We start from the raw sequence: 57,671 nt of genomic DNA, 5'->3' as shown, positions 1-57,671 counted from the left end.
ACGGTCAAGGAGTTGGCTGACCGCACGAGCGCGGCGTTAGCGGCGCGCGGCGAGACTTTCGAGCTGATCTTCGTCGACGACGGCAGCCGTGACGGAACGGTCGCGCTGTTGCGCGCCATCGAGGCGCAAGACGCGCGGGTGCGCGTCTTCGAGCTCACCCGCAACTTCGGGCAGGCCGCCGCTCTAGCCTGCGGGCTCTTTGCCGCGATCGGGGCGGTGACAGTGACCCTCGACGGCGATCTGCAGAATCCACCCGAAGAGATCCCGCGCCTGCTCGACGCCATCGAGGCGGGCGCGGCCGTTGCCACCGCGCGGCGCGGCAGTCGGTACGAGGGCCTCCTCCGCTGGCTCGGTTCGCGGGCGATCCATTGGCTCGCGTGCCGACTGACGGGAGTCGAGATCGAGGACTACGGCGGTAACTTCAAAGCCTACCGTCGCGATGCGCTGGAGACGACGCGGCGCGCCTGGGCGCCCGGTAAGCCCTTTTTCCCGCTGGCGCTCTGGCTGGGGCACTCGGTAACCGAGGTGACTGTCCGGCACGAACCCCGCCGCTTCGGCACGTCGAAGTACTCGCTGCTCAAGCTGCTGCGCATCAACTTCGACCTCATCACCGCGTTCACCACCCTGCCCCTCGCTCTCATGGGCGCGGCGGGGGCCCTCTGCACTGTGGCCGGCGTGGCGATGCTGATCCTGTGGGCCATCCTGGATGGCGCGGGCTGGGTCATCCCCGCCGCCGCCCTCACGCTGGTGCTGACCGGTGCCGTGTTCTTCGCGGGCGGCATGCTGGGCCTGTACCTGGGTCGCGTGTATCGCCTCGTCGCCGGCGCCGAACCCGCGTACGTCGTGCGGCAGGGACCGCGAAACGGCAGCACCCGGGCCCGGGCCGGCGAGTCACCCCGAGACTCTTAACCAGTCTCCGTGCCGGCGGCGGCCTGGTCGAGCCGGCGACTGAACGTCGAGGTGACTCGTAAGCACCGGAACCCGAGTTTGACGCAGACGTTGACGCTACCCAGATTGGTCACCTGGGTGTCGGTCTCGGCGAACTGGGCGCCGAGCGGCTTGCGCACGATGAGTTCGCGATGAATGGCGGTGAACAGGCCGCGATACTTCGGCAGCGTCGCGGCGAGACCGCGACCGCACACGCGAACCCCTCCGTGCGCGGAAACGTCTGCCAAAAGCAGCATGGAGCCGAACGCCACGATCTTGCTCCCGTCGCGCACCACACAAACCGCGTCGGCCCAATCGCCGCACATGGCGCGCTCGGCCCAGACCCCGTACACGCCGGCGGCGCGGTCGCGCGGCAGCGTGTGGTCGAACACCAACGGGCCGCGCTCGAAGGCCTGCGCGGTCCACTCCACCACCTGACGCCAGGATTCCCGGTCGAGCCGTCGCAGGGCGGGCTTGTCCAGGATTTCGACCGTCAGGCCCGGAGCCAGATTGTCCGCCGGCGCGGGACCGTCGAGAGAACTCATCCACGACACCTGCGTGTCGACGTGAAACGCCCCCAGCTCCTGCAGGACCCATGACGCGGCGCTGTCGTTCGCCGAGGCTCTGGAGCTGACGTGCCGGTACCCGCGCCCACGCAAGCTGTCGAATGCCGCGGCGTACAGCTCGCGCAGCACGGTCCGGCGTGCAACGCAGTCATTGACGGCGATGGGTTGGTCGATGCGCGCCATGCGTAAGCCGAAGTGATCCGACTCGAAGGGCCGATGTTCGATGCGCACCGCCCCGAGAGGGCGGTCGCCTGCATAGGCGGCCAGCACCTCGATGCGCTCGCCGGCGGCAAGCCAACGCCCGCGATGCAGTTCGACGATGGCGCCCGGGCGCGCCGCGATCGGAGCGAAGTTGGCGTAAGGCAGCTCCGTTTCCGCGGGCAAGAGCCGGTTCAGGACCTCGTCCAAGGCCGTCCCGTCGACAAGGGCGACAGATATGTTCATGGTCGCACGCGCCACCAGCGGCGAGGTTGCCAGAGATCCACGATCCCCAGCGTACTCCGAATCGACACCTCGCCGGAAGAGTTTGTTCCCCGCCCGAGAAAGTGCCAGCATCGCCTCATCGTGGCATCGAGCTTCGTTTCCAACGCACCGGCCGGCGCCGGCGCCGCCCCGCGGCAGACGCGGACGGTCTGTCCGGTCTGCGTTCGCCCGCTCGACGGAACGATACGGGAAGTGGACGGCAAGGCGTTGCTGTGCCGGACCTGTCCGGAACACGGTCCGCGGGATTTCCTGCTTTCGGCCAACGGCCCCCTGTACCGCGATCTGGAGCGCTTCTTCTTCGAGGTGCTCGGCAACGGCCGGGCGCCGAGCGGGCGGATCACGAACTACTGGGTGTTGTCGACGCCGCGCTGCCAGATGAACTGCGCGTTCTGTCAGACCGAAGTCGAGTCGCCATGGTTCGAGACCATGTCGCTCGACGATTTGCGCGGCATTCTGCGGCGCTTCGGGAAGGACAAGCTGACCCTGTCGGGCGGGGAGGCCACCCTGCATCCCAACGCCGAGGACTTCTTCCGCGAGGCCCACGCGCTCGGTCTGACAACGCAGTTGGCAACCAACGGCATACAGTTCGCCCGCCGCGACTATTGCGATCGCATGGCGGCGGCGAAGTTGAACGAGGTCCGGGTGTCGATCGAGTCGCTTGGCTCCGACTCGACGCTGGGCGCATACGACGACGCGTTCTATTCGTTGAAGTTGAAAGCCTTGCAGAATCTCGGCGAACTGGGAATCGCCACCGTCCTTTCGCCGACGATTTTTCGCGGCGTCAACGAGGACCTGCTGGTCGAGGCGATCGAGTTCGCCCGGGACAAGCCGTTCGTAAGGGAGCTATCGGTCAACGGCTTCGCGTGGGTCGGCGAGGGGCGGGGGATGGACTCGTCGATGATGATCATGCCCGACGAGATGATGGACGTACTGCACCGGCGCTACGGGTCGGGCGACCGCGGGGACTGGTTCGAGCTGCAAAAGATGATGCTGGCAGCGCTCAACCTTATGGGCGTGCGACTTTGCCTGTACACGCAGATCATGATCTTCGTGCGCCGCCGCGGCAGCCTGGCGCCGATTACCCACTACCTGAACATGCGGCGCTTCGGCGCGGCGTTGCGCGTCTGGGAGCGCTTCGCGCGCTCGCCGTTTGCGGTTCGCGCGTTCACTTTCATGGCCGCCTGCGCGGTATCGCTGCGGCCGCGCTCGATCGGGCTGCTGCCCCCGCTGCTGAAGCTGGCGGCCGCCACCTTCTTTGCCATCAAGATCGACCGCTACCCGGCCGCCTTGCTTCCCGTGGTGCTCAACACCAACTGCACCACCCTCAGCGCCGACGACACGGTATCGCTGCAGTGCATGAGCGGCGTGCTCTTCCGGCGCCAGGGCGCGATCCGTAAAGACGTGAGCGCCGAGCTGCTGCTCCGGAAAGAGCGCCAACGCGGCAAGCGCGAGGAAGCGTGAGAACCGCCGGCCGCCCGGTCACGGTCCCGGAACGATCTTGAACACCTCGCCGCCCTGGTCGGTGATGTAGATCTCGCCGCGCGCGTCCTCGCCGAATGAGGTGATGGCGTCGATGCTCACGCCCCCGGACTCCAGCTCCGCCGTTCGGTCCTGCAAGTTGGTGGCGACGCCGCCGGACATGGTCAACGTGCGCACAAACTCGGTGCAGTAGTCGGCGTAGAAGTAGGTTCCGGCGAGGTCGGGCATCTTACATCCGCGGTAGACGTAGCCACCGGTCACCGAACATCCTTGCCCGTGATCGTACTCGAGAACGGGCATGGTCAGACCGGTCTGCGTGCACGCGCTCGGCGGCTCGAAGCAGTGCAAACCTTCCATCACGTCCCATCCGTAGTTTTCGCCGCCCGTGCTGCTCCCCGGGCGCCAGTCGATCTCTTCCCAGCTCCCCTGACCGACGTCGCCGATATACAGGTCGCCGTTGAGGCGATCGAAGCTGAACCGCCATGGGTTGCGCAGCCCGTACGCCCAGATCTCGTCCAGTCCGGGCACGGCGCCGAAGAAGGGGTTGGTCGGTGGGCTGACGTAGGTGGTGCCGTTGTCGACGTCGATGCGCAGCAGCTTCCCGAGATGCGAGTCGATGTTCTCGGCGTTGTCCATTGGATCGCCGCCGCTGCCGCCGTCGCCGGTGCCGATGTACAGAAACCCGTCCGGACCGAACGACACCTGACCGCCGTTGTGGTTGTCGAAGGGCTGATCGATCTGCAGCAGGATTTCCTGACTGCCGGCGTCGGCAATGTCGGGGTTGGCCGAGACGCGGTACTCGGCCACGACGGTGTCGCCATCGGTGTCCGTGTAATTGACGAAGAAGCGTCCGTTGTCGGCGTAGCTCGGGTGGAAAGCCAGTCCCAGTAGGCCTTGCTCGCCGCCTCCGGAAATCAGGGCGGCGAGATCGAGAAACGCGGTCGGGAGCAACGTACCGAACTTGAGGATGCGTATTCGGCCGGTCTTCTCGACGATGAACACTCGCGTCGTGTCGCGCGGCGGCGCGACCACGAACACCGGTTGGGACAGTCCGGTGGCAACCCGTTCCGCACGGATGGACGTGCCGGTTACCGGTACGATGCCGGCGCAGACGTCCGTACAGGCCCCGCCCTCGAGTTGGCAGATTGCGGAGCAGCCGTCGCCGCCGATCACATTGGCGTCGTCACACTGCTCGGGCGGTTCGGTGACGCCGTTGCCGCACGACGTCGTCGTGCACAGGTAGCCGAAGCCCGTCCCGGTCATTGCGGCATAGGGCAGGCCCGCGGCGAGAATCGCCTGGCGGGCGGTGCAGGTCAGCCGTTCGACCGTGCCGGAAGCGCACAGGGACGTTACCAGTTCGGCGCGCCGCTCCATGCCGCGGTTGCGCCTTGTGCAGGAACGCCCCGCCGGCACGTCCTTGGTCAGGCAGGTCCGGGCGGCGCCGATGATCGACACCAGAAACGACGCGCCCGCCCGTTCGCAGGTTTCGGCGGCCCCGGCGGGGAGTACGGGCAAGGCAATGCCGAGAGCAACCAGGACGAGGGCGAGTGCCGGACGACGCATCGAGAGTACCTCCGGTAGGGATGCCGGCACCCTACCAACACCGCCGGCGAGACCCAAGGATTTTCTCGCGCCGCGCGTTCGCCATGCGCGGTGTCGCAGCCGGCGCCGCGGCAGGGTGCATAGCGCAAATCGCGGGAGTTAGCCGCGAATTTGACGGTTGCGGCGGAATCGGCGGGGACGGTGCGGCGGGCGGGGGCCGGGAAGCGGACGAGGAGCCGTCGGCTTGGTCCCCGGCACAGGCATGTCGGTTGCTCCTTGCCCGCGCTGATGACGGCGCGCGTGCTCATGGTCCTCGCGGTGGTCTGGCTCGGCGCCAGCTTTCCGCCCGCGGCACAAGCGGTCCTGCGAGTGGTGGCGACGACGGGCGACGACGGCAACGTCGGCAGTGAGCGCGCGCCGTTTCGCACCGTAGCTGCGGGCGTGCGCGCGGCCCTGCCGGGCGACGATGTCGTTGTGCTGCCCGGCGTCTATCGCGAAGCGGTCGCGGTTGCCGTGGCGGGCGCGCCGGGGGTGCCGATCGTCATCCGAGGCCTTCCCGGCGCCGTGCTGGAAAGTCCGAACCCGGGGGCGAGTCTGTCGGCGTTCGATGTCCTTCCCGGTGCGGCCCACGTGCGCATCGAGGGATTTACGCTGCGCGCCGGCTTCGCCGAGACGGTGTTCGTGCGCCCCGGGGCCCGCGAGATCGAACTGGCCGGGCTCCACCTGTACGACAATCACGCCGGCATCTGGGTTGCCGGCGCCACCGACGTTACGGTGCGCGACTGCGTGATCGAGCGCCTGGCGCGCACGGGCGTGCGCATCTTCGCCGGAGCGCAGCGGGTGCGCGTGGCCGACACGCGCTCTGCCGGCAACGACGACGGCGGCGGCTGCTCCGGAGATGCCGACGGCTTCAGTGCCGACGAGTCGACGGCCGACGTCCTGTTCGAACGCTGCGAGGCAGTCGGGAATTCCGAAGACGGCTTCGACCTGCAGACCGCGTCGGTGACGCTGCTCGCGAGCCGGGCACGCGACAACGGGTGCTCGGGAGTGAAGCTCGCCGCCGGAGGCGTGGTCGAGAACCTGGTGGTCGAAAGGCAGCGCACGGGAATCAATATCGGCGGTGCCGGCGCCGCGGCGACCATTCTGAACGGTACGCTGGTCGACAACGACACCGGCATTCGCGCCACCGGCGGGGCGTACACGCTGACGGTGCGCAACTCGGTGGTCACCGGACCCGCAAAGGCGTTGGTCGCCGACGCCAGCGTGCGTCTGATCGAGAGTCACAACATCTTCCACAGGCCCCTGGCCAGGGAGCGACTCATCGAGCTCACCCGCGTTGGCGGGTCGGCGTTGTATTCGGGGAACGACGTGAACGACGGCCGGTGGCAGCAGGAGACCGGTCAGGGGGATGGCACCTTCGCCATCGATCCGTTGCTGGAGGCGACGACGGGTGTGCCGGGCGCCGGCAGCGCGGCGATCGACAGTGCCGACTCCAGGGGATCGCCGCCCGCCGATGTGCGTGGCGTGGCGCGGCCGCTGGGCGGGGGCGTGGACCGGGGGGCCTTCGAGGTGGTGCCGGTCGCGGTACGGCTGGCCGACGCGCGCGCCGTCGGGCGTCCGGACGTCTCCGGTATCGGCCGGCTGACGGTGGTTGGCGAGATCTCATTACCGGTGGGGACCGATCTCGATCCACGGCGGGACTCGTTGACCCTCGACCTGCGGGGTGTGGGCGGGTGTGTCGTGCACGTCACCGCAACGCCGGTTGTCGACGGTTCGCGGCGGGCGATCTACGAGGACGACGACGGCCGCCGGGTGCGCCTGCGCTGGACGACACTGGGCGGGGGGCGGTTGCGTTTCTGGTTGACCGCGACGGCGGCCGACCTGTGGGCGTTGCGCGACGAACCGGGACGGCTCGCGGTCGACGTGGGCACGTTACACGTCGAGGGCGAAGTGGCCGTACGCATGCCGCGTTGATCGACGATTCCCGAGCCTCCTTCCCCACAGCCGACGAAGGCGCGATTGCGGCCTTCGTCGTGCAGCGGATGACGGCTTGCGCGGCGGGTCGCGTTGACCTGCCGCAGGGCAGGGTGTAGACGCCTGCTCACCCATGGATTGGTGGATCTGGATACTGGCCGGGCTGGTTCTGATGGGCCTCGAGCTGCTCACCCCCGGCGGCTTCTTCGTGGTGTTCTTCGGTGTCGGTGCCGTTGCGGTCGGGGTGCTGGTGGCCCTCGGCGCGGGCGGGCCGCTCTGGGCGCAGTGCCTGTGGTTCTCCGCACTGTCGGTTTCTTCTCTGGTGTTCTTACGGAGCCGCTTGCGGCAGTTACTGCAGGGAGCGCAGGGCCACGGGGTGGGCGTGGAAACCCTCGTCGGCGAGGTCGCGGTGCTGGCCGACGACCTCGATCCGGGTGCGGTGGGCAAAGCCGAGCTGCGCGGTACCACGTGGACCGTGCGCAATGCCGGCACCGGGCCGCTACACCGCGGGCAACGCTGCCGGGTGCGGCGCGTCGATGGTTTGATGCTGTGGGTCGGTGCCGAATGAGATGCGCTGTCGGCGGGCGTAACGCGAGAGGAGGGAGCAAGGGATGACCGGAGCACTGTTCGTCGCGGTTTTCCTGGCGGTGCTGGTGATCGTCGTGCTGGCGAAGACCGCCGTCGTAGTACCGCAGCAAAGCGCCTTCGTGGTCGAGCGTCTCGGCAGGTACCAGAAGACGCTGGGCGCCGGCTTCCACATCCTGGTGCCGTTCGTGGATGTGATTCGCTATCGCCACGGGCTCAAGGAAACTGCCGTCGATATTCCCGAACAGGTCTGCATTACGCGCGACAACGTGCAGGTGCACGTCGACGGTGTGCTGTATTTGCAGGTCCTGAACCCCGAACGCGCTTCTTACGGCGTGGCCGACTACCTGTTCGCCATTTCCCAGCTTGCGCAGACGACGCTGCGTAGCGAGGTCGGCCGCATCGAGCTCGACCGCACGTTCGAAGAGCGCTCCCACATCAATACCCAGGTGGTCAACGAACTCGACAAGGCATCCGAGCCGTGGGGCATCAAGGTGTTGCGCTACGAGATCAAGAACATCACGCCCCCGCGGGACGTGCTGGCGGCGATGGAGAAGCAGATGCGGGCCGAGCGCGAAAAGCGGGCCACCATCCTGACCTCAGAGGGGGAACGCGACGCGGCGATCAACGTCGCCGAAGGCGATAAGCAGCAGGTCATCAAGGCGTCGGAGGCGAAGAAGCAACAGCAAATCAACGAGGCCGAAGGGGCGGCGGCGGCGATCCGCGCCGTGGCGACGGCGACGGCCGATGGCATCCGCGCTGTGGCCGACGTGATCCGACTACCCGGCGGATTCGAGGCCGTGCAGTTGCGCGTGGCCGAACAGTACATCTCCCGCTTCGGCGAACTGGCAAGGACGACCAACACCCTCATCCTGCCCGCCAACGTGGCTGACGTTGCCTCGATGATCGGTACGGCAATGACCGTGGCCAAAGCCACGCAGAAGCGAGACGCGTCGGAGACAGCCACCGCCATCCCCGCCGGAGGAGACCGCTGACCCCCAGGCAGCCGCGCCCCCATTTGCAGTTCTCTCCGCCCGTTTGCTAGGAGACCCGCATCTCGCGACGACGGAGCCGGGGCAAGTGGCAGGGGACGATAGAGAAACCGAGCGTCTGTGCATCAATACAATCCGGACCCTGGCGATCGACGCCATCCAGAAGGCCGGCTCGGGGCATCCCGGGCTTCCTCTCGGAGCGGCGCCCGCCGCCTACGTGCTCTGGCAGCGACATCTGCGTCATAACCCCGCCGATCCGTCGTGGCCGGACCGCGACCGTTTCGTGTTGTCGGCCGGGCACGGGTCGATGCTCCTCTACGCGCTGCTTCACCTCACGGGCTACGCCGTGTCGATGGACGACCTGCTCGCCTTCCGGCAGTGGGAGAGTCGCACGCCCGGGCATCCGGAGATGCTCTTGACCCCGGGAGTCGAGGCCACGACCGGGCCGCTGGGGCAGGGGACCGGGAATGCCCTCGGCATGGCGATAGCCGAGCGCATGCTCGCGCATCGCTTCAACCGACCGGGGCATCGGATCGTCGACCATCGGACCTACGTGCTGGCCTCCGATGGCGACCTGATGGAAGGCGTCTCCGCCGAAGCCGCCTCGCTCGCCGGCCACCTGCGGCTGGGCAAGTTGATCGTCGTCTACGACAGCAACCACGTGTCCCTCGACGGGCCGACCACCCTGGCCTTTTCCCGCGAAGACGTCGCCGCGCGCTACGCCGCCTACGGATGGCAGGTGCTGCGCGTCGCCGACGGCAACACCGACACCGCGGCGATCGACAACGCGCTGACCGCCGCGGAGGCCGACGCCGAACGGCCGAGTTTGATTATCGTCGAAACGACGATCGGCTACGGCGCGCCACACAAGCAGGGCAAGTCCGAGGCGCACGGTAGCCCGCTCGGCGTCGAGGAAGTCGCGCTGACCAAGACTAACCTCGGCTTCGATCCGGAGGAGAAGTTTCTGGTTCCCGAGGCGGCGCTGGCACACTTCCGCGGCGCGGTCGATCGCGGTGCCCGGTTGCAGGCGGAGTGGCAGAAACGTTTCGATAGCTGGGCGGCGGCGTACCCCGACCTTGCGCGGGAGTGGCGGTGCGCCGGGCGCGGAGAACTCCCGGACGGCTGGGACGGCCAGTTGCCGGTATGGAAGGTAGGCGACGCCGTGGCGACGCGGGTTGCGGCCGGCAAGGCGATGAACGCCGTTGCCGCGCGGGTGCCGTGGCTGGTGGGCGGCGATGCCGATCTGTCCAGCTCGACGATGACCGCGATCGCCGATGGCGGTTCGTTCGACGGGCAGACCGGTGCGGGTCGCAACCTGCACTTCGGCGTGCGCGAACACGTCATGGGAGCGGCGATCAACGGTATCGCCTATCACGGCGGCCTGCGCGCGTTTGCGGCGACGTTTTTCTGCTTCTCGGATTACATGCGCCCGCCGGTGCGGCTGGCGGCGTTGAACGCGCTGCCGGTCATCTACGTGTGGACACACGACTCGATCGGTGTCGGCGAGGACGGACCCACTCACCAGCCCGTTGAGCAGCTCATGTCGTTGCGGGTAATTCCCGGCCTTACGGTCATCCGCCCGGCGGATGCCTTCGAAACCGCGGCGGCATGGCGGTGGACGATGGCATACCGCGATGGACCCGTGGCCCTTATATTGACCAGGCAGAAGGTGCCGGTTCTCGATCGTCGCGAGGCGCTCCCGGGCGGTGGATTAGATCGCGGTGCGTACGTCATTGCCGAGTCAGCAGGCGGCGCCCCGCAGGCGATCCTGATCGCCACCGGTTCCGAAGTCGAGGTGGCGTTGGCGGCGCGCGCGGCGCTGGCGCGCGACGGCCTCCGCGTGCGCGTCGTGTCGATGCCGTCGTGGGAGCTGTTTGCGGCGCAGAGTGCCGAGTATCGGGAGACCGTCCTGCCGCGCAACGTGGCCGCCCGGGTGTCGATCGAGGCCGGGGTCACGCTCGGCTGGGAGCGCTGGATTGGCGCTCATGGCCGCGCCATCGGCGTGGATCGGTTCGGCAGTTCGGCGCCGGGCGACCTGATCTTCGAGAAGTACGGCGTTACGGCGGCCGGCGCGGCTCGCTCGGTGCGGGAACTGCTCGGCCTCTGAACCGCGGTGGGCGGAGATCGTTGCGCGGGACGGCGAGGTTGTCCGCCGGCTGCGCGGAGGCGACTTTCGATAAACGGTGGCGCGGGCGCTTCGCCGGGGAACCGATCGGGGTTCGAGTCGGCAGGCCTTGTGAGCCCGAACGGGGTTAGAACCGATCTCGGCGGCGATCTGCCTCGCGTCCGAAGCCGGCCGAATCTCGCCGCGGTGCCCGCACCGGGCGCAGCGGATTCTCCGAGGCCGCGCTAGTTCTTCGAAGGGCTGAGGCGGCCGCGGCGGTGGACGTTCGGGCGACTGCGACGAACGGGTTGACTACCCGCTCGGGCTTCGGCGCGCATATCGAGGATCGCCCGCCGCGCGGCGCTCGGGTCGAGGCCAAGCGATTCGCAGACGATCGCAAAGGAGAACGGGGAACGGCGCTGTTTGCTCATCACCCAGTATTCGGCTTCGGCACGAATTTGCGGCACGTGGCTCAAGACGCTGCGGATGCCGTCTTCCAGGACGGCCAACATCAGGGCCTTGACCCCCGTGGGTTGCCCGACGCGCGTTTCGCCACCACAGACCGGAGTGAGTGTGCGCAGGGCGGTGAGTCCGGGCCACGCCGTTTCCTTTTCTTCAACGAGCCTCGACATCGATCACGTACCTCCTGAGATCGCTGTGCCCCTCACTGTCGTGCCGCTGCTGCGCGGCGGTTACAGCACACCGCGTGGGCCAACTCAAGCCGGTTGGAAAGCTTTTTCTCGGCAAGCACAAACCCCCCGCCGGGGGGCCCGGCCGTCAGGTTTCGATGCCGAGGTGCTTCAGGGCCGTCGCCTTCGCCCAGCGGTAGTCGGCTTTCCCCGACGGACTCCGCACCATTTCGTCGACGAAGACCACCGCCCGCGGCAGCTTGTAGCGCGCCAGGTGTCGGCCGCAGAAGTCCACCAACTCTTGCTCGGTAGGTTCTTCCCCGGCACGGGCCTGAACGACGGCGGTTACCTGTTGGCCGAAGCGCTCGTTAGGGGTGCCGACGACCACGGCGTCGTACACCGACGGGTGATGCTTGAGGGCCTTTTCGACCTCCTCGGGATAGATCTTCTCGCCGCCGGAATTGATGCTCACCGAACCGCGCCCCAGCACGACGATGGTGCCGTCGGCGGCGATGGTGGCGTGGTCGCCGGGAACGGCGTATCGCGTGGCGCCGATCACCGGGAACGTCCTGGCGGTCTTCTCGGCGTCCTTGAAATATCCGAGGGGGACGTGGCCGCTTCGCGCGAGCCACCCCGACTCTTCGCTGCCCGAGGTCAGGCGCCCGCTCAGGTCGTGCGTGAGTACGGTGGTTTGTTCGTTCATCTGGAACGACCCGGTAGTCGGCTTCATTCCGGCCATGGTGATCTGGGTGCCGTGTCCGCCGGTCTCGGAGGCGCCGAAGCCGTCGATGATCATTATCTGCGGGATGCGTTCGAGGAACGCCTGTTTGAGGGCGGGGGTGAGAATCGCGCCGCCGGACAGGATTACCGCCAGCGACGACAGGTCGTAGTCGTGCTTGGCCAGTTGATCGATGAGAGGGCGACCGAAGGCGTCCCCGACGATGGTCAGAAACGTCACCTTCTCGCGTTCGATGGTCGCCCATATGTCGTGGGCGTCAAGGTGGCCCGGCTTGTCCTGGATGATCACGGTCCCGCCCTGATGCAGGCAATTGAAGGCCATCCAGTGCGAGGCGCCGTGCATGAACGGGGGGGCCGGGAGCGCGCGCAGCGAACCGCTGCCCGCGGCGGCCAGCACGGTGTCCATCGTTTCGTGCTTTGGAGCCCCCGGTGGATGCCCGCCGAGTGCGCCGAAGAAGATGTCCTCCTGCCGCCACAGCACGCCCTTGGGCATGCCCGTCGTCCCGCCGGTGTACAGGATGTAGAGATCGTCGGGGGACCATAGCAGGGCCGGCCGCGCGTCCGATGACTGCCGCAGGGCGGCCTCGTAATCGACCGCGCCCGGGAGGAGAGGATTGCCCGACTCGTCTTCCACCTGGATGAGCGATCGGAGATGCGGCAACTCGGCCCGGATTTGTTCCAGAACCGGCGCGAACCGTGCGTGGTAGACCAGCGCTCGGCAGTCGGCGTCGTTGAGCAAATAGATCAGTTCGTCGGCGACGTAGCGGTAGTTGACGTTGAAGGGGGCGACGCGAGCCTTGAACGCGCCGATCATGGATTCGAGATACTCGTTGCCGTTGTACAGGTAGATGCCGAGGTGGTCCTGGCCGGACTCGTAGTTCTGCAATTGGTCGCGTTCGCGATGGCAGCCGAGCCCCTGACTGACGAGGAAGTTGGCGAGCCGCCGCGTGCGCAAGTTCAGTTCCCGCCACGAGTCGCGGCGCTTACCGAAGACGAGACATTCGCGTTCCGGAAAGGCTCCGGCCAGTGCTTCGTTGATGTCGGCAAGCGTAAAGGCCATGGTGTTCGGTGTCTCCTTTGCGGGGATGATCGTATCGGCAGCGGCCGGCATCCGGTGCCGCGGCACCGGCAACCTCTACCTCGTTTGCCAGCCGCCGGAGGCGAATTCAAACCGGGGGCCGAGTCCCCAGGGCCACGGCATAGTCGGGGACGGAGCCTCGATACGCCGCCAGAAGAAGGCGGCTACTCGGCCCGAACGGATTCCGGGTTCCGTAATGCCTGAAAACCGTTCGCCCCTCGGTGAACGACTTTGCCGTGGCCCCGGCCGGGTCCCGCCCGGGACCGGGTCGCACCAGCTCCAGAGGCAGATCGAGCCGCAGCGCGCTGGATGTCTGCACGTCGATGGTGTGGCCGAATAGCGGCGCTCCGATGCTCACGCCGACGTCGAGGTCGTACGGCAACTCGCCCAAAAGCAGCATCGGCGCCGCCCCCGGCAGGAGACGGCGCTTCGCTATACGCACCGGAAGCTCGATATCGAGATGGCCGTCGCCGCCGGGTACGGTCGCGTTCACGATTACCGCGCCCCCGGCCTCGGCGCCTCCGGGGAAGGTGAGCCGGTAACGAACGCGCCCGACCCGTACAGGGTTCGAATCGGGGTTGCGCACCGTCAGCACGATGGTGGCCGCGATCTCGCCCTCGCTCAGAGCCGTCACAGTCGACGCCCGGAGGGTTACCGTCGGTAGGGCCTCGGGATGCCTCCAACCGACAAGGCTGCACCCGGCCATGGTCGAAGCGACCAGAACGGGCAGCACGGAAGTAAAAGGTTGGGGAAGACGCATGCGCGTGATTCTCGGCGCGGTCGCTCCGCTAACACCGTGCCCCAACGGGGTCAAGGCGAGGTCACCAATGCGGCTCCCGAGGCGTCGATCAGTTCCTCGACGCGGGTCACCATGGCCGCCAGCGGTTCCAGCCCCATGTTCCAGAAACCCGGATCGCGGATGTCCAGTCCGAACGGCCGCAGGAGGGCGTCCGGTGGCGCCGAACCGCCGGCCGCCAGCAAGTCGAGATACCGCGGCACGAACGACGAGCCCTCGCGGCGGTACAACTCGTACAGTGCGAGGACCAGAAGCTCGCCGAACCCGTACGCGTAACAATAGAAGGGCGTGTGAACGAAGTGCGAGATGTAAGCCCACCACCAGCGGTAATCCTCGGTCAGCCGCACCGACGTGCCGTAGAGCGCGGCGTTGGTGTCCTGCCAGAGCGTACAGATGCGGTTGCGCGCAAGCTCGCCCTCGGCCCGCCGCGCGGCGTGCAGCCGTTCCTCGAAGCGGGTCAGCGCGACCTGCCGGAAGACGGTCGCGATCGCGTCCTCGATCTTGCCGCAGAGCAGGCCGAGTTGCGCGGCCCGGTCCGTTTCGCCGCCGAGGAGGTGCTCGAAGACCAGCATTTCGCCGAAGACACTGGCGGTCTCGGCGAGCGTCAGGGGAGTATCGGCCTGCAGGTAGCCGCGCGGTTGCGAAAGATACTGGTGGACGCCGTGACCCAGCTCGTGCGCCACCGTGAGCACGTCGTGGCGCGTGCCGGTGTAGTTGACCAGCACGTAGGGATGCGCGCTGGTTACGGTGGAGGCACTGAAGGCGCCGCCGCGTTTGCCGTTCCTGACCTCGGCATCTATCCAGCGGCGCTCGAAGAACCACGTCGCCAGCTCGCGCATACGCGGCGCGAAGCCGCCGTAGGCGTCGAGCACGATCTCGCGGCAGCGTTGCCACGGTACCGCCGCGTTATCCGCCGCCACCGGCGCGTAGCGATCGTAGTCCAGAAGCTCGTCGAGCCCGAGCAGGCGGCGCTTGAGGGCGTAGTACCGGTGGACAATGTCGTGCCGCGCTTCGCAGGCGTTCATCAACGCCTCCACCGTCCCGGCGTCGATCTCGTTCGCGAGGTGACGGGCGGACATCGGCGTCGTAAAACGCCGCAAGCGATCGTCACCGGCGTGGTCGTGCACCAGCGTGTTGAAGACGAATCCGATGACGAGCTGGTTGTCTTGCAGTCCCGCGGTCAGGGCCGCCGCTGCCGCTCGCCGCACCTCCCGGCGCTCGTCGTAAAGCAGGGCGAGCGTCTCGCTCTCGTTGAGCGCCTTCGACTCGCCGTCGACGGTTACCTCGAACGACAGCTCGGCGACCAGCTCGTCGAAAAGCCGGGCGAACGCCCGTGCCCCCGTGTTGGCCTTGAGTTCGAGGACCCGCTCCTCCGGTTCGGACAGCACGTGCGGCCGGTAGCGGCGCAGGCTCGCCAGGAAATGGCGGTAGCGCGCGCACTCGGGGGCCTCGATTATTCGCCTGGCCGCGTCATCTTCGAGGGCGATCCACTCGAGCTCGAAGAAGATCAGCTCCCGCCTGATCGCCGACGCCAGGTCCTGGGTGTGGGCAACCAGGGCGCCGTGCTCCGCGACGGTGGCGTCGGCCGCGTGCAACAGATCGGCAAAGACGACCGCCCGGCCGACCTGCTCCAGGATCGCTTCGAGGCGGGTTACGGCTTCGAGGACCACGGCGGGTGCCGGCCCGGGTGTCGTTCCGATGCGGCCCCGGAAGTCGCCGGCGAACTGCTGTGCGGCGGCCATGGCCGCGTCGAGATCGGCGGCGAGGCGCGGGTCGGCGGGGCCGGCGTAAAGATCGCCGAGGTCCCAGGTGACGCCCGCGGCCGGCGAGTCATTCGTTCGAGTCATTGTGCACGTCCTTCCTGCCGGCCTTGAGGCGGCGGCGGGCGTTGGCTAGAAGCCTCTCCACTTTCGCGGCAAAGGACAAGCGTTTCATGGCAAATCTCAAGTCGAAGCATGTCGTGTGGCACCCGGGCATGGTCACCAAGGCCGATCGCGAGGCGATCACCGGACACAAGTCGTGTACCCTGTGGATGACCGGACTCCCGGCCTCCGGCAAGTCGACGCTGGCCGTCGCGCTCGAGAAGGCGCTCTGGGAGCGCGGCGTACACTCCTTCGTGCTCGATGGCGACAACGTGCGGCACGGACTCAACAAGGACCTCGGGTTTTCGCCCGAGGACCGCAACGAGAACATCCGTCGCATCGGCGAGGTTGCCAAGCTGTTTACTACCGCCGGGGTCATCAATGTCACCGCCTTCATTTCGCCGTACCGCAGCGATCGCGACCGTGTCCGCGCCATCATGGAACCCGGCGAGTTCGTCGAAACCTACGTCGAGTGCAGTGTCGACGAGTGCGAGCGCAGAGACCCCAAGGGCCACTACAAGAAAGCTCGCGCGGGGGAAATCCCGGAGTTCACCGGCATCTCGGCTCCGTACGAGGCCCCCGAGCGGCCCGAAATCACGGTGCAAACCCACCGCCAGACGCAGGAAGAAAGCCTCGCTGTCATTCTGTCTTACCTCGAGGCCAACGGCTACATCCCGCGCGCCGAGTGACGGCGCTCAGTCACGGCCGATTTCAGCCACCGAGCGGTACGAGTCCCAGCCCCGGCATTGCGGGCAGTACGCCACCCAGGCCTGACTCTGGCGGCTGCAGTTGCGGCAGCGGTACGCCCACGGCGCATCGTTGACCAGGGCGTAGGCAGCCACCGCCCGTTCCAGCGCGCCCCGGCGCCGGTGCACTTCTCCCCAGAGGTGGTGGAGCAGCGCGGCGTGGCGGGGCGGCGACTGCAAGCCCTCCAACGCCCGCGCCGCCTCCTCCGGCTCACCGTCCAGAAGGCTCAACTGCGCAAGCAGCAAGAGCACGCTGTCCGGCTGTACGTGATCCGCGCGCAACTTGCGGAGCAGGTTGCGTATTCGCTCCCGATGCGCAGGCTCGTTTGCCATCGCCGTCAGCCGCTCGACGAACACGGTCCGCGGCGCTGCCCGCAACGCTCGTTCCCACAACACTGAAGCCTCGTCGCTGCGCCCCGCCCCGAGCAGCGCGTCGCCGAGACCGACCAGCACCGGGACACTAACCACCCGGCCCTCTGCGAGCGCCTCGAACGCCGCAACCCGTGCCGGTGCATCCTTTAGATCCACCGCCGCGGCGTAACGCAGGACGACCAGATGGTCCCGCTCGCGAGCCATCTGTCTCGGATCGCTCAACGTCGCGATCCACGCCTCGTGTACGGAGGCGGCGTCCTGCCAGCGCCCGGCGTCGATGTACGCGTCCCGCAGTGCGCGCAGGCCGCGTGCGGCGCGCGGGTGCAAGGCCCGCAGCCGTTCAAGAGTTTCTATGGCCGCACCGCGGTCGCCGTCGGCCTGCTGTGCCTCCGCCAGAGCCAGAAGCACGTCGGGGTCGGTATGGTGATCGCGCGCCTTTTCCATGAGCAGGGCCCGCGCCCGCCCGACCTCGCCGGCCTCCCGGTACGAGGCCGCCAGGGCCACCAGCGGGGACGGGTCGTCCGGCCGGGATCGCCAGGCTCTCTGCAGCAGGCTGCGTCCCCGTTGCGCATCGCCGCGCCACACCAGATCTTGTCCGGCGGCGGTCCATTCCATGACTCGATCGCTGCGTCGCTCGCGTCGGCTCGGCCCCCAGCCGGCAACGGTCCTCCAGCCCGCCTGCAGCAGGAGCACGAGGACCACCAGAATTACTCCGCCCGTGAACGCCGCTACCAGCAACGTGACGACGTGCACCTGTTCGAGACGGTGGACCGGTCCGTAATGGAAGTCCACGTGGGTCGGATTGACCGAGGCCAGGTAGACCACCCCGAGCACCACGAGCAGGCCGACGACGATGGCGAACAGCCGGCGCATATCTCGTCACCCGGGCGCGAAGATTCAGCGCCCGTGACCGGCCAGGCGCAGATCGTTGGCCTGACTGCGGTAGGGCTCGGGGAGCGCGACGCGGGGGGCCCGCGCCCACAGCCGCTCGAGATCGTAGAACTCGCGCACCGGCTCGTAGAAGACGTGGACGAGCACGTCGCCGAAGTCGAGGATCACCCACTGACCGGCGGTGTATCCCTCGATCGATAGGGGCTTGAACCCCACCAGACTCAGGTTTCCCTCGATCGCCTGGGCGATCGCCTGGACCTGTGTGTCGGAACGGCCCGTGCAGATCAGGAAATAGCTGGCGAGCGAAGTCAAAGCCTCGACGTCCATCAGCACCAGGTCGTACGCCTTCTTCTCGAGCGCGAAACGGACGCACTGGAGGGCCTTTTCCAGCGAGCTGTTGGACGTCAATGCGACACCGCTTCCGGCGCGTACAGCCCGTGCCGTCGAATGTATCGGAGGACAGAGTCGGGGACGAGGTAGCGAACCGACGCCCCGGTGGCGAGACGCTGCCGGATGGCCGAGGCGGAGATGTCGAGGGCGGTGATCGGTTGGAAAATGACTTTCGTACCCCTGTGATGCTCCAAGATTCCCTGTTCGGGCTGATACCAGAACTGCCGTCGCACGGCAACGGGCAAGATGAGGCGTGCCGGCGGGTCGGGCAACGGTGGCCGGGAAGTTACCACCAGGTCGCAGAGCTCGAACAGTTGGGCGTAACGCTTCCACGTTTCGATCTCGCGGAAGGCGTCCATGCCCAAGATGAAGGTGAGGTGCGCCTCCGGCATGGCCGCGCGCAAGGCCAGTAACGTGTCGACCGAGTACGAACGGCCGCCACGGTCGATCTCCAGCGTGGAGACGCGGAAGCGCGGGTTGCCGGCAATGGCGAGCCGCACCATGGCCAGCCGAGCGGCCGCCGGGGCCAGGTTGTCGGCGCCCTTGTGCGGCGGCGTCGCGCTCGGCACGAACAGAACCCGGTCGAGCGCCTGCGCCTGACCCACCTCCTCCGCACAGCGCAGGTGCGCGAGGTGAATGGGATTGAAGGTGCCGCCGAGTATGCCGATCCTCACCGCCCGCCGGCGGGGCGCTCGGCGGCGTCGATGCGCCGCGCTGTTCACGCCCGGGACTTCATTGCCGAATCTGGCCGCTGCCGAGCACCGTGTACTTGTATGTGGTCAGCTCACGCAGTCCCATCGGACCGCGTGCGTGCAGGCGATTGGTCGAAATCCCCACTTCGGCGCCGAAGCCGAATTCGTAGCCGTCGGTGAAACGCGTCGAGGCGTTGACGTAGACGGCGGCCGAGTCGACCTCGGCGAGGAACCGCCGCGCGTTACCGTAATGCTCGGTGACGATCGCGTCCGAGTGACCGGTGCCGTAAACGGCAATGAAGTCGATCGCCTCGTCGAGCGAGTCGACTACCTTCACCGCCAGGATGAGGTCGAGGTACTCGGTCCGCCAGTCGTCTTCGGTCGCCGCATCGACCGCCGGCACGATCGCTCTGGTCCGATCGCAACCGCGCAACCTTACTCCGGCGTCGGCGAACGCCCGCAGCATCGCGGGGAGGAAGCGCTCGGCCACGGCGGCGTGGACCAGCATGGTCTCCATGGCGTTGCAGACCCCGGGCCGCTGCACCTTGGCGTTGAAACAGATCCGTTCCGCCATGGCCAGGTCGGCGTGCGCGTCGACGTAGGTATGGCAGACCCCGGCATAGTGCTGTACCACCGGGATCTTCGACGACTCGGTGATGGCGCGGATCAGGCTTTCGCCGCCGCGCGGAATAATGACGTCGATGTAGGTGCTCTGCCGCAGCAACACCTGGACCGCCTCGCGGTCGGTCGTCGGCACCAGTTGGATGGCCGCGGCCGGGAGGCCCACGGCGGCGGCCGCGGCCGCGAGCTCGCCGGCGATGGCCCGGTTGGTGATGATCGCCTCGGACCCGCCCCGCAGGATCGTGGCGTTGCCCGCCTTCAGGCACAGGGCCGCCGCGTCGGCGGTTACGTTGGGGCGGGATTCGTAGATCACGCCGACGACGCCGAGCGGGATGCGCACCTGACCGATCTCGAGACCGTTCGGCCGCTTCCATTGCGCGATCGTTTCACCGACCGGATCGGGCAGGGCGGCCACCTGCTCGACCCCCGCGGCCATCGCCTCGATCCGCGCCTCGTTGAGGGTCAGCCGGTCGACGAATGCCGCCGACATGCCGGCCTCTCGCCCTCTTGCCACGTCGTCTCGATTGGCCTCCAGCAGTCGGGCTCCGGCCCGGCGCAACCGCCCCGCGGCGTCGCGCAGGCAGCGGTTCTTCGTCTCCGTACCGGCGGTAGCCAGCCGCCGCGCCGCCTGCCGCGCCTCGCGGCACAGCGCCACCACCGTTTCCTCGACGTGCATGCGCGGACGATACCGCATCGACCCCAAGAGGCAAGGGGCGCGGGTTCACGATCGTATAATGGACCCCGCGCCGTTGACGGCGGGCGCCGGTCGCCGTAAGCACGGGGCGCCACTCCCCGGTCCTGAGTGCCGGTGGCGTCGCAATGCAGCCAGGAGGACCGGCCGTGAGAAGCGTAAAGCGCGTGAAGGGATTGTGGATCGTGACGATTGTAGCGACGCTGGCGTCGCCGGCGTCGGCGCTCGATTTGATCGTTCGCCAGCGTGTCACCAACGCCGGCATGGGCACGCCGCCGGAGGAGTCGACCCAGTACTGGTCGGGCGGCAAGATGGCCGTCGATACCAGGGCGATGCGGCTCATACTGGACCTTGACACCGATCGCCTGACCTTCGTGAACAAGGAAGACAAGACCTATTACAGCGAGAGCTTCGTGGCCATGCGGGAACGCGTGCGCGGGGTGCGGGTGCACATGGACAAGATGCGCCGTCAGCTCGAACAGCAGATGGCGGAAATGCCCCCGGAAGCCCGCGCCCGTGCCCAACAATACCTGGGTAAGATGGGCGGGGGCGAGGGCGGCATGGCCAACTCCCCGGCCGCGGAATTGAAACCCACGGGCAAGACGGAACGGATCGCCGGTTACGAGACCAAAGAATACGCCGCCCGCAGCGGCGACTCGTCGATCGAGGCGTGGGTGGCCGAGTCGTTGCGCCTGCCGCCGGGTTACGCCGAGAAGGCCGTGGCGGCGACGAAAGACCTCGGCGAAGGCTGGGACATGGCTCGCGTGATGGAAACGCTGGCCAGCGTGCAGGGCGTTCCGCTGCGCACGACCATCGATTGGGGCGCCGGAGGGGAGCGGACCTCGACGACGACCGAGGCCATCGAGGTAAAGTCGGAAACCCCGCCGGCCGACGTGTTCGCCGTCCCCGCCGGCTTCAAGAAGATCGAGCCGCCCCAGCTCGACGCCCTCGAAAAGCCCGAATAGGCAGGACCCAACCCGCCGCAGAGCGGCGCCGGCTGCCGCCCCGCACTTGCCCGGGTTCGGTGCGCCGCGCGTACGAAGTGCCGCTACCGCTCCGCCTCGATCGGATTCGAGACCAGTTCGGCCTTCGTCTTGCCGGTGCGCGGCGCGCAGGTGGTGAGCACCAGCGGCGCCTTGCCGGCGGAACCGTGCCCGTCGGCGGAGCGTACGTTGAAGACGTAGGCGTCGGCCGGGGCGTCGATGACGAGGCAATCGCCGCGCCGCGTCGCCGGCGTGTTGTCCGCCGCTTCGAGCACAACCTGCGTTCCCCCCACGGACGCTTCCCGGCGGATCGCGAGGGGAAACGCCGTGACGCTGTGCAGCTCCACCCGGGCGCCGTCGAGCCGGTCGTAGTAGTCGAAGTCCGTGCGAACGAAGACGCGCGCGTTGTCGGCGGAGAGGTTGTCTTTCACCCGCGAGGTCGTTTCCTCCCAGAAGCGCGGCGGCCCGGTGTCGAGGTGCAGGAAGTTGCCGCTACGGTAGTACCCGGCGCCGCCGACTTGTTCGGCGCGCAGGTCGGTCCAGAGCCGCTTCAAGTTGACGCCGGTCATTGCCACGTCCGCGGCAAGGCCCTGGGTGTGCAGCGAGGTTTGCGCCGCCAGCGCCCCGGCCGAGCGGATTCCTTCGTTGTAGTCCGGACTGCGATATCCGGAGACGAGGGTCATCGTCCGTGGCCGGTAGTGGGTTTGTACGTAGCCGAGCAGCTCGATCAGTCGCAGCGATATGCGGCCTTCGCGTCCGTCGCCGCGGGAACGGAAGAAGTGCCGGATCTCGGCCAGCGCCGCCGGATCGTAAGTGCCGTCGGGGCGGCGATAGCGAACGTCGAGGACGCTGTTGAAGTGGGCGTGGCGGAGCCGTAAACGGCCGTCGCCGTGGACGAAGAAGCGGGGGGGGCGTGGGGGCGTGAGGGCGTGGGGGCGTGGGGACGTGGAGGCGTGCGGGGGGTGGGCGCATGCGGTGCCGGCGGCGACCGCGAGCGTGACCATTGCGGCGAGAATGGGGCGGTTCACCGGCGGATCATCTCCGGGGTGCGGGAGACGTCTTTGGTGATGTTCTTCTGGTGCGCCTCGTTGGTGCCGCCGCCGATCTCCAGCAACTTGGCATCGCGCCACAGGCGTTCGACGACGTACTCGCCGATGTAGCCGTAGCCGCCGAGGACCTGAATGGCGCGGTCGGCGATGTCTTTGGCGATGCGGGCGGCGAACAGTTTAGCGGCGTCGGCGTCGGCGCGGTTGCCGAAGGTGCTGGGGTCGAGCCGGCGCGCGACATCGTAGACCAGGGCGCGGGCGGCTTTGAACTCGGCGTACGAGTTGGCGAGGTGGGCCTGAACCTGACCGAAGTCACGGATGGCGGTGCCGAACGCCTTCCGCTCGTTGGCGTAGCGGAACATGACCTCGACCGCGCGCATGGCGATGCCGAGCGACATGGCGGCGAGGGTCAGACGTTCCATCTCGAGGTTCCGCATCATGTGTTTCATGCTCTCGCCTTCGTGGCCGATGAGGTTGCCGGCGGGCACGATGCAGTTATCGAAGACCAGCTCGGCGGTCATCGAGGCGCGCATGCCGAGCTTGTCGTGCAGGCGCTGGCCGAGGGCGAATCCGGGAAATCCCTTCTCGATCAGGAAGGTGCTGATCTTGCCGTCGGTCTTGGCGTAGACGAGGAAGACGTCGCCGAGGGTGTGGTCGTCGACAGCGCCGTTGGTGATGAACATTTTGCGGCCGTTGAGGACGTAGTGATCGCCCTGGCGGACGGCGGTGGAGCGCATGCCGAGGACGTCGGTGCCGGCGTCCGGTTCGGTCATGCACATGCCGCCGATCCACTCGCCGCTGATGGCTTTGGGCAGGACGCGGGCAAGCTGGGCGGGGGTGGCGTTGTGGGCGAAGTTGTGGGCGAAGAGCACGGCGTGCGCCAGGTACGAGAGGCAGAAGGCGGGGTCGGCATACGAGAGGGCCTCGTGGGTCATGACCGCGGCGGTGGCATCGAGTCCGGCGCCGCCTTCGCTTTCGGGGATGGTGAGCCCGAGCAGGCCGAGTTCGCCGGCGCGGCGGAACAGGGCAAGGTTGAAGCGCTCGTCGCGGTTGTAAGCGGCGGCTTGCGGTTCCACCTCGTCGCGGACGAAAGTGTGCAGAGTGTCGGCGAGCATGCGGTGTTCGTCGGTGGGGGCGAAGAGATCGAAGCTACGCCACGGGGGCGCGCCGTGTTCTGCAGGCATGAGTACGGTCCTCCGGGCCCAGAGAATACGCAAACGGAGGGCGGGGACAATGGCTGGGGGCTTGGGGCGTGAGGGCATGGGGGCATGAGGGCGTGGGGACGTGAGGTGGTGGATCCCCCAGGCCCTTCATCCCCGCCTTGCCCATGTTCTCAAATCGAATAGTCTTGCGGACGGTACGGAGGAGGATGGGGCCCGGTGGCCTCCCCGGTCTTCAAAACCGCGTGGTCCGGCGCAAGTCGGACGGAGGGTTCGACTCCCTTCCTCCTCCGCCCCCGCGCACGCTTCATCTGACGCGGGGGCTACGGAGGACTTGTCCTCCTCCTCCTGGAACATCGCGCGGGCTACCCCCCGCAACCCAATGCCCGCAACTCCCCGTTCGCCCCGAGTAGGACCCGTTTGTTCAGGGGCCGTATCGAGGGGTGACAGCGGACGTGCCTCGATACGCGCCTGAGGAAGCGGCGCTACTCGGCACGAACGGTGGCGGGTGGGGTTTGCACGTGGGTGTGTCGTCAGTTCGTCAGTTACACTAACGGATGCTCGGCAGCCTGTGGCAAGGGTCAGCGAAAACCGCGTGGGTGGCCGTCCTGCAAAGCCTCGGCGGGACCTTCGTCATTCCCGCGAAAGAGACTGTCGATAAGCGGCCAAACCCGGCTTCGACAGGCTCAGCCTGAGCGGTGGTGGAATTTGATTGGGTTTCCCCCGCTCACCCTGCGCTCATCGGTGGCGGGTCGGGTTCGCACGTGGGTGTCTCGTCGGTTCCGCCCAACGGGATCAAGGAGCGGAGCAACGCCGGCAACGCAAAGCATCGCGGGCGCGGCTCCGTACGATGATTGACGGGTAGCTACGCGGTAGCTACGTTGCTGGTGGGCAATGAGGCGGCTCGTTGCGGATGAGGAGACGGCGGCGTGGCTTGCGCGGCGTCCCCCGTTTGTATGGGACCAGGGCAACAGCCTGAAGAGCACGACCAAGCACGGCGTGACCTGCGACGAGGCGGAGTCCCTGATCGAACGCGTGTTCGTGCTCGCCGGCCGCGTCGTGAGTCCGGTCTATGCGGAACCCCGCTGGGTGCTCTTCGGAGAGACAGACACCGGCAAACGGCTCACGATGGTCTTCACCCGCCGCGGCGCGAAGGTACGTGTAATCAGTTGTCGCCCCATGGGGCGTAAGGAAAGGAAATTCTATGAGAGCCTCATCGGCCGGGAAGAGGAAACCGGCGGCGGCGGGAAAGCGAATCGGCGTAGTGAGGAATACCCGCAATGATACGGTGGGCGGGGACTGGGCGGACGCAGCACAGGCGGCCGGTTCGGCGGTCGTGGTTCGGCCCCTCCGGCCAACCTCCATCAAATTGGAGGCGGATCTTATCGCGCGTCTGACCCAGAAGGGGAAGAAACGCGGCTTGCCTTATCAGACAATGCTGAAGCTGATCCTGAGAGAGAACATCGATAGGTACTGATCGCGGCCACTCGGGCACCGTCACCCACCGATGCCGGCGCCTGCCCGAACGGTCGCCATGTCGCCCTCGGAGTGATGCAACATCCCACCGAGATCCGGAACCGACGAGGCGCAAACATTCTGCAAACGAACGGTCCGGGACAAGCCGGGACGGGGCGGGAAGGACGCCATAGCCCGCAGCGAGAAACGGTGGGAATTCGCACCCTGCGGAGTCGCGTGGGTCGGACCTCCGGATGTACGCGCATTTATTTGACAAGTCGCTTATTCTGGCTTCAAAGACGGGTCTATGCGGTCGTTTTTTGCCTCGGAATCGGGTGGGTGAGGGCGGCGCCCCATGTCCTGCGTGAGGAAGCGGCGGCGTATCCTGGCGGTTCTGGCGTCGAAAACGACGCCATAGCCGCAAAATGCGCCTGATTTCGTTACGTAGATCCAGCGATTACCGCAGGTTGAAGTGGTCCGACCCGCACACGACGGGGACCCGCACACGACGGGCCCCCGCTGGAACCCGGCCGTCTCGACGGGGCAGCTTGCGTCAAGTACAAGCTGCGTGAATGACGGCCGCGGATGAACAGATCGCTTGTGCGGGCCCGCGGTGGGTTCGACTGCGATGCCCCGTTAGCCGTCGATCGTGGCCGAGAGTCCCGACCCGGACGACGCCGGAGCGTCCCTGCACGGGGGCGGGGCATGCGGATCGTGCCGAGCCGGTGCCGTTCGACGCTCTCGCCGGGTAGCAGTCGCCATGTCCGCGTCGGCCAAGGCCCCGCCAGTACGTCACTGGCACCTCGCTAGTGTAGAGGACACCTTGCGCGCGCTCGGCGGCGACGGCGCACGCGGGCTCACGAGCGCCGAGGCCGCGGAGCGCCTGGCGACCTGCGGCCGCAACGAACTGCAAGAAGGCCGCCGCCGCGGCATTGTCCGCATGCTCGCCGATCAGTTCGCCGACTTCATGATCGTGGTGCTGATCGGCGCCGCCGTCGTTTCCGGGTTGATCGGCGACCTTACCGATACCATCGCCATCGTCGTCATCGTCGCGCTCAACGCGGTCATCGGCTTCGTGCAGGAATATCGCGCCGAACGCGCCGTGGCGGCTCTCAAACTGATGGCCGCGCCGTCGGCGCGGGTCGTGCGCGACAGCGAGCTGTGTACGATTCCCGCCGCCGAGCTGGTGCCCGGCGATCTCGTCGAGATCGAAGCGGGTAACGTGGTGCCCGCGGATCTGCGCCTGATCGATGCGCACACGCTGCGCACCGAAGAGGCCGCGCTTACCGGCGAGTCGCAACCCGTCGAGAAATTCACCCGGGCGTTGCACGAACCGGCGCTGCCGCTCGGCGATCGCCGCAACCTGGCCTTCAAGGGCACGCTGGTGAGCTACGGGCGCGGACGCGGCGTGGTCGTCGGCACCGGCATGCAGACGGAGCTCGGGCGCATCGCCCAACTCCTCCACGAGGAGGAAGAGGTGCGCACGCCGCTCCAGAAGCGGCTGGCAAGGTTCGGCGCCCGTCTCGCCATCGCCGTGCTCGCCATCTGCGTGGTGGTGTTCGTCGCCGGCGTGCTGCGCGGCGAACCCGTCGTGCTGATGCTGCTCACCGCCATCAGCCTCGCCGTGGCCGCCATCCCGGAAGCTCTGCCGGCGGTGGTGACCGTGACCCTCGCACTGGGCGCCGTAAACATGGCGCGGCGGCAGGCGCTGATCCGCCGACTGCCGGCGGTCGAGACGCTCGGCTCGGTGACCTTCATCTGTTCCGACAAGACCGGTACGCTCACCGAAAACCGCATGCGCGTCGAGGAGTACTTCTGCGGCGGAGCGGTGACCTCGCAACCCGGCTCCGAGTCGCCGTGGCCGGACCTGCTCACCGCGCTGGCACTGTCGAACGACGCGAGGTACGGGGCGGACGAACGCGCGGTCGGCGATCCGACCGAAGTGGCGCTGCTGCTGGCGGCGGAGGCCGCCGGTTATGGCAAGGCGGAACGGCTGGCACAGGCGCCGCGTCTGGCCGAATTGCCCTTCGATTCGGATCGCAAGCGCATGACCACGCTGCACCGCGGCGTCGCCGGCGTCGTCGCCTACGTCAAGGGCGCACCGGAAGTGCTGCTGCCGCTGTGCTCGGGACAGCTCTCCGCGAACGGCCGGGCGCCGATCGATGCGGCGGCGGTAAACGCCGCCGCCGAGCGTATGGCCGCCGACGGCCTGCGCGTAATCGCTTTCGCGTCGCGCCCGCTCGCGGAGTTGCCGGCGACGCCCACGCCCGACACGGTAGAAACCGATCTGACGTTCCTCGGGCTGGCCGGCCTGCTCGATCCGCCCCGGGCCGAGGCGGCCGAGGCGGTGGCCCTGTGCCGCAGTGCGGGCATCACGCCGGTGATGATCACGGGCGACCATCCCGCCACGGCGCGCAGTATCGCTCGTCGCCTCGGTATCCTGGACGACGTCGGCGACGCGGTCATGACCTGGCAAGATCTCGATCGGCTCTCCGACCGGGATCTCGACGCGCAGGTGGCGCAGGTGCGCGTTTACGCGCGCGTCGCGCCCGAGCACAAGATCCGCATCGTCAAGGCGCTACAGGCCCGCGGCGAGCTCGTCGCCATGACCGGCGACGGCGTCAACGATGCGCCGGCTCTCCGGCGCGCCGATATCGGCGTTGCCATGGGCGTTGCCGGCACCGACGTCGCCAAAGAGGCGGCGCACATGATCCTGCTCGACGACAACTTCGCCACCATCGTGAGCGCGGTGCGCGAAGGCCGGCGCATCTTCGACAACATCCGCAAGTTCATCAAGTACACGATGACCAGCAACTCGGGCGAGATCTGGACGATCTTCCTCGCGCCCTTCATCGGCCTGCCGATCCCGCTGCTGCCGATCCATATCCTGTGGATCAACCTGGTTACCGACGGCTTGCCGGGACTCGCCCTGGCGGCCGAGCCCGAGGAGCGCGGCCTGATGCGCCGCCCGCCGCGCCCGCCCGACGAAAGCGTTTTCGCGCACGGCATGTGGCAGCACATCGTCTGGGTCGGCCTGCTCATGGGCGCAGTCTGTCTGTTCACTCAGGCGTGGGCCGTCCGCAGCGCGTCGGCGCACTGGCAAACGATGGTGTTTACCGTCCTGACGCTGTCGCAGATGGGACATGCACTGGCGATCCGCTCCGAGCGCGACTCGCTGTTCAGGCAGGGTCTCGGCTCGAATCGGCCCCTGCTCGGCGCCGTCGTGCTGACCTTGCTGCTGCAGCTCGCGACGATCTACGTGCCGGCGCTCAACCCGATCTTTCGCACCGAGCCGCTGACCGCGGGCGAACTGGCCGCCTGCCTCGGGTTGTCGTCGCTGGTGTTCGTCGCGGTCGAGATCGAGAAGTGGTTCATCCGGCACGGCCGGTTGTACGGGACAGCGTCCCCCGTCGACCCCGCCCGGTCCTGAGTCGCCAACCGCGGCCGAGCGCCCGCCGGGGTCCGGCGATGCCTCGAGCCGCCCCGTCGAGGCTCTACCTTGATTGGGGCAGGCGACCTCCTATAGTCGCGATCGTGAAGCGAACCCTCAAGATCGTGCTACCGGTTGCCGTGTTCGCGGCCGGCCTGGGTGCCGTGGCGCTGTTGTTCGCAACCGCGCCGGATGTAACGGAACGGGTCCCGGAGGCGGTCGCGCCGGCGGTCGAAGTGGCCCCGGTTAACGTCACCCGTCACCGGATGCGGGTGCGTACCCAGGGTACCGTCTCGGCCCGGACCGAGAGCGATCTGGTGCCGCAGGTCTCGGGCAAGGCGGTCTGGGTATCGCCGCGACTGGTTTCGGGCGGGTTCTTCGAGGAGGGGGAGGTCCTGATCGAGATCGAACCCGCCGACTACGAAGTGGCGCGCGAGCGGGCGCGGGCGGCGCTGGCCCGCGCCGAAAGCGAGCACGTCCGCGCCGACAAGGAACTCGAGCGGCTGCGCGGCCTGATCAAGACGGGCGTCGCCAGCCAGGCTCAACTCGACGACGTCGAGCGTGCCGAACGCGTAACCGCGGCGACGTTGCGGGAGGCTCGGGCCGCACTCGAACAGGCCGAGCGCGATCTCGATCGGACCAGGCTGCGCGCGCCGTTTACGGGACGAGTGCGCCGCGAGACCGTCGACGTCGGCCAGTTCGTTAGCCGCGGCGCTCCTGTGGCTCACCTGTACGCCATCGACCGCGCCGAAGTCCGCCTGCCGATCGCCGATGCGGAACTGGCTTTTATCGATGTGCCGCTCCTGAGCCGTAGCGGTCTGCCGCCGGCCGAAAACCCGGAAGTCGTCCTGCGCGCCGAGTTTGCCGGTCGCGAACAGGAGTGGCGCGGACATGTCGTGCGCACCGAGGGCGAGATCGACACGCGCAGTCGCCTGGTGAACCTGGTTGCCGCGGTCGACGATCCTTACGGCGACAACGACGGGGCGCCGCCCCTGGCGGTCGGTCTGTTCGTCGAGGCCGAGATCCTGGGCCGGACCGTCGACGAGGTCGTCGTGGTGCCCCGGGCGGCGATGCGCGATCGAGATCACGTCCTGGTGGTGGATGCGGACGACCGACTGCGAATGCGCCGCGCCGATGTGATCCGCCGGGAGCGCCGCGACGTTGTGCTGGCCGCGAAGACCTTCGCACGCGGAGATCGCATCGTCACCTCGGCGATCGAGACCGCCGTCGACGGCATGCGCGTCCGCCCGGCCATGCGGAACAACGCGGCGGTGGCGACGGCCGCCGCCGGGGCGCACTGAGCGGATGAAGACGGCGGTAGCCTGGTTCGCGCGCAACAACGTCGCGGCCAACCTGCTGATGATGGTTCTCGTCGTCGGCGGCCTGATGGCCCTGCCGTCGATTCCGCAAAAGACCTTCCCGGACATCGATATCGACATGGTGAGCGTCGCCGTCGAGTACCTGGGCGCCGCGCCCGAGGAAGTCGAAGAGGGCGTCTGCGTTCGCATCGAAGAGCAGATCGACGGTATCGACGGCATCGACCGCATTCGTTCGACGGCCGCCGAGGGAGCATGTGCGGTTATTGCGGAGGTGCTCGCCGGCTCCGACGTCGATCGCGTGTTCACCGACATCAAGAACCGCGTCGATGCCATCAACACGTTTCCCACGGAGACGGAGAAGCCGATCGTGGCGCGCGTTACGATTCGGCGCCCGGTGAGCGACATCGCCCTCTACGGGCCCGCCGACGAGCGCAGCCTGCGCGCCATTGCCGAACGGATCCGCGACGAGCTTGCCGCCCATCCGGCGATCACTCAGGTCGACGTGGTACTGGCGCGGCCGTTCGAGATCTCGATCGAGATTTCCGAGGAGGCGCTGCGCCGCCACGGCATCACGTTCGATCATGTCGCCGCCGCCGTCCGCCGCTCTTCGCTCGATCTGCCCGGAGGCACCATCGAGACGGCCGGCGGAGAAATCCTGCTGCGCGCGAAAGGGCAGGCGTACCGCGGGCCGGACTTCGAGGACATCATCGTCCTCACGCGCGCCGACGGCACCCGGGTAACGCTCGGCGACGTCGCCACGGTCGTCGACGGCTTCGCGGATACCAGCGTCTCGGGACGTTTCGACGGAAAACCCGCGCTGCTGATCCAGGTGTTTCGGGTCGGGCAGCAGGACGTTATCGAGATCGCGGAGGCGGTCAAAGAATACGTCGCCACGGCCCAACCGCGGCTGCCCGAGGGCGTCTCGCTGACCGTCTGGCAAGACGATTCGGTGCCGTTGCGCGGCCGGCTCGAAACGCTGCTGAGCAACGCGAGAAGCGGGTTCATTCTCGTGTTTATCGTGCTCACGCTGTTCCTGCACACGCGACTGGCGGCGTGGGTAACCCTCGGCGTCCCGATTTCCTTCCTCGGCGCTCTCGCGCTGTTCAATCCGCTCGGCATCTCGATCAACGTCATTTCGCTGTTCGCGTTCATCGTCGTGCTCGGCATCCTCGTCGACGACGCCACGGTGGTCGGCGAGAGCGTTCACACCTGGCAGGAGAAGCTCGGCAACAACCTCGAAGGCGCGGTGATCGGCACGCAACAGGTGACGGTACCGGTGGTCTTCGGCGTCCTGACGACCGTGGCGACGTTCGTGCCGATGGTGGTGCTGCCGGGCCCGATGGGCCAGGTGTTCGCCGTCGCCGGCATCGTGTCGATCGCGTGCCTGGTGTGTTCGCTGATCGAGTCGCAATTCGTGCTGCCCGCTCATCTCGGTCACGCCCATCCGCACCGCGGACCTCGTACCCGAGTCGGGCGCGCATGGGTGGGGCTGCAAGACCGCTGCAGCGATGGGTTGATAGCTTTCGCGCACAAGGTCTACCGCCCGGTGTTGGTGCTGGCGCAGGAATGGCGCTACACGACCATTGCCATTGCGATGGTACTGTTGCTGCTGGCGTTCACGGTGGTTGCCAGCGGCCGCATGCACTTCTCCTTCTTTCCGCCCATCGAGGCGGATTACCTGTCAGCCCGTCTGACGATGCCGCCGGGCACGACCGCCGAAGTCACGCAGGCGGCGGTCGACCGTATCGCGGCGGCCGTGGGGCCGTTGCGGCAGGAGATCGACGCGGCGCACGCGCGGCCCGGCGCCAGTCTATTCAAGAACGTGCTCACGGCGGTCGGGGCGCAGCCGTTGAAGGACCGGCAGGACAATAACCCCGCGGCGGTGCAGGGGATCGGCGAAGTGCGCGGCAATGTCGCCGAGGTGGTGATCGGGCTCGTGCCTTCCGAGGAGCGCGACATCAGCACCGGGGAGATCGGCCAGCGCTGGCGCGATCTCGTCGGCGCCGTGCCGGGAGCGACCGAGCTCGGGTATGCCTCCGACCTGTTTTCGGCCGGCAACGCCATCGATATCGAGTTGGCCGGCACCGACATCGATGAACTGGCGCAGGCGGCACGGCGCGTAAAGGACGAACTCGCGCGTTATCCCGGCGTCGTCGACATCGCCGACTCCTTTCGTGCCGGCAAGCGCGAGATCAAGCTCGGCATCCGACCGTCGGCCGAATTGCTGGGGTTGACCCTGCAGGACCTCGCGCGTCAGGTGCGGCAGGCTTTCTACGGACAGGAGGCGCAACGCATCCAGCGCGGGCGCGACGACATCCGGGTCATGGTCCGGTACCCGGAGCGCGATCGAACTTCGATCGGCGATCTCGAAAATCTCCGCGTGCGCGCCCCGGACGGCACCGAGGTGCCCTTTTCGACGGTGGCCACGGTCGATCTCGGCCGCGGCTATTCGACGATCCGGCGCACCGACCGCAAGCGCGTCGTCAACGTTACGGCCGACGTCGACCGCGCGGTGACGACGGCAAACGAAGTGCTGGAGGATATGACCGGCGAGAAGCTGCCGCGCATCCTCGCCGACTACCCGTCGGTGTCTTACGATCTCGAAGGGGAGCAACGCGAGCAGACCCGCGCGCTGTCGGGTTTGCTGGGCGCGTACGTTCTGGCGCTGTTCGCGGTGTACGCGTTGCTGGCGATCCCGCTGGGTTCGTATACCCAGCCGTTCATCATCATGAGCGTGATTCCGTTCGGCATCGTCGGTGCGATCGGCGGGCACCTCTTGATGGGTCGACATCTGAGCATGATGTCGGTGATCGGTATCGTCGCCCTTTCCGGTGTGGTGGTGAACGCGAGTCTGGTGTTGGTGCACTTCGTCAACGAGGCCCGCAGCGAAGGCGTGACCGTCCACGACGCGATTACCGAAGCGGGCGTGGCCCGGTTTCGGCCCATCGTGCTGACTTCACTGACGACCTTCGTCGGATTGTTGCCTCTGATGACGGAGCAAAGCGTCCAGGCGCAGTTTCTAATCCCGATGGCCATCTCGCTCGGTTATGGGGTGCTGTTCGCAACGCTTATCACGCTGCTCGTGGTTCCGTGCGGGTACCTGGTTCTCGAGGATATCGGCCGCTTCCTGGCGCGAATCAGCGGACGCCGAGCCGATCGTGTGCCTTCGGCGGCCCCCGGTCTACCGCCGGCGGCAACGCCGGCAATCGACCGCGGCCACACCACTTAGTTCCCAGACCGGGCGCACCGGCGGACGAGGAAAGGAGCGACATCATGGCAGGCACGCCGGCAGCCGCCTCTGCGCCGCGGATCCATCTCGCGTTTCGCTTTCACGCGAACTTCTACCATTCCTACCGCGGCGACACGGTCGACGAGGACGGCTTCGGCAAGGACATCCGCATCATCCGCCGGATCGTCGAGGTCCTCGACACCTGGAATGCGCGCGGCGTGCCGGTGCGCGGCACCTGGGATATCGAGAACTACTTCTCGCTCGAACGTATCATGCCCGCGCACTGCCCCGACCTGATCGCCGCTATCCGGCGCCGCGTCGCCGCCGGGCAGGACGAAGTCGAGGCGATGTCGTACAACAACGGTTTGATTGCCGCGCACACGGCCAGCGAATTCGACGCCGCTATCTCTCGCGCCCTGACCAACGCAGCCGGGTCGGGCGTACGCGACCTCTTCGGCACTTTCGCGCCGATCGTACGCCCGCAGGAGATGATGTACACGCCGCTGCACCTGGCTCTGTACCCGCGCCACGGCATCGACTGCATCAGCCTCTATTACAGCGGCGTGCCGTTCAACGCCTTCAGCAACTTCGTGCCGCCGTTGCCCCTCGAACGGCGCTGCAATCCGCTGCGCCTGACCTACTCGGGTATCGAGCGCTCCATGGTCCTCCTGCCGGCGCACAACCACGGCGACCTCGCCGAGCACGTCTCGTTCGCGCGCTGGCTGCGGCGCTTGCGGCGCTATCAACTCGCCATGGCGGAGCCGATCGACTTCCTGCTCCTGCTCGATGCCGACGCCGACGACCCTTTCTGGGCCGGGGTCTCCGTGCCGCTGATCGATCGTCTCATGCCGGAGCTTCGCGGCCTCGACGGTTTGATCGATATTGCCCGCGGGCTCGACTTCGTCGCCTTCACGACCCCCGGCGCGTACCTGGAAACCCACCCCCCTCTGGCCGATATCGTCATTGCGCAGGACACGGCCGACGGCAGTTTCGACGGTTACTCGAGCTGGGCGGAGAAATGGTCGAACCATCACATCTGGACGGGCATCGAACGGGCCCGCATCCTCGACCTGCAGGCGCGCCGCCTGTGCGACGATTCCCTCTCCGGCGGCGACCGCGACGTCATCGCGGCGCGGCTCGAGGCCGCGGCGCAGGCGCGCCTCCTCGCGCTTTCGACCACTCACTTCGGTCTGGCCTCCCCGATCGTCAACAAGACCCGGCTGCACACGGTCACCGCCCTGGTCGACGAAGCGGTCGCCGAGGCCGCCCGGGCCTTCGATCTGGCCGCCGGCGCCACGGCCGAAGATCCGCAGGGCTTTTCGTTCTCGCTCGTGGACTACGTGCGCGGCGTCTCCACCGACGCCGTAACCTACGCCGCCGCCCCGTCGCGGGCGCTGGTGCGACTGCCGCTGCGCCTCGCTGCCGCGCCGCCGGCTGGCGCCGCGGTCGTCACCGGCGACGGCCGGAGGCAGACCGCGGCGGTGCGTGGCCTTTCCGGCGCTCCCGGCAACGCCGACGGCGAACTGCTCTTCGTGGCGACGCTGGAGGCGGGCGAGCGGCGCCCGTACCGCCTCGAACTGGGAGCACCCGCGATCGCGCCGTCGTCGGGGACCGTCATCGCGCGCGACGGTGTGCTGCTTAACGAGCATCTGACCCTCGCCTTCGACGCCGCGGGCCGGCCAGTGGGCCTGACCGCGCTCGGACAGCAATGGAGCGCGGGAGAAGTCATGCGCAGCGCCGTGACCTACCGCGGGGCCGTAACCCGGGTGACGCAATGGGAACCCACGACCGTAGCCGCACTCGGCGATGGCAATATCGGGATCGTGGGTGTGCGCGGGAAAGCGACCATCTACAGCGAGCCTGCCGCCGACGTGGAGTTCGAGCGCGAGTACCTGTTGGCGACCGGCCTGCCGTACCTGTTCGTGGATACGCGCGTCCGCTATCCGCACACGCACTCGCGCAACTTCAAGCGCGAGCGGGCACGGCGCCTCGAACAGGTTTACGACGGCCACTGGCACGAGGTGATGCCGTGCGAGATCGTGCCGGCGTTGCGCGGTCGACCGGGACGCCCGCTGCGGGTGTGGAAGCACAATTACTTCGGGCACGTCAGCAGCTACGAGCCCGAGTACGGCGCCTTCTCGGCTAACCGCGAACTCGACGCGTTCAACAACCACGTCACCCACGGCTGGGTCGCCGTCAGCGACGGCGAACGCGGGTTGCTGGTTGCGCAGACGGCCGATGCGATGGCGTGTTTCGCGTTCTGCCCGATGCGCACGCGCCGCGACGGCAACGAGACGCTCATCTTTCTCAATCCCTTCGGCAGCTACTACGGCCGGCAACTCTCTTACGCCACGGGGGTCACGGGTCTCGGCAAGTTCCTGGCGGAGAAGCTGGCGGACACTACCGATCCGCATGCGCCTTCCTACAACGGACAGCGGCAGCATTTCCGGTTGCTGATCGCGCCGTACCTGGGCGACGCCCCGCCGCTCGACGTGCAGCGCGATGCCCTGGCCTTCGCATATCCGTACGCGGTGCTCGGCCATGCGCCGGAGATCGGCGTGCCGGCGCACCGGAGTTGGCGGGCGGTACCGCAGTAACCACCGGCCCGCCCAGGTGAAACGCGCGCTCCGCGCGCGTTCGATGCCCGCCACAGCACGGTAACAGCACCCCGCCGCGGAGTCAGGTTCCTCTCCCGGCGGGAGAGGACAGGTGAGGGGATAAGATCGAATGAGGCACGAGCGTCACGTCGACTTCTGTTGCGTGGAATCGAGGCTGGTGGTGGAAGTAGATGGCGGTCAGCACTTGGAGCAACGGGAATACGACCAAGAGCGTGCCCGGTTTCTGAAACTCTCGGGGTGCCGGGTTGTGCGGTTCTGGAACAACGACGTGATTGAAAACATCGAGGGTGTGCTGGCGAGAATTGGGGAAGCGGTGCGGGGCGTGGCGATCGTGACACGGGACTGAACTGCGGGAGGATGTGGATCCCCTCACCTGACCTCTCCCGCTGGGAGAGGGACCTGACTCCGCGGTGGGGTGCTGTTGCCGTGGGGTCGGGGTCGGAACCGCTATCGGGATCGAGGGAATCGGATCGATACCGATGCCGATGCCGACCCCGATGGCTGCCCGCCATTGCACTTGCCCATCCCCGGTCCCACCCATCCCAATGTTCGAAGGAGAGGGACCTGACTGCGCAGCGGGATGAGGTACTTGACCGCCCCTTCGTTCGCGTCGCATATGCTGGCTGTCTTCAACTCCTCACGGGACTACGGCGGTTGGGGGATGTTCGAGCTTCCGGGATCAAGTCGAATCCCTCGCCCTCGACGGCGGCCGATCGACCGCCAAGACAGGGGAGATCTCTGGCTCGCCGTCCTGGCGTGCGCCGCGCTCGTTACCGGCATCGGGGTTTCGCTGTACCGTAATTCTGCCGGCAACCACGATGCCGGGCGGGCGGTGCCGGTGGCACCGCCGGTTGACCTTGCAGGCACGCCCGACGATAGCTCGGCCCCGGAGGCGCCCCGGAACCTGTTGCCCGTCGCCAACCCCGATCCGTCGCTGCCCCGCCAGCCGCTTCGCACCCGGCCTTACCGCGTCGCGGCCACCCTCGACGGTGCCAGGGCCTACGTGACGCTCGCCGGCAAGGAGATCGCTCCGGGGTCGGAGGTCGTTGTCTTCGACGTGCCCCGCCGGCGCGAGATCGGCCGCGTCGCCGTCGGGTCCCACCCGTACGGAATCGCTCTGCACCCCACGGGTCGCTGGGTCGTCGTCACCAATCGATTCTCCAACTACCTATCCGTGATCGACGTCGCCACCGACCGCGTCGTCTCCAGCATCCCCGTGCCGTTCTACGCCGAGGATCTGATCTTCGCGCCGGATGGGCGCACGGTCTACGTCTCGAACTTCTGGACGAACCAGGTGCTCGTGGTCGACCTGACGTGGGACGACGACCGGCTCTCCGGTCGGCTGCGCGAGCTGGGTTTCGACCGCCGCCGGTTTTTCGGTACGCCACGGCGCCACCCGACCGGGTGGCGCAAGTGTCCCATGTGTGGATGGCGCGATGCCAACCCGGCGGCGACCCGGTGCGTGCGCTGCGGCTTCGCCCCGCTCGAGGAAATCGCCCCGCCCCCGCAAACGGGCGGTCCCGACGGCATCAAAGGCGTCCTGCGCGCCCGCTGCGGCACGGCGAGCTGCCACCTCTATGCGGCCGGCGGGTTCTATGCCGGTCGCGACGACCGGCAGATCTTTCGGAGCACGGTCGTCCACGCGCGCGCCGGAGCGCCGGAACTCAGTCCGCTTCTCCTTGCGGTGACCGCAACGCGTCACGGTGGCCGTGCCGACAGCATCGACGGCAAGCATCACCCCGGCGGCGTCGTGTTTCCGGAACCGGACCGCGATCCCGACTTCGCAGCGCTGCGCCGTTGGATCGCCGACGGCACCGAGGGGCCTGGCATCTCCGTCGGCGACAAACCGCGCGACATGGCCATCGCGCCGGACGGCAGCACGCTGTACGTCGCCAACACCGGGTCGCTCGACGTGTCGGTGGTCGATCTCGGCTCGCGGCGCGAGACGCGGCGCATCTTCACCCGTTCGCCGGTCAACGACATCGCCTGGGCGCGAGGCCGACTCGTGTTCGCCACGCTCAACGTCGGTTCGGGACACCCTGGCGACCACGACGCCGGTCGCGAGAGCCTCGATTCCCGCGAGCCGAACGCCGATTTCACGCTGTGGCGCGATCCCGCCACGGCCCGGCCGCTGCCGCTCGACAGGCAACGGCCGCTCGGTCGGTTCGATGCCGTCGACGGCACCGCGCAGGAGAAGTTCCGCGACATCGGCAACGACATCGTCATCCTCGATCCGGGCGCTGAGCGCGTCGATGTGTACACGGCTTCGGAGACCTTCACTCGCTACACGTCCGATTCGTTCGAAGCCCTTCCCGGCGACGTCAAAGGCGATCTGCCGCCGGATCTTCTGCGCGTCGCCGGCGCCTTCCCGGAACAGATCGCCGCGGACGGCGACCGCCTGTTCGTCTCCATGTCGGGCACCTTCGAAGTGCAGGAATGGCACGTTTCGGTCGATGCGCCGCCGTCCGGGCGACTGCGCCCCGGTCGCGTCTTCGCCACCGGCCTCAAACCTACGGGTCTGGCGGTCGCCGGGTCGACGCTGGTGGTCGCCAACCACCTCGACGAGAGCGTCACGTTCGTCGATATGCGCGACGGTACAACCGTCACCCGCTCGGTATCGCGGCTACCCCAAGCGTTCCCGGCCACTGACTTCGAACGCGGCGAGTTCTTCGTGCAGACCAGCGTGTTCTCGGTCGACCAGGATCAGAGCTGCGTTCATTGCCATTACCGCGATACCTCCGACGGGAAGCAGTGGAGCGTCAGCCAGGTTATGGGCCAGAGCCGCCACGGCGACGAGCGTACGGGAGGCAGCCGTGAGGTTCCCGACCTCCGGGCGCTGGTTCAGAAGGTCCCCTTCTTCGTCGAAGGCACACTGTCGATCGACGAGCCCTTGACCATGATGATGGAGCACAACCCGCTGGTCGACTTCCAGGGGCACACGCCGGCGGGCGATTTCGACGGCATCCGTGTCACCGCCGAGGACGCCGCCCGTTACGCGACCTCGGCCGACACGATCGTGGTTGCCACCGGCCGGGCGTGGAACCGGGAAGGCGTGACGCTGGCCGACCTGCTCAAGCGGCGCGACCGGCACTTTGCACGGATCTCGGCAAGATACCTCGGCCGCGCCTACTCGTTCCGCGAGCTGCAGAAGTTCATCGGCGACTACCAGCGCGGCGAGCCGCGCCTGCTGCCCAACCCGGTCGATCCCGGCGACCCGATGGTGCGGCACGGACGGGCGCTGTTCGAAAGCCCGCGGGTCGGCTGCGCCGGCTGTCATCCGGCGCCGGCCTTTACCGACAAACAACACGCGTACAATCAGAACCGGGCCTTCCCGCCGCTCGTCACACCGGCCGCCCGAGACGACGCGCACACCCTCGTCAGCGCTGACCGGATCGACGCGATCAACGGCTACGTTCGCCCCTGGGATCCGGACGATGGCGGGCGCGTCGAGGAGCGCGAAGGGTTCTTCGTGGCGCCGTCGCTGCGCGGCCTGTGGGCGCGGCCGCCGCGGTTTCTGCACCACGGACACGCGGTCAGCTTGCGCGAGGTGCTCTGCACTCCCGACCATCCCGCGCTGGGCCGCCTGCCGGCTCCGCGGCCCGACGCCGACCGGCCCGACCAACGCGAGCGGGGACTCAACGAGCGGGACGGGTTGCCGGACACACACGGCGTCACGTCGCACCTGACCGTCTGGGATATCGAATGCCTGACACGGTACGTCCTATCTATCGAATAGCGGCGGTCGCGGTGGGCGTTGCCGTGCTGGTCGCGCTCGGCGTTGCCGAGCGGCGCGGCCGGCCCGGTTCGGCCGGAGCGATCGTCCGGGTGGCGCGGCCCATGATGGGTACGCTGGTGGAGGTGTCGGTGTGGGCGGAAGCGGGCGCTCAGCCGCGCGCGGCCGCGGCCGCCAACGAGGCGCTCGACCTGGCCGCCGCGATCGAGGCGCGCATCAGCGAGTGGCAGCCGGGCAGCGAGACGTCGGCGATCAATGCCGCGGCCGGGGCCGCGACGGTGGCCGTCGGACCCGAACTGCAGGAGCTGGTAGAGCGATCGATTGAATGGGCGCGCCGCAGCGACGGCGCCTTCGACGTCACCGGGGGACCGCTCTTCGAGTTGTGGGAGCGGGCGCGGCTGACCCGAAGGCTGCCGGCCGGCGCGGAAATCGCCGCACGCCAGGCACTGGTCGGCTACCGGGGCATTCGGCAGGAAGGCGCCCGCATCGGCCTTGCCCGTGCGGGCATGAAGCTCGGCTTCGGCGCCATCGGCAAGGGCTTCGCCGCCGACCGCATGGCCGCGCGGCTGCGGCAGATCGGCTTCCCGAATTTCATCGTCGATGCGGGTGGCGACGTCGTCGTCGGCGGCTCTCGGGACGGTGCCCCGTGGATCGTCGGGGTGCGCGATCCGCGCCGCGACACCCTGCTCGCAACGCTCCCGGCCACCGACTGCGCGATCGCCACTTCCGGCGACTACGAACGGTTCTTCGCCGTCGATGGCACGCGCTATCAGCATATCGTCGACCTGCGCACCGGCTGGCCGGCACGCGAAGTGACCGGTGCGACCGCGATCGCCGGCAACGGCACCGCCGCCGACGCGCTGGCTACCGCGATCGCCGTGCTCGGCTGGGAACGGGGGATTGCGCTGGCCGACGCACTGCCGGACGTCGAGGCTCTCGCCGTCGATCGCGATGGCCGAGTACATCTGTCGCGGGGCCTGCGTCTCGAAGGCGACCGCTTGCAATGGCTGCGATGATCGAGCCCCGACCGCATAGACGCCGGCGCGGCGTGGCCCTCGCCTTACTGGGAATCGGCGCTGTGATCGCGGCCGCCGGAGGCTCGGTCTGGTTGCCGTGGGTCTATGCCCCGCCGGTCGCTGAAGAGGATTCCGAGGCGCGGTTCGGCGAGCGCGTCGTGCCCGTCCTCGATCGGCGCTGCGGCGGCTGTCACGGTGTCCGCGAAGCGCGCTACCGGGCGATGGAGGAGGAGGCCGCTGCGCCGGCGCTGCTGCAATGGCCCACCGACGACCGAGGTCGGATCGGTTCGGCCGACCAGCGGCGTGCCGCTTACGATCGGTGTACCCGGATCCGGGAGACTCAGACGCGCACGCTGCGCCCGATCGATCCGGGAACGCCGGCCGCAAGTCTCCTTGCCCGCGCCCCGCTGGCGACCGCCTACTCCGGGTACTGGCGGCATCCGGAGGTGTTCGCCTCGCCCGACGACCCGGATTACGCGGAACTGGTTGCCTGGCTCGAGGTCGAGGCGCGCACCCGTCAGTCCGCACCGTCCCCGCCGAGTGCCACCGAGGAGTTCTTCGCCGGCCGGGTCGCGCCGATCCTCGTGCGCAAGACCTGCCTGGGCGCCAACTGCCACGGCGAGCTGGCCTTCAACGACCTCAAGCTGGATGCCGGTATGCCGGCCCTGCCGGCGCGGTTTTCCGGCGCGATGCACCGTGCGAACCGGCAGGCGATGCTCGGCAAGGTCACCCGGCTCGTCGCGCTCGACGGCGACGTCGAGCAGTCGAAGCAACTGCTCAAGAACATCCCGGTCGAGCAGGGCGGCATCGTGCACAAGGGCGGGAACGACTTTTTCCGCAAGGACGATCCCGATTACCGGTTACTGGTCGAATGGCTGCGGCTCGAAGCCGAGGATGCCCGCCGGCGGACGGCGGCCGCCCTCGGCGAGGTGCGGGGCTTCGTGTTCGTGCGCCGGCCACGTCACTCCCCCGAACGGTTCTTCGAGGACCTGACCTTTCTGCCGGGGGGCGATCTCTACTGGCGGCGCAGCGACGGCGAGGAGGTCAACCTCACGGCCGGCCTGCACAAGGGCACCGCGGCCGACGTGCGCGCGCCCGCGGTGAGCTATGACGCCCGCCGCGTGGTCTTTGCGATGCGCCGGTCGGCGGAGGAACCGTTCGACTTGTGGGAGATCGAACTCGCGACCGGTGCCGCGCGGCAATTGACGTTCTCGACCGATCCGGCGGTACACTTCCTCGATCCGTTGTACGTGCCGGACCCGGACGACCGTGACGGCGACGACCTGTCGCGCGCGGCGCTGGTGTTCGTCTCCAATCTCGACGCGGGCGCTTGCCGGTCGAGTCCGGCCGGCCGCCTCGGCGAGGCCGAGGGTGGCAGCTCGACGGCGCTGCTCGACGACCAGCTCACCGAGCGAGCGGGCGCCTACGACGGTCGTACCGTGCGTTTCGTTCGCGGCAGCAACGCCGGAGCGCTGCGGCGTGTCCGGCGTCACGAAACCGGGAAGCTGCTGCTCGACGCGCCCCTGCCGCGCGCGATCGACTCGACGACGCACTACGTGATCGAAGGCACGCCGCGCTTGGCGCCGTGTTTCGACGCTTATCGTATGCGACTGGCGGCGCCGGGGCAGGAACGGGAGACGTTGCGGTCGACGCTGCGGCGTATGACCTACTCGCCGAGTCAGGTCAGGCGTCCGACGATGAGATCGTCGGGCGAGATCGTGTTCACGTCGCTGCGTACCGGAGAACAGGACGGCCGGCCGTTCTTCAACGGCGCGTTGTTCCGCACCCACGTCGACGGCTCGAACTTCCACACCCACAACGGCAACCGTTCGGGAGTGCCGATCTTCGCCGACGACCGCGAGTTGCCGAACGGCCTCGAGGTCCGCATCGGCCGTGACGCCGATTCGTGGTGGGGCGGCAGTCTGATTCTTTCCGATCACCAGTTCGGCCCGACGATCGAGGCCGACAACCCCACCGACAATCTCGATCATCCGTATGCGACCGGCACGCCGGTGACGTCGCTGCCGCGCTTCGTGCCGGGGTGGTTGGCGCTCGATGCAACGGCTGCGGCCCGCGGTGTGTCGGCCGGCGGTGCGTACCGCGATCCTTTCCCGATGCCCGACGGGAGCGTCGTTGTTGCATGGGCGCAGGGGCCATTGGATCTGACCGATGCGGGGGCCGATCCCGACTTCGACATCTTTCGACTTGTACCGGCGCCGGCGTGGCAGACCCCGGACGGGTTCGCCCCCGGCGCTTTCCGGCGCGAGCCGACGATCGGGGGTCCCGACTCCGAGCTGTGGCCGCGCCCGGTCGTTGCCCGTCTTAAGGAGCCGGTGGGCAAGTCGTTGCTGCGGCAGGAGAGACTGTTCGGGGCGCCGGCGGTCGTGCGCGGCTTTGCCGGCTATCCGGAAGGAACGCCGGCCGTCTTGCACGTGGCCGACCTGCCGCTGCTCGATGCGTTCTTCGAGCAGATCGTGCCGGTGGGGCCTCGTCACATCGCGACGGCGAGCTGCCCGATCTGCGGTACGGAAACGCCCGACGTCGATCAGGTGCAGGGGGTCAGACTGGTGGGATGGCGCGACGACAGGCGCGTCACTATCGCGGAGCTGCCGCTCGAACCCGACGGTTCGTTCTACGCCGCGGTGCCGTCGGGGCTCGCTTTCGACCTCCAGTCGCTGAACGGCCGGGGCATGGCGTTGCGTTCGCCGAACCGCTGGCTGTACGCGCAGCCGGGCGAGCTGCACACCCTGTCGATTCCGCGGCGTCTCTTCGCGCAGACCTGTGGGGGCTGTCACGGCGGACTGACGGGGAGGCCGGCCGATACCCTGCGCCGGCCCGACGCGATGACTTCGGCGTCGCGGACGCTGGCGAACTGGAGCCAGGAAAGCGGTACGGGCCGTATGCCTGCGAACTGGTCGGGCGACGGACCCGTGGAGTTGCGCGAGGCGAGTTTCGACACCGATGTGCGGCCGATCGTCGAGGCGCGTTGTGCGAGCTGCCACGCGGGCAAAGACCCTGCGGCGGGGGTGAACCTGACCGGCACGGAGGCGTACGAGGCGTTGCGCCGATACACGGCGGGCGAGGGACTGGCGATCGAGAGCGCTCTGACGGAGAAGTTGCTGGGTCGGGAGTTGCACGCACCGGGCGCGATCGCAGGGGACCGGCCGCATCCGTCGGCGCATCCTCTTTCGGAGCAGGAGCTGGCGGCCGTTGTACGCTGGATCGATCTCGGCGTTCCGCGCTAGCCGCCGCGGGCGTCGATATGCCGCCCGGCGAGGAGTCGCTCGGCGGACCCGCGGGGGCGACGGCGCGGATCGCTTCGGGCTGCGGGCGGGTTGAAAAACCGCTCCGATCGGGGAACACGGTACCCGGGCATGGGCACGGACTTCGAAACGAACGCGCGTCGTCTCCGCGCGAGGCTTCCTGCTCCGGGCTCGGCCGCCGTTCTCGGGCGAGCCGGTAGGGGCATGCTCGGACCCGTGGCGGCGACGGGACTGGCCGGCGTTGTGCTGGTCGCGGCGTTTGCCTGGGCGGGCGTCAATGCAGTTCGTCGCGATCCCGTCCCGCGCGGTGGCGAGGCGTCGCAGGGTTGCGCCGAGTGCCACCGGGGCCGCGTGCAGGCCACGCACGACGCGGCGTTCGTGACGCTGACCCACGGCGCCGCGGCGGTAGCCGATCGCCCTCAGTGCCTTGGCTGCCATCGGACCGAGCAGTGCCGCGACTGCCACGTCAGGCAGGTGCCGCCGTGGCATACCGAATCGGTACGCGATCCGGGACGGGACCGGCGTGCGCGACAGGAACATGCGAGCGCCGGGCTCGAACGGGGCGCGGGGTGCCTCGAATGCCACGCGGAATACTTCGCCGCGCAATGTGCCGAGTGCCATCGCATCGAGGAGTGGGCACCGTGAGAATACCTGCTCGCAAGCGCACGGCGGACTCGCGCATCGCGCCGCTGGTGGCGCCGCCGCTGGTTCGCCTGCCGGTGCGAGACCTGCACTGCGTCGTGCAGTCGGGCGACCGCGTCCGCGCCGGCGACCTGCTGGCGCGATCGGCGCAAGGCGCCGCATGGCAGTTGCGCGTCCATTCGCCGCTATCCGGGACCGTGGTCGGCGTCGGCGGCGAGATCGCGGTTGCGGGCGAGCCGGACGTCGTGCGGCCGCTTGCCCGTGGTGCGGATGTCGTCGACGCCGTGCGCGATGCCGGAGTGGTGGGCATGGGCGGGGCGATGTTTCCCACTTACCTCAAGCTCTCGCGCGTCGCCTCGCGGCCGGGCCTCGATACGGTGGTCGTCAACGCGCTGCAAAGCGAACCGTACGTGACCTGCGACAGCCGGGTGCTTGCCGAGCATGGCGCGGAGATCGAGGCGGGGGCCGGGTTGGCGGTTGCGGCGGTCGGCGCCGCGCGCGCGCTGGTGGTGGATGACGATCGCGGCTACCCGGGAGGCGACGAGCGCATGCTCGTTCGTCGAACGCTTGCGCGCGAGGTGCCGCGGGGCGGTCGTCCGCCTGCGGTCGGGGCCGTGGTGCTGAACGTGCAGACGATCCGGGCGATCCACCGTGCGGTCAACGAACGCCGTCCCCTGGTCGATCGTGTGATCACCGTGGACGGGGGCGCCGTCGGCCGGCCGGGCAACTACGTCGTTCCGATCGGCACCGAGGTCGGACACGTACTGGCGAGCTGTGAGGTCGACATGGAGCGGGTCGCGGCGGTTATCTGCGGTGGGCCGATGATGGGATACGCCGCGGCGCCGGAGACGCCGATCGCCGCCGGCACGATTGCCGTGCTGGCGCTGACGCACGACGAGGTGAGTGGACGGCGGGACGAGCGTTGCGTGAGGTGCGGGCGGTGCCTTGCGGCTTGTCCGTTCGAGCTGCCGGTTAGCCGGTTGATCCGGCGGCCGACCGCGGCCGTGCTCGATTGTGTCGAGTGCGGTCTGTGCGAATTCGTCTGTCCTTCCGAGCGGCGTCTGGTGGCGCGCATGCGGGTGCTGAAGCGCGATTTCGTCGCGCGCGTGGCCGGGGGTTGTGCATGACTGTGGCGAGCCGCGTCCGGACCGCGGTCATGGCCGGTGTGGGGCGAGCGGATCGGCTGGGGGCCGTGCTCCTGGCGTGCGCACTGGGACTCAACGTGGCGTTGCCGCGACCCGACGCTGCGCGTCGACTGGCGGAGTCGCTGATCGGTCCGGTCGAGCCGGTCGCCGTGTCCGGGCCGCCGGCGTTCCGGGCCGGCTCGGCGGCGGTGCTGTTCTTCGATGTCGTCGGTGTGCAGGGTCCCGTGCGCGGCGCGGTGGTCGTCGATGAAGGGGGTATCGAGCAAGTCCTGCTCGTGCGCGGGCACGAAGGAGTCGATCGGACCGCGCTGCTTCGGAGCGACTTCCTCGAGCGGTTCCGCGGCCGGGCGGCAACGCCGCCTCTCGTGGTACACACGGTGACCGGTGCGACGGTGTCCTCTCAGCGCGTCGTGGATGCCGTCAACGAACGGCTGCAGGCATGGAAGGCGGTGACTCCGTGAACTCGGGCGAGTCGGCTGGCGCGTTGGCGGTGCCGGTGTCGGAGGCGTGGATAGGCGCCGGGGTCGTCGCTGCGTTGTTGCCGGCGGTGGCCGATCTGTCGTGGTCGGGAGCGCTGGCCTGGTCGGCGGCGCTGGTCGTTGGCGCAGCGGTTGCGAACGCCTCGCCTCTGCGCTGGATTGCCGTGGCGTGGGCGTCTGCGGCGGTGGTTCCGGGGGTGAATGCGATGGCGATCGTTGCGGCGGGTCTACTGGCGGGACGGTGGCCTAATCTACTGGTAGCGGCCGTCGCCGGGCCGCCAGTCGCGCTGTTTGTGCCGCTGCAATTCCGCACGGCGGGCGTGCTGCTGCTGGGGTGCGCGGTGGCGATCGTTGCGCTCGGGAGACCTCGTGACCGCGTATGACCTGGTCTTCCTGGCCGTCGCGGTTGCCGTGTCGATCGGGCCGGGGCCGGGTCGCTGGGTGGCGGTGCTGGCGCCGGCGATTGCCTGGGCGGGTGCCATTGGGCCGTGGCCGGCCGGGTTGGGATTCCCGCTGGCGGCGGGCCTGATCGTGCTGGCGGCGCCCCGGGTTGCGCCCGTGGCTCTGGTGCTTGCCGTGCCGGAGTACGAAGGTGTCGGGGAAGTGCTGCGAGCCATGGCGCTGTGGGTGGCGGCGACGGCTCTGGTCGATGCGATTGTCGAGCGGTTGCAGTTCGGTGACGAAGTGGCGGTGCGGTTACAGGGCGTGCCGATGGGTCTGGCGGCGTGTGCGATCGTGTACTTTGCGCTTCAGCCGCTGGCGTACGTGTTCCGATGACCGATGCGCGACCGCCGGCATGGATGAAACCGACCGCCGCGGCCGGCGAGGTGACGGGTCCGTTCCTCCATAGCGGGCGGACTCTGCGGCGGCTGATGTTCGAAGTGGTGCTGGCGCTATTGCCGATTTGTGTGGTGGCGATCTGGCGATACGGAACGGCGGCGGCCGTGCCGCTCGGTCTGGCCGTGGTGGTGGCGTGGGTATTCGACCTGGCGTGCGATGCGCGGCGAGCGTTCGACGGCAGTGCCGTGGTTGCGGGGATTGTTACGGCGCTGTCGATGCCGGCAAGTGGGCCGATCTGGCTTGGGCCGGTGGGTGCGGCGGCGGCGATTCTCGTCGGCAAGCACCTGTTCGGCGGTCTCGGCAACAACGTGTTCAACCCGGCGGCGGTGGGGCGGGTGGTTCTCATGGGCATCGTTCCGGCGCGGCTCCTTGCGCCGGCGTGGTCGGGTGTCGACGGGGTGAGTGCGGCGACGCCGTTGGCGAAGGAGATCGGTGCGGTGGCACCGGGGGTGAGGGAGTTGTTGTTCGGGCTTCACCCGGGCGCGCTTGCCGAGGCGGCGCCGCTGGCGGTGCTCGGCGGCGGGTTATGCTTGATCCTGATGCGGACCGTCGATTGGCGTGTGCCGTTGACGTATCTGGCCGGGGTGGCGTTGCTGGCATTGGTTCTTCCGCCGGGCGCGAGAATGGCAGGGCACGCCCCGTGGCTGGCGGGGGATGCGTTGGCGCAGTTGCTATCCGGCGGCGCTTTGCTGGCGGCCTTCTTCATGCTCACCGATCCGGTGACCGCGCCGTTCTCGGCCCGGGGGCGGGTGATCTTCGCGGTGCTCGCGGCGGTCTATACGATGGCGGTGCGCTACTACACTCCTTACCCCGACGGTGCGGCGTTGGCGGTTCTGGTAGCGAACGCGGCGGTGCCGCTCCTCGATCGTGCGACGGGCTGTTGAGTTGCGATTCCCGCGGATGTGTGCCCGGCGCGACGATTTCGACTTCCCTGGCCGGCAGGGCGCCAGTGGCACGCCGGGATCCCCGTGCGGCAGGTGGTGCAAGCGGGGAGTCGAGTCGCCCGGGTGGAACGCGCGCTCCGCGCGCGTTGCCGCACATGCCGCCCATGACCTGGCGGTCGTCTGAAGAGGATGAAAATGTGGTGCCCTCTGCGGGGTCGGGGTCGGAATCGCTATCGGGATCGAGGCATTCGAATCGATACCGATTCCGATACCGATGCCGACCCCGATGGCTACCCGCCATTGCGCTTGCCCTCCCGGATTTTCGAAGCAGAAGTTGAGGGAGAGGGAACCGAGCAGGGTCGGGACGGAATCGGAAACCTACAGATCTCGGAACTCCTCCTCGGTCAGACCTGCCTGCTTCAGAATCTTGCGGAAGGTTCCGGTGGGAAGCGTCGCGGTGTGCATCGCCACGTACGTCTGGCGACCGTCGGGATGGCGAAGCACCTTGTGGCTACCTGTCTGGTGAACCTCGACAAAGCCCGCACGGAGAAGCCGCGTCAGGACCTCACGGGGCGAGTACGGTATCGGGAAGGTCGATGTGACCGATCAAAGCCGTGGTTTCGACGGGCAGCGGGTCTCCATGACAGCGCTTTTCGGCAACCCACGCTCGAGCCAGGTCGCGCGCAGCAGCGAGCGCACCTTCGACTCCGGGACCGTGGGTCGTGAGGTCCAGGACCGGAATATGCGCGTAGTAAAACCCGTCAAAGCCTGCTTCTTCGACCGGTTCCAGAAACACCGAGTACCGCATTGCCTTTCTCCGTCTCCTCATTAGCACGGACGCATTACTGCAATCGAGGCTCATGCGGGGGGCTCGCAAGCCGGTTCCGCTGGCTCGAAAGACGACGCCGAGTTTTCCAGAATCCCGATTGGGGAAGGATGACCGCTGCCGATGCGCCGACTGAGCCTCGGCTGGCCTCGCACCTTGCGAGCGTGGTTCCGGGCTCGCAAGGGCGCGGACTTACGGTGCGGCGACGGTCTTTTCGGCGTCGATCGGGGGCTCGGGCTGCCGGCGGGCGTAGACCGTCGGCCGTGCCGACCGCGCCTCGGTGAGTTGCTTCTTCAGCTTGTCGTCGCGCCCGTAGACGTCCGGACGTGTGTGTACGACGCCGCTGTCGTCGACCCAGACGGTTTCGTACACGATGTGCACGGGGACCGGCTGCGACAGCGTGACGGTCTTTGTCTGCCAGGTCGACAGCAGTTTCTTGCGCCGCGCGTCGGACAGGCCGCCGCTGTCGGTAAGGAGCGCATCGGCAAGGCCGAGGGCGTTGCTGAGCCGGATGCAGCCGTGACTGGCGGCGCGGCCGCTCTGCTGAATGCTGGCACGCGACGGCGTGTCGTGCAGATACACGCCGAAGGCGTTCGGTAGGTCGAACTTCACGCGTCCGAGCGGATTCTTCGGACCCGGCGGCTGCTTGAGGCCGATCACCCGCGGCGCCGGCGAAGGGGGTGGCGGCCCTGCGGCAGCGTCGGTCGCGGTCGCCGGAGTCGGCGCGGCGGCGTAACGCACGACGTAACCGTTGCGGCTCAGGTACGTCGAGTCGACGCGCGCTTTGGGCATGATCTCGGCGCGAGCGATGCTCGGCGGGATGAACCAGGAGGGGTTGAACACGAGCTGGCGGATCTCGCTGCTGAAATTCGGAGTGCGCTGGTTCTGCTTGCCGACCACGACGGGCATCGCCATCACGGCCTTGCTGTTCTCGACGAGTTCGAGCGCGAAGGCCGGGACGTTGACCTTGACGTGACGGTCGCCGAGCGTGGGACCAAGCCATCGCCAGCGCTCCATGTTGACGACGATCTGGTCGATGTGCCGATCGACAGAAACGTTCAACGCCGCCCGGCTTCCTTTGCCGAGGATTCCGTCGGCGAGCAATCCGTTGCGCGTTTGGAACCGTTTCAGCGCGTCGACGAGCGCCGCGTCGAGGATTCTGGAGTCGGACGGAGCGCCGTCGTATTCCGCGGTCGCCGCCAGGCGTTGGCGCAGGGCCGGGACGGCCGCGTCACTCATGCCCACTTCCAGCTTCGGTCCGTCGGGTAGGGTGGGCCAGCCGCCGGCTTTCTGGATCTCGCGGTAGTTGCGCAGCGTGTCGCGCAGGCGCGCATATCCGGCGTGTTGCGGCGCCAGGTCGCGCAGAGCCCGCGCCGGGTCCGGCGCTTCCGCGATGCCGAGCAGGGTTCCCCGGGCGTCGAGCGCTTCGCGTTCGAAGCCTAGCTCTCCGTTGCCATACCGCGGCGGGTTGACGCCGCGGGTCTGATGGGCGGCGTATCGCAAGACGCCGTCGGAGAGCAGCAACTCGAGCTCGACGAGCCCGGTAGGCTCTTCGGTGCCGAGCCGGCGCTGGATGAGGCCGACGTGATAGGCGCGCGGGTCGAGGCCTTCACCGTTCGCCGCGGCCAACACGTCGGCCACGGCGCGAACCCGCTGCTCGTCGTCCTTGCCGCGAGCCACCCAGAGTGGCGCTCCGGCGCGCGCTTCGTAAGCGAACCGCAAAGTCTCGGCGTCGAGCACGGTGCCGTCGACGAGCAGCGGCGTCGGCCGCCCGAGCATCGTCGTGACTGCCGGCGCGACGGCTCCCGGGTCGAGTGCGGCGCGCAGCGGTGTCGCGCAGACGATACTCAAGAACACCGCGGCGACTGCAAGACCGAATGATCTCGTTTCCGACGGGGCGCACGATGCCGGGCTCGCCCGCATCGCCCGAGTCGGTGGGCGATCGCGCTGCCCTTGTACCGCCATTACGTACTTCCTCCCCCGCCCAGGTCGGTTCATCTCCGCTGCATCCGTCTCCCAGATAACCGGAGTCGGGTACATTGAGCAACACCCTTTCGGTTGCTGGTCTCGGCTTTCGACTCGAAAAAATACCTTGCAGCGGTTTCCGGATCCGCATAAGAAGCGTGGCGCGCAACGCTCAGGAGGCGGGAGTGAAGGGCAAAAGCGTCCTCCAGGTGGTGGTGGTTGCGGTGGCGGCGGCGACGGCGCTTGCGGCCTGCGCGACACCCCGATACCAGTCGACGTCGAAGCGGTGGACGAAGGAGCCGTGGCGCCCGGTACCGTCCGCTATGGAAGCCTCGGGTCCGCGCGCCGAAGTGCTCGACCTGGCGCTCAGAGCCTTCGAGTGCGGTCGTTCCGCGGGGCATTTCCAGGGGAGTTTGTTGACGGTCATCGATTACTCTCTGCCGTCGGCGGCGCGCCGGCTCTGGGTGATCGACGTCGACCGCGGAACGGTGCTGTTCAACGAGCTGGTGGCGCACGGCGAGGGCAGCGGCGAAGCGTACGCGGTGGCCTTCTCGAACACGCCGGGCTCGCGGCAATCGAGTCTGGGTCTGTTTCGAACCGAGCAGACGTACTGGGGCCGGCACGGACAGTCGTTGCGCCTGTCGGGGCTCGAGTGGGGGGTTAACGATCGCGCCGAGGATCGGGCGATCGTGGTGCACGGGGCGCCGTACGTCAGCGAGGCGTATCTGGCGGAACACGGCCGGCTCGGGCGCAGTTGGGGCTGCCCGGCGCTACCTCTCGGAGTGCACGACGCGGTGATCGACCGTATCAAGGACGGCACGGCCGTGTTCGCGTACTACCCCGACCGCCAGTGGCTGGCCGACTCGGCGTTCCTCCGCTGCGACCGGCGCGTCGCGCGGCGATAGGATCCGATTTACGAATTCCGCGTTTGCGCGCACTGCGCGAAGAAATCTTCAGGCCATGTAAGGGCTGTGTCCTGCCGTTCGTCCCGAGTAGCAGCCGTCTTCTCAGGCGGCGTATCGAGGGACAGGCTCGGCAGGGGCGAACGGGCTGGTTGTTCGCTTTGGGCTGCGGGCGCTGCCCCGCGCCGAGATGACGGCGCTGCCTGGGACGATCGGTGCGGTACGGGTGGCTTGCGCCGGCGGCGAACTTCCGTCAAGACGGAACGCCGATGGGACGGCGCGTCGTGCGTCTCGTCGGCAAACCAGCGAACGCCTGTGGCCGCGTAGCGGCGGTGAGCCGGTCGAAAGAGGATGCACATGAGTTTGTGGGACCCCCCGATGAGCCCGTTTTATACCCCCAGCCACGAGGAATTCCGCGCCACCATCCGCCGCTTCGTCGAGCAGGAAATCACCCCCCACGTCGACGAGTGGGACGAGGCCGAAGGGTTTCCCCGCGAACTCTACAAGAAAGCTGCCGCCGTCGGCCTGATCGGCGCGGGCTTTCCCGAGGAGTACGGAGGAACGCCCGCCGATCTCTTCTTCGCCATTGTCGCCGCGCAGGAACTCGCCCGCGCGGGGTCCGGTGGCATTTCCGCCAGTCTTATGAGCCACGGCATCGGTTGTCCGCCGATCGCCCGCCTCGGCAGCGAGGAAATGAAACGCCGCGTGCTCCCGCCCGTTCTCGCCGGCGACAAGATCAGCGCCCTCGCGATTACCGAACCGGACGCCGGCTCCGACGTCGCCAGCTTGCGCACCAGCGCACGCCGCGACGGCGACCACTACGTCGTCAACGGCAGCAAGACCTTCATTACCTCCGGCATGCGCGCCGACTTCGTCACCGTTGCGGTGCGCACCGGCGGGCCCGGCATGGGCGGCATCTCTCTCCTGCTGCTGGAAAAGGACATGCCCGGCTTCACGCGGACGCCGCTGAAGAAAATGGGCTGGTGGGCTTCCGACACCGCGACGTTGATCTTCGACGACGTGCGCGTGCCCGTCACCAATCTGATCGGCGAAGAAAACATGGGCTTCCTCGGCATCATGCTCAATTTCAACGGCGAACGGATCGGCATGGCCGCCAGCGCCAACGCGTTCTCGCGCGTCTGCCTCGAGGAAGCCATCGCCTGGGCGCGGCAACGGATGGTCTTCGGTAAGCCGCTCATGCACCAGCAGGTTATCCGCCACAAGCTGGTCGACATGGCGATGCGCATCAACGCCACCCAGGCGTACCTCGAAATGCTGGCGTGGCGGATACAGAACGGTGACTCGCCGGTTGCAGACATCGCCATGCTGAAGAACCAGGCGACGCAAACCATGGCCTTCTGCGCGTCGGAGGCGGTGCAGATCCACGGCGGTATGGGCTACATGCGCGGCACCCGGGTCGAGCGCATCTACCGCGAGGTCAAGGTCAATGCCATCGGCGGCGGCGCGGAGGAGATCATGAAAGAACTGGCCTCGCGGCAGTTGGGGCTGTGAGAGGACGAGCGGCATGGCGATTCGGCGGATCTATCTGGCACTGACCGTGTTGGCGGTTGCGGCGGCGGCGGCGTGTTCGCGCAGTCGGATGGTCGAGGTGTGGCAGGACCCGGATCGCCCGAAGCCGGCCTACGCCTCGGTGCTGGTCGTAGCGGTCACCGCTAACCAGGATTTGCGGCGGACCATCGAGGGTGCATTCGTGCAGGCGTTGCGCGCACGCGGCGTGACGGCCGTGCCCGACTACGAAGTGATTCCCGCCGGCGCCCCGATCGATCGGCCGACCGTCGAACGGATCGTCGCGGATGCCCATCTCGATGCCGTGCTGGCCGTGCGCATCCGTGACGTCGACAGGCGCAGTGCCGGCGCCAATGCTCCGACGGCTCGCTATGGCGACCGCTCGAACGCGGGGGACTTTTTCGGTTACTACCGAGCCGCGATGGCGCCCCCGCCGGCCGAATACGCGCTGGTCACGCTCGAGAGCATCGTCTTCGATAGCCGCACGGCGCAACGTGTCTGGTCGGCGACAACGGAAACCAAGGCGTTCCGCGATCCGCGCTCGGAGAAGACCGAGCTGGCGGATCTCGTCGTCAAGAAAATGATGCAGCAGGGTATCGTTCGCGGCGACTGACCGGGGCCGTGTTCACTCCGCCGCGAGCCGCGGCGGAACGTCGGGGCGGTCGCCTTTGACCGGCGCCGCTTCGGCGGCGGCGGCCTGCTCGACGACGCGGGCGTAGGCGCGTTCGAGCTGGCGCACGCAGGTGGCGAAGTCGAACTGCGGAGCGAGCTTGACGCAGAACGCGCTCGCGGCCGCGTACGCCTCGGGGTCGTCGAGGAGCGCGTCGAGGCGCGCCGCAAGTGCCGCCGGATCGCCGCTCCGGAACAGGAAGTCGGGGCCGGGCGCATAGCGCGCCGAGGCGTTGGCGGGCGCGTCGGCGAGCAGCAGCGGCAGCCCCATGACCAGCGCCTCGACCACGGCCATGCCCTCCAGCTCGACCTCGCTGGCGTGGACGAACACGGTGGCCTCCTCGTACAGGGCGCGCAGACGCTCGGGCGACGCGTACTCGATATCCAGTGGTAGGCCCAGGCGCGCCGCATGAGCGCGGATCTCCCGGTCGAGAGGCCCGGCGCCCGCGAACGCCAACCGTAACCGGGCCCGGTGCCGCGAGCGCGCGACGGCTTCGAGAATGACGTCGTGGCGCTTCTCGCGCGCGAAGCGCCCGACGGAGAGAACGTGCACAGGAGCATCCGGTGCCGGCGGCTGCCGGGGGGTCGCACGCCCCCACCCCGGCGGTGCGCCGTTCGACACGATCGCCACCGGTTTGCGAAGGCCGTGCTCGCGCAGCAGCTCTTCCGCGAACGCGGTCGGACACAAAACCAGGTCGGCGCGTTCGTAGAAGGCGCGGGTCCACAGGCGATAGGCAAACCGGTTGAGCCACGGCGCACGGATGCCGAGGCCGTGCAGTAGGTTCTCGGGCTGGACATTGAAGGAAGCGACCACCGGCAGGCCCCGCCTGCGCGCGATGCGCAGCGCCGCGAAGCTGAGCAAGAACGGGAACTGCAGGTGGACAACATCGACGGCAGCCAACACCCGTTCCAGCGTCGCTCGGACGGGCCAGCCGAAAGCGAACTGCTGCGCGCGCATCGCATGCAGCGGCAGCTCGAATCCAGGGACAGTCACCCGGCCCGCGCCGGCGGGACCCGTGGTTACCAGCGTGACGTCGTGCCGCTGCCGCAGCGCGGCGACGAAGCGCCGCGCCGTGGCCACGCCCCCGCCGAGTCCGTCGAGCGAATCGATGACGAATGCAATGCGCATCACGCCTCGTCGCGCAACCGATCGAGCACCCGTAGCAGGGGGGCCGGGGCCCACCAGTTGAGATCGCCGAATAAACGCATCGTCGCCGGTACGATGAGCACGCGCACCAGAGTGGCGTCGAGGGCGATGGCAAGTGCCAGCGTCACGCCCATCGCCTTTACGACGACGACCCGGGACAGGCCGAATGCGCCGAAGACGACGACCATGATCGCCGCGGCGCTGGTGACCACCTTGCCGGTTCGTTCGAGGCCGTCGGCCACCGCCTGCGTGTTGTCGCCGGTGCGGTCGTACTCCTCGCGCATCCGGGTCAGCATCAGGACTTCGTAGTCCATCGAGAGCCCGAAGACCGAACAGAACAGCAGCACCGGCAGCGTCGGATCGATCGGTCCGGCCTGGAAATGCAGCAGCCACTGCAGGTGTCCTTCCTGAAAGATCCACACCAGGGCGCCGAACGACGCGGTGATCGACAGGAAGTTCATGACCACCGCCTTGATCGGGAGCACCACCGATCGCAACGACAGGAACAGCACGATCATGGTGACCACGACGACGAACGCGATCGCCGCCGGCGCCCGTTCGAGGATGAAGTTGGTCGTGTCGAGATCCAACGCCGCGTTGCCGCCGACCAGTAAGGTGCCGTCGGCCACCTGCCGGTGCTCGCGGATGGCTTCGATGAGCGCCGCTGCCTCCTTGCCGGCGGGCGGCAGATCGCTCGATACCTGCAGCAGCGCGAAGTCGCGGCCGACGGTGCCCTTCAGCGCGAGCCGCGCCTCGGGCGGCAGGAACATGGGCGGCGTGGTGGCCAGGGTGGCCGCCAGTTCGGGCCCGAGTTCGACGATGCTCTCGACGTCGTGGACGCCGGGCAGGGCTCGAATGCGCTGGCCGAGATCGTAGAGCGCCCGCGCCCTCGGTACCGTCAGGACCGGGGCGGAAGGGAAACGCACGAGCACCAGGATGCGATTGCCGAGCTGGTCCGGGAAACTCCGCTTCAGCAGCTCGAACCCCTCGCGCGCCTCGACCGAGGCGGGCAGCGTGGTGACGTCGGCGCCCGCCAGACGCAGATCCCAAAACGGCAACCCCAGCATGGTCACGAACGCCAGGGTCGGTAACAGCACCAGCACGGGGCGCTTCATCACCCAGTGCGCGATGCGTCGCCAGAGGCCCGCGTATCGGCCCGCCCCGGGTATGCTTACCCGGCCGGTGTCGATTGCCGGGCCGAGTACCGCGAGCAACGCGGGCAGAAAGGTCAGGGCGAAGATGACCGCCAGCGTTACGACAATGGCCGCCGCGATGCCCATGGAGGCGAGAAACGAGCCGCGGAAGAACACCAGCCCGGACAGTCCCACGCCCACCGCAACGCCGGAAAAGACCACCGCCCGACCCGTCTTCGCCACCGCCCGGCCGAGCGCCCGCTCGTAGTCCGCCCCCGCGGCGAGTTCGTCCCGGTAGCGGCTGACGATGAACAGGGAGTAGTCGATAGCGACCCCGAGGCCGATGAGCGAGGCGACGTTGATCGTGTATGCCGCCATGTCGGTGAAGTGCGACAGCAGCAACACGCCGGCAATGCCGCCGAGAACCGCCAGGGCGCCTACCCCGACCGGCAAGACGGCCGCGGCCGCGGTGCGGAAGGCGAGCAGCAACACGAGGACGCTGAGCGGCAGACTGATGGCCTCGGCCCGCACCAGGTCGTGCTCGAGAACGCGGTCGAGGTCGCTGCGGAAAGCGAGGTATCCGGTGAACGTGGTTGTCAGCGGCCCTCCGCGTACCAGCGTGCGCAACTCGGGAAAGACCCGCGCCGCTTCGCGGTAGGGCAGATCCACGGTGACGATGGCCAGCGCCGCATGGCCGTCTTGCGATACCAACCGCTTGACGAGCGGGCCCGGAGCCTGGTCGGGCGCGAGCACGGACCCGATGCGCGGATCCGCTCGCAGCCCCACCAGCGCGGATGTTACCGCCTCCATGAACCGCGGGTCTGAGGTGGTCAGCGCGTCGCTGCGGAAGACGATCGTGAAGGAGGAGTCGCCCGGAAAGTGCAACTGCTCTTCGACCAGGCGGCGCGCCTCTCCCGCCTCCAGCCCGACGACCTCACCGGAACTCAGGCGACCGCCGTACACGAGCCCGGCGCCGCTGAGGAGCAACGCCAGACCGCTCAGGACGAGGACCAGCCACCGTCTACGATATGTGAAGTGCCCCAGGGCGCCGAGCATCCGCGCATCCCTATACGAAACCGCCACCGCAAGCCACCGTAGTCTTATCGATCCTCGCGGACAGTGTCGGACAGTGTCGGCCCGCGCGAGACCGCCTTCGGTTTCGCCGGCCAACGGCAAAACCCGGACCTGTCGTATGGACACGCCGGTCGGATCGTGGAATGAAAGCCGCCTCCCGCAGGTTCGCCACCGCGGCGGTGCGGAACCTACGGGCGTAGGTGCATATCTCTGGACCCGAAAGGAGTGGTGCGATGCAGCGATTGTGGAAGGTGGCTCTCGGTTCGTTGTGTGTTCTGTGGGGAGCGGCCTGTGCGAGCAGCAAGCCGGCAACGACGGCACAGATGCCCGTCCCGCCCGCCAGCCCGACGCCGGTGGTGAGCGGCGTGGTCGAGGAAGCGACGGTAACCGCCACCGCGACGGTCCTGCGGGTGGACGTGAAGAAACGTCAGGTTACCCTGAAGGCTCCGGATGGCCAGCCGTTTACGATCACCGTCGACGAGACCGTGAAGAACCTACCCCAGGTGAAGAAGGGCGACCTGGTCACCGTGGCGTACTTCGAGTCGATCGCATACGACGTGCGGCGTCCGGGCGAGGCCGAACCCGGCGTGGCAGCCGCATCGGAGATCACGACGGCGAAGCCCGGCCAGAAGCCCGGTGGCGTGATTGCCGAAGTTTACAGGGTCACCGCGACGATCACGGCGATGGACAAGAAGGCCCCGAGCGTGACGCTGCAGGTGCCCGGCGGGGTGGCCCGCACGATCGCGGTGAGGGACCCGTCGAAGCTCGATAAGGTGAAGGTCGGCGATCTCGTGGAGTTGACGTATTCCGAAGCGCTGGCCGTTTCGGTGGAAAAGCCGAAGAAGTAGCCGTCGGTTCGGGACGTGCATAGCCCTCTCCCCACCCTTGCGCCGGCCGCCGGGCCGGGGTGTAATCGTGCGCCGCAAAGGTCACGCGGCGCCCTTAGTAGTAGATGGGCACAATTACGGCGACGTATTCCGTACGACGCTTTCCGTTCGCCCCGAGTAGCCCCGTTTTCTCAGGGGCGT

Annotated in this window: 44 protein-coding genes and 1 tRNA gene (1 of these 45 running past the window's edge); 28 read left to right on the top strand and 17 right to left on the bottom strand. The window is 68.1% G+C overall.

What is annotated here, in order from left to right; genetic code table 11:
- Nucleotides 1-909, top strand: partial view of a glycosyltransferase family 2 protein gene (locus L6Q96_07265; GenBank protein MCK6554370.1) — the 3' portion only. Its footprint begins 60 nt before the window's first position; only the last 909 of its 969 coding nucleotides appear in the window; its start codon lies off the left edge, out of view; its stop codon occupies nucleotides 907-909.
- On the opposite strand, the gene L6Q96_07260 is transcribed toward L6Q96_07265, so the two are convergent.
- A complete protein-coding gene (locus L6Q96_07260; GenBank protein MCK6554369.1) occupies nucleotides 906-1,937 on the bottom strand; it encodes a hypothetical protein in 1,032 nt (343 codons plus the stop codon). The genes L6Q96_07265 and L6Q96_07260 overlap by 4 nt on opposite strands.
- Nucleotides 1,938-2,057: 120 nt before the next feature.
- Here L6Q96_07260 and L6Q96_07255 point away from each other — a divergent pair, with 120 nt between their 5' ends.
- The gene (locus L6Q96_07255) at nucleotides 2,058-3,437 is read left to right on the top strand and encodes a radical SAM protein (GenBank protein ID MCK6554368.1); all 1,380 of its coding nucleotides are present in this window, start codon (nucleotides 2,058-2,060) and stop codon (nucleotides 3,435-3,437) included.
- A gap of 18 nt (nucleotides 3,438-3,455) precedes the next feature.
- On the opposite strand, the gene L6Q96_07250 is transcribed toward L6Q96_07255, so the two are convergent.
- Complete coding sequence (locus L6Q96_07250; GenBank protein ID MCK6554367.1) at nucleotides 3,456-5,018, bottom strand: PQQ-dependent sugar dehydrogenase; 1,563 nt, start codon at nucleotides 5,016-5,018, stop codon at nucleotides 3,456-3,458.
- A gap of 255 nt (nucleotides 5,019-5,273) precedes the next feature.
- On the opposite strand from L6Q96_07250, the gene L6Q96_07245 reads away from it, so the two are divergent.
- From L6Q96_07245 to tkt, 4 genes are all read left to right on the top strand, one after another.
- A complete protein-coding gene (locus L6Q96_07245; protein ID MCK6554366.1) occupies nucleotides 5,274-6,971 on the top strand; it encodes a right-handed parallel beta-helix repeat-containing protein in 1,698 nt (565 codons plus the stop codon).
- A gap of 133 nt (nucleotides 6,972-7,104) precedes the next feature.
- Complete coding sequence (locus L6Q96_07240; protein ID MCK6554365.1) at nucleotides 7,105-7,539, top strand: NfeD family protein; 435 nt, start codon at nucleotides 7,105-7,107, stop codon at nucleotides 7,537-7,539.
- Nucleotides 7,540-7,582: 43 nt separating this feature from the next.
- Nucleotides 7,583-8,551 (top strand): paraslipin, encoded by a 969-nt coding sequence (locus tag L6Q96_07235; protein ID MCK6554364.1) that lies wholly within the window; start codon nucleotides 7,583-7,585, stop codon nucleotides 8,549-8,551.
- Nucleotides 8,552-8,636: 85 nt separating this feature from the next.
- Nucleotides 8,637-10,655 (top strand): transketolase, encoded by a 2,019-nt coding sequence (tkt, locus tag L6Q96_07230; GenBank protein MCK6554363.1) that lies wholly within the window; start codon nucleotides 8,637-8,639, stop codon nucleotides 10,653-10,655.
- Between the two features lie 242 nt (nucleotides 10,656-10,897).
- Here the strand turns inward: tkt and L6Q96_07225 are convergent, their stop codons facing one another.
- The 4 genes from L6Q96_07225 to L6Q96_07210 all read right to left on the bottom strand — a co-directional run bounded on the left by L6Q96_07225 (nucleotide 10,898) and on the right by L6Q96_07210 (nucleotide 15,740).
- Nucleotides 10,898-11,284 (bottom strand): hypothetical protein, encoded by a 387-nt coding sequence (locus L6Q96_07225; GenBank protein MCK6554362.1) that lies wholly within the window; start codon nucleotides 11,282-11,284, stop codon nucleotides 10,898-10,900.
- A gap of 145 nt (nucleotides 11,285-11,429) precedes the next feature.
- A complete protein-coding gene (locus L6Q96_07220; GenBank protein MCK6554361.1) occupies nucleotides 11,430-13,079 on the bottom strand; it encodes an acyl-CoA synthetase in 1,650 nt (549 codons plus the stop codon).
- Between the two features lie 106 nt (nucleotides 13,080-13,185).
- Nucleotides 13,186-13,857 carry an LEA type 2 family protein gene (locus tag L6Q96_07215; protein MCK6554360.1) on the bottom strand — a complete coding sequence of 224 codons (672 nt, stop codon included), beginning with the start codon at nucleotides 13,855-13,857 and terminating at the stop codon, nucleotides 13,186-13,188.
- Nucleotides 13,858-13,907: 50 nt separating this feature from the next.
- A complete protein-coding gene (locus tag L6Q96_07210; protein ID MCK6554359.1) occupies nucleotides 13,908-15,740 on the bottom strand; it encodes a M3 family oligoendopeptidase in 1,833 nt (610 codons plus the stop codon).
- A gap of 86 nt (nucleotides 15,741-15,826) precedes the next feature.
- On the opposite strand from L6Q96_07210, the gene cysC reads away from it, so the two are divergent.
- Entirely contained in the window at nucleotides 15,827-16,444 is a 618-nt protein-coding gene (cysC, locus tag L6Q96_07205; protein MCK6554358.1) for an adenylyl-sulfate kinase, read from the top strand.
- 6 nt (nucleotides 16,445-16,450) lie between these two features.
- Here the strand turns inward: cysC and L6Q96_07200 are convergent, their stop codons facing one another.
- Genes L6Q96_07200 through L6Q96_07185 form a run of 4 tightly spaced genes read right to left on the bottom strand, consistent with a single transcriptional unit; the run spans nucleotide 16,451 to nucleotide 20,143 of the window.
- A complete protein-coding gene (locus tag L6Q96_07200; GenBank protein ID MCK6554357.1) occupies nucleotides 16,451-17,746 on the bottom strand; it encodes a tetratricopeptide repeat protein in 1,296 nt (431 codons plus the stop codon).
- A 24-nt stretch (nucleotides 17,747-17,770) separates the two neighbouring features.
- Nucleotides 17,771-18,172: a ribosome silencing factor gene (gene rsfS, locus L6Q96_07195; protein ID MCK6554356.1), complete on the bottom strand. Its 402-nt coding sequence runs from the start codon at nucleotides 18,170-18,172 to the stop codon at nucleotides 17,771-17,773.
- The gene (gene nadD / locus L6Q96_07190; protein ID MCK6554355.1) at nucleotides 18,169-18,828 is read right to left on the bottom strand and encodes a nicotinate-nucleotide adenylyltransferase; all 660 of its coding nucleotides are present in this window, start codon (nucleotides 18,826-18,828) and stop codon (nucleotides 18,169-18,171) included. The genes rsfS and nadD overlap by 4 nt, the downstream gene beginning before the upstream one ends.
- A gap of 58 nt (nucleotides 18,829-18,886) precedes the next feature.
- Nucleotides 18,887-20,143, bottom strand: a complete 1,257-nt coding sequence (locus L6Q96_07185; protein MCK6554354.1) for a glutamate-5-semialdehyde dehydrogenase — start codon at nucleotides 20,141-20,143, stop codon at nucleotides 18,887-18,889.
- A gap of 164 nt (nucleotides 20,144-20,307) precedes the next feature.
- Here L6Q96_07185 and L6Q96_07180 point away from each other — a divergent pair, with 164 nt between their 5' ends.
- Nucleotides 20,308-21,123: a DUF4412 domain-containing protein gene (locus tag L6Q96_07180; GenBank protein MCK6554353.1), complete on the top strand. Its 816-nt coding sequence runs from the start codon at nucleotides 20,308-20,310 to the stop codon at nucleotides 21,121-21,123.
- Between the two features lie 83 nt (nucleotides 21,124-21,206).
- On the opposite strand, the gene L6Q96_07175 is transcribed toward L6Q96_07180, so the two are convergent.
- Together L6Q96_07175 and L6Q96_07170 are read right to left on the bottom strand one after the other, a co-directional pair.
- Entirely contained in the window at nucleotides 21,207-22,169 is a 963-nt protein-coding gene (locus tag L6Q96_07175; protein MCK6554352.1) for a DUF882 domain-containing protein, read from the bottom strand.
- Nucleotides 22,166-23,371, bottom strand: a complete 1,206-nt coding sequence (locus L6Q96_07170; GenBank protein MCK6554351.1) for an acyl-CoA dehydrogenase family protein — start codon at nucleotides 23,369-23,371, stop codon at nucleotides 22,166-22,168. The genes L6Q96_07175 and L6Q96_07170 overlap by 4 nt, the downstream gene beginning before the upstream one ends.
- 177 nt (nucleotides 23,372-23,548) lie before the next feature.
- Here L6Q96_07170 and L6Q96_07165 point away from each other — a divergent pair.
- From L6Q96_07165 to L6Q96_07090, 16 genes are all read left to right on the top strand, one after another.
- Nucleotides 23,549-23,640: transfer RNA gene (locus L6Q96_07165), tRNA-Sec, on the top strand.
- 601 nt (nucleotides 23,641-24,241) lie between these two features.
- Nucleotides 24,242-24,631, top strand: a complete 390-nt coding sequence (locus tag L6Q96_07160) for a BrnT family toxin (protein MCK6554350.1) — start codon at nucleotides 24,242-24,244, stop codon at nucleotides 24,629-24,631.
- A gap of 931 nt (nucleotides 24,632-25,562) precedes the next feature.
- Nucleotides 25,563-28,232, top strand: coding sequence for a cation-translocating P-type ATPase (locus tag L6Q96_07155; GenBank protein ID MCK6554349.1), 2,670 nt, complete (start codon nucleotides 25,563-25,565; stop codon nucleotides 28,230-28,232).
- Between the two features lie 104 nt (nucleotides 28,233-28,336).
- A complete protein-coding gene (locus tag L6Q96_07150; protein ID MCK6554348.1) occupies nucleotides 28,337-29,533 on the top strand; it encodes an efflux RND transporter periplasmic adaptor subunit in 1,197 nt (398 codons plus the stop codon).
- A 4-nt stretch (nucleotides 29,534-29,537) separates the two neighbouring features.
- A complete protein-coding gene (locus L6Q96_07145) occupies nucleotides 29,538-32,780 on the top strand; it encodes an efflux RND transporter permease subunit (protein ID MCK6554347.1) in 3,243 nt (1,080 codons plus the stop codon).
- A gap of 44 nt (nucleotides 32,781-32,824) precedes the next feature.
- Complete coding sequence (locus tag L6Q96_07140; GenBank protein MCK6554346.1) at nucleotides 32,825-35,377, top strand: hypothetical protein; 2,553 nt, start codon at nucleotides 32,825-32,827, stop codon at nucleotides 35,375-35,377.
- 130 nt (nucleotides 35,378-35,507) lie between these two features.
- Nucleotides 35,508-35,744 (top strand): endonuclease domain-containing protein, encoded by a 237-nt coding sequence (locus L6Q96_07135; protein ID MCK6554345.1) that lies wholly within the window; start codon nucleotides 35,508-35,510, stop codon nucleotides 35,742-35,744.
- 492 nt (nucleotides 35,745-36,236) lie between these two features.
- Complete coding sequence (locus L6Q96_07130) at nucleotides 36,237-39,134, top strand: hypothetical protein (GenBank protein MCK6554344.1); 2,898 nt, start codon at nucleotides 36,237-36,239, stop codon at nucleotides 39,132-39,134.
- The gene (locus L6Q96_07125; GenBank protein MCK6554343.1) at nucleotides 39,101-40,147 is read left to right on the top strand and encodes an FAD:protein FMN transferase; all 1,047 of its coding nucleotides are present in this window, start codon (nucleotides 39,101-39,103) and stop codon (nucleotides 40,145-40,147) included. The genes L6Q96_07130 and L6Q96_07125 overlap by 34 nt, the downstream gene beginning before the upstream one ends.
- Nucleotides 40,135-43,392, top strand: coding sequence for a hypothetical protein (locus L6Q96_07120; GenBank protein ID MCK6554342.1), 3,258 nt, complete (start codon nucleotides 40,135-40,137; stop codon nucleotides 43,390-43,392). The genes L6Q96_07125 and L6Q96_07120 overlap by 13 nt, the downstream gene beginning before the upstream one ends.
- A 222-nt stretch (nucleotides 43,393-43,614) precedes the next feature.
- The gene (locus L6Q96_07115) at nucleotides 43,615-44,055 is read left to right on the top strand and encodes a hypothetical protein (GenBank protein MCK6554341.1); all 441 of its coding nucleotides are present in this window, start codon (nucleotides 43,615-43,617) and stop codon (nucleotides 44,053-44,055) included.
- Nucleotides 44,052-45,179, top strand: a complete 1,128-nt coding sequence (locus L6Q96_07110; GenBank protein MCK6554340.1) for a hypothetical protein — start codon at nucleotides 44,052-44,054, stop codon at nucleotides 45,177-45,179. The genes L6Q96_07115 and L6Q96_07110 overlap by 4 nt, the downstream gene beginning before the upstream one ends.
- Nucleotides 45,176-45,658, top strand: coding sequence for an FMN-binding protein (locus L6Q96_07105; protein ID MCK6554339.1), 483 nt, complete (start codon nucleotides 45,176-45,178; stop codon nucleotides 45,656-45,658). Before L6Q96_07110 ends, L6Q96_07105 begins: the two co-directional genes overlap by 4 nt.
- A complete protein-coding gene (locus L6Q96_07100; GenBank protein MCK6554338.1) occupies nucleotides 45,637-46,059 on the top strand; it encodes a hypothetical protein in 423 nt (140 codons plus the stop codon). The genes L6Q96_07105 and L6Q96_07100 overlap by 22 nt, the downstream gene beginning before the upstream one ends.
- Entirely contained in the window at nucleotides 46,046-46,453 is a 408-nt protein-coding gene (locus L6Q96_07095; protein ID MCK6554337.1) for a hypothetical protein, read from the top strand. The genes L6Q96_07100 and L6Q96_07095 overlap by 14 nt, the downstream gene beginning before the upstream one ends.
- Nucleotides 46,450-47,400, top strand: a complete 951-nt coding sequence (locus tag L6Q96_07090; GenBank protein MCK6554336.1) for an RnfABCDGE type electron transport complex subunit D — start codon at nucleotides 46,450-46,452, stop codon at nucleotides 47,398-47,400. Before L6Q96_07095 ends, L6Q96_07090 begins: the two co-directional genes overlap by 4 nt.
- Nucleotides 47,401-47,778: 378 nt before the next feature.
- On the opposite strand, the gene L6Q96_07085 is transcribed toward L6Q96_07090, so the two are convergent.
- From L6Q96_07085 to L6Q96_07075, 3 genes are all read right to left on the bottom strand, one after another.
- On the bottom strand, nucleotides 47,779-47,961 hold the full coding sequence (locus L6Q96_07085) for a type II toxin-antitoxin system HicA family toxin (GenBank protein ID MCK6554335.1): 183 nt from the start codon (nucleotides 47,959-47,961) through the stop codon (nucleotides 47,779-47,781).
- 4 nt (nucleotides 47,962-47,965) lie between these two features.
- A complete protein-coding gene (locus L6Q96_07080) occupies nucleotides 47,966-48,208 on the bottom strand; it encodes a hypothetical protein (GenBank protein ID MCK6554334.1) in 243 nt (80 codons plus the stop codon).
- A gap of 210 nt (nucleotides 48,209-48,418) precedes the next feature.
- Complete coding sequence (locus tag L6Q96_07075) at nucleotides 48,419-50,191, bottom strand: L,D-transpeptidase family protein (GenBank protein ID MCK6554333.1); 1,773 nt, start codon at nucleotides 50,189-50,191, stop codon at nucleotides 48,419-48,421.
- A gap of 185 nt (nucleotides 50,192-50,376) precedes the next feature.
- On the opposite strand from L6Q96_07075, the gene L6Q96_07070 reads away from it, so the two are divergent.
- The 3 genes from L6Q96_07070 (at nucleotide 50,377) to L6Q96_07060 (ending at nucleotide 53,233) form a co-directional block, all read left to right on the top strand.
- A complete protein-coding gene (locus L6Q96_07070; protein MCK6554332.1) occupies nucleotides 50,377-51,096 on the top strand; it encodes a murein L,D-transpeptidase catalytic domain family protein in 720 nt (239 codons plus the stop codon).
- Between the two features lie 354 nt (nucleotides 51,097-51,450).
- On the top strand, nucleotides 51,451-52,605 hold the full coding sequence (locus tag L6Q96_07065; GenBank protein ID MCK6554331.1) for an acyl-CoA dehydrogenase family protein: 1,155 nt from the start codon (nucleotides 51,451-51,453) through the stop codon (nucleotides 52,603-52,605).
- A gap of 13 nt (nucleotides 52,606-52,618) precedes the next feature.
- Nucleotides 52,619-53,233, top strand: a complete 615-nt coding sequence (locus tag L6Q96_07060) for a hypothetical protein (protein ID MCK6554330.1) — start codon at nucleotides 52,619-52,621, stop codon at nucleotides 53,231-53,233.
- A gap of 12 nt (nucleotides 53,234-53,245) precedes the next feature.
- On the opposite strand, the gene L6Q96_07055 is transcribed toward L6Q96_07060, so the two are convergent.
- Together L6Q96_07055 and L6Q96_07050 are read right to left on the bottom strand one after the other, a co-directional pair.
- Nucleotides 53,246-54,418, bottom strand: a complete 1,173-nt coding sequence (locus L6Q96_07055) for a glycosyltransferase (GenBank protein ID MCK6554329.1) — start codon at nucleotides 54,416-54,418, stop codon at nucleotides 53,246-53,248.
- On the bottom strand, nucleotides 54,418-56,625 hold the full coding sequence (locus L6Q96_07050; GenBank protein ID MCK6554328.1) for an MMPL family transporter: 2,208 nt from the start codon (nucleotides 56,623-56,625) through the stop codon (nucleotides 54,418-54,420). The genes L6Q96_07055 and L6Q96_07050 overlap by 1 nt, the downstream gene beginning before the upstream one ends.
- A gap of 251 nt (nucleotides 56,626-56,876) precedes the next feature.
- Here L6Q96_07050 and L6Q96_07045 point away from each other — a divergent pair, with 251 nt between their 5' ends.
- The gene (locus tag L6Q96_07045; GenBank protein ID MCK6554327.1) at nucleotides 56,877-57,491 is read left to right on the top strand and encodes a hypothetical protein; all 615 of its coding nucleotides are present in this window, start codon (nucleotides 56,877-56,879) and stop codon (nucleotides 57,489-57,491) included.
- Nucleotides 57,492-57,671 lie beyond the last annotated feature (180 nt).

The sequence above is a fragment of the Candidatus Binatia bacterium genome (assembly GCA_023150935.1).
GTDB lineage: Bacteria > Desulfobacterota > Binatia > HRBIN30 > HRBIN30 > JAKLJW01.
This window is presented reverse-complemented; position numbering and strand designations above follow the sequence as displayed.

Bases quoted from the DNA above. Each gene is read 5' to 3' on its own strand.
- L6Q96_07215 (MCK6554360.1), bottom strand. From the start codon at position 13,857: ATGCGTCTTCCCCAACCTTTTACTTCCGTGCTGCCCGTTCTGGTCGCT.
- L6Q96_07250 (MCK6554367.1), bottom strand. From the start codon at position 5,018: ATGCGTCGTCCGGCACTCGCCCTCGTCCTGGTTGCTCTCGGCATTGCC.
- L6Q96_07045 (MCK6554327.1), top strand. From the start codon at position 56,877: ATGCAGCGATTGTGGAAGGTGGCTCTCGGTTCGTTGTGTGTTCTGTGG.
- L6Q96_07075 (MCK6554333.1), bottom strand. From the start codon at position 50,191: ATGGCGGTACAAGGGCAGCGCGATCGCCCACCGACTCGGGCGATGCGG.
- L6Q96_07155 (MCK6554349.1), top strand. From the start codon at position 25,563: ATGTCCGCGTCGGCCAAGGCCCCGCCAGTACGTCACTGGCACCTCGCT.
- L6Q96_07170 (MCK6554351.1), bottom strand. From the start codon at position 23,371: ATGCCTGCAGAACACGGCGCGCCCCCGTGGCGTAGCTTCGATCTCTTC.
- L6Q96_07145 (MCK6554347.1), top strand. From the start codon at position 29,538: ATGAAGACGGCGGTAGCCTGGTTCGCGCGCAACAACGTCGCGGCCAAC.
- L6Q96_07050 (MCK6554328.1), bottom strand. From the start codon at position 56,625: ATGCTCGGCGCCCTGGGGCACTTCACATATCGTAGACGGTGGCTGGTC.
- L6Q96_07125 (MCK6554343.1), top strand. From the start codon at position 39,101: ATGCCTGACACGGTACGTCCTATCTATCGAATAGCGGCGGTCGCGGTG.
- L6Q96_07055 (MCK6554329.1), bottom strand. From the start codon at position 54,418: ATGCGCATTGCATTCGTCATCGATTCGCTCGACGGACTCGGCGGGGGC.
- L6Q96_07235 (MCK6554364.1), top strand. From the start codon at position 7,583: ATGACCGGAGCACTGTTCGTCGCGGTTTTCCTGGCGGTGCTGGTGATC.
- L6Q96_07115 (MCK6554341.1), top strand. From the start codon at position 43,615: ATGCTCGGACCCGTGGCGGCGACGGGACTGGCCGGCGTTGTGCTGGTC.
- L6Q96_07200 (MCK6554357.1), bottom strand. From the start codon at position 17,746: ATGCGCCGGCTGTTCGCCATCGTCGTCGGCCTGCTCGTGGTGCTCGGG.
- cysC (MCK6554358.1), top strand. From the start codon at position 15,827: ATGGCAAATCTCAAGTCGAAGCATGTCGTGTGGCACCCGGGCATGGTC.
- L6Q96_07140 (MCK6554346.1), top strand. From the start codon at position 32,825: ATGGCAGGCACGCCGGCAGCCGCCTCTGCGCCGCGGATCCATCTCGCG.
- L6Q96_07105 (MCK6554339.1), top strand. From the start codon at position 45,176: ATGACTGTGGCGAGCCGCGTCCGGACCGCGGTCATGGCCGGTGTGGGG.
- L6Q96_07210 (MCK6554359.1), bottom strand. From the start codon at position 15,740: ATGACTCGAACGAATGACTCGCCGGCCGCGGGCGTCACCTGGGACCTC.
- L6Q96_07065 (MCK6554331.1), top strand. From the start codon at position 51,451: ATGAGTTTGTGGGACCCCCCGATGAGCCCGTTTTATACCCCCAGCCAC.
- L6Q96_07160 (MCK6554350.1), top strand. From the start codon at position 24,242: ATGAGGCGGCTCGTTGCGGATGAGGAGACGGCGGCGTGGCTTGCGCGG.
- L6Q96_07225 (MCK6554362.1), bottom strand. From the start codon at position 11,284: ATGTCGAGGCTCGTTGAAGAAAAGGAAACGGCGTGGCCCGGACTCACC.
- L6Q96_07080 (MCK6554334.1), bottom strand. From the start codon at position 48,208: ATGCGGTACTCGGTGTTTCTGGAACCGGTCGAAGAAGCAGGCTTTGAC.
- L6Q96_07120 (MCK6554342.1), top strand. From the start codon at position 40,135: ATGGCTGCGATGATCGAGCCCCGACCGCATAGACGCCGGCGCGGCGTG.
- L6Q96_07185 (MCK6554354.1), bottom strand. From the start codon at position 20,143: ATGCACGTCGAGGAAACGGTGGTGGCGCTGTGCCGCGAGGCGCGGCAG.
- L6Q96_07090 (MCK6554336.1), top strand. From the start codon at position 46,450: ATGACCGATGCGCGACCGCCGGCATGGATGAAACCGACCGCCGCGGCC.
- L6Q96_07260 (MCK6554369.1), bottom strand. From the start codon at position 1,937: ATGAACATATCTGTCGCCCTTGTCGACGGGACGGCCTTGGACGAGGTC.
- L6Q96_07220 (MCK6554361.1), bottom strand. From the start codon at position 13,079: ATGGCCTTTACGCTTGCCGACATCAACGAAGCACTGGCCGGAGCCTTT.
- L6Q96_07100 (MCK6554338.1), top strand. From the start codon at position 45,637: ATGGAAGGCGGTGACTCCGTGAACTCGGGCGAGTCGGCTGGCGCGTTG.
- L6Q96_07135 (MCK6554345.1), top strand. From the start codon at position 35,508: ATGAGGCACGAGCGTCACGTCGACTTCTGTTGCGTGGAATCGAGGCTG.
- L6Q96_07240 (MCK6554365.1), top strand. From the start codon at position 7,105: ATGGATTGGTGGATCTGGATACTGGCCGGGCTGGTTCTGATGGGCCTC.
- L6Q96_07060 (MCK6554330.1), top strand. From the start codon at position 52,619: ATGGCGATTCGGCGGATCTATCTGGCACTGACCGTGTTGGCGGTTGCG.